Consider the following 57,671-nt stretch of genomic DNA (forward strand, 5'->3'; position numbering starts at 1 on the left):
ATGCAAGGGAAGTGAGAGAAAAAAGGTCGAAATATCCTTTAAAAAACAATGCTGGTCACCTTAAGTGACCAGCATTATGCTGGCGCATTCCTTTTTTACACCATTTTTTGCGTCGTTCCTCTCATTCCTTGTTCTGTATCAAACTGTTTTAAAAGAATTCCCCTCAATCGTTACTCTCAGAGTAACGAAGTGTCAGTGCCCTTAATTGATGATTATCCCACCACTTCCTACACTTAACAGGCTAATTAAACAGGTCAATTGTGATGCAACCGCCACTTGACTGAACTTCCCAACGCCTCTTTGTTTCATCACGCCGGGAAAACTTCAGCAAGCTCAACCCAGGGAGGTTTGGCATGCCGCAACATCCGCAGACCACGAAAGTGTGGGACACCCGCCGCAACGAAAAACAACGGCGTATCGACAGTGTCCGTTCCGTGGCCGAGGGTAAAGTCTTACCCACCGACAAAATTATTCCTATCCTCGAAACGCTGATTGCCTCCGGCGACCGCGTGGTGATGGAGGGTAACAACCAAAAACAAGCTGACTTCCTTTCCCGTTCGCTGGCAAAAGTGAACCCTGAGAAGCTGCATGATTTACATATGATCATGCCGAGCGTCAGCCGTGCTGAACATCTGGATCTCTTCGAACGCGGCATTGCCCGCAAGCTTGATTTCGCTTTCTCCGGCCCGCAAAGCCTGCGTATCGCGCAACTGCTGGAAGATGGCCAGATGGAAATCGGTGCGATCCACACGTACATCGAGCTCTATTCCCGTCTATATGTCGATCTGGTGCCAAACATCGCACTGATTGCCGGCTTCAAAGCGGACCGCAAAGGTAACTTGTATACCGGCGCAAGCACCGAAGACACGCCAGCGCTGGTCGAAGCGGCTGCCTTTAAAAACGGCATCGTGATTGCGCAGGTTAATGAACTGGTTGAAGAAGACACCGACCTGCCGCGCGTGGATATTCCGGGCGACTGGATTGATTTCGTGGTGGTCGCCGACAAGCCGTTCTTCATTGAACCGCTGTTCACCCGCGACCCGCGTCTGATTAAACCGGTTCACGTACTGATGGCGATGATGGCGATTAAAGGCATCTACGCTAAACACAACGTGCAGTCGCTCAACCACGGTATCGGTTTTAACACCGCGGCTATCGAACTACTACTGCCGACTTACGGCGAACAGCTCGGCCTGCGCGGCAAAATCTGTAAACACTGGACACTGAACCCGCATCCGACGCTGATCCCTGCTATCGAAAGCGGCTGGGTGGAAACCGTTCACTGCTTCGGCGGCGAACTGGGGATGGAAGAGTATATCCGTGCCCGTCCGGACGTGTTCTTCACCGGTTCCGACGGTTCCATGCGTTCCAACCGTGCGTTCTGCCAGCTGGCAGGCCAGTACGCGGTGGATATGTTCATCGGGTCCACGCTGCAGGTCGATGGCCTGGCGAACTCTTCTACCGTGACTCGTGGTCGTCTGGCCGGTTTCGGTGGCGCACCAAACATGGGTCATGACCCGCACGGTCGCCGTCACTCCACGCCAGCCTGGCTCGACATGATCGAAGAGCCGGATCCGATGGCACGCGGTAAAAAACTGGTCGTACAGATGGTGGAAACCTTCCAGGCCGGTGGCAAGCCAACGTTCGTCGAGAAACTCGAAGCCGTCGATGTGGGTAAAGAATCCGGTATGCCGCTGGCACCGGTGATGATTTACGGCGACGACGTGACGCACGTGCTGACCGAAGAGGGGATCGCTTATCTGCACCGCGCCCGCTCTCTGGAAGAACGCCGCGCGATGGTTGCTGCGGTGGCCGGTATCACTGACATCGGTCTGGGTGTTGACGCCAAACGCGTTGCCGACCTGCGCCGTCAGGAACTGGTGGTCTTCCCGGAAGACATGGGCATTCGCCGCACCGACGCCACCCGTTCTTTACTGGCGGCAGGCAGCGTGAGCGAACTGGTTGACTGGTCCGGCGGTTTGTATAACCCGCCTGCTAAATTCCGTAGCTGGTAATGACGATGCCGCAGACTTTAACGATTGGCGCTGTACTCACAGCACAAGAACTGGCCGAAAGGCTGGCAGAAACGGCGACGCAGGCGCTGATCGACGAAGCGCGGCTTAGCCCGAAACCAGGGCTGGTAGACAGCCGGAGTTCTGGTGCCCATCAGGATTTAACGTTGGATCTGATGGTGCGTTCGGCACGCAGCCTGACATCCACATTCTATCTGCTGGCGTTACACTGCTGGCAGCGCCCGGCGGATATCGCCCTGCGTCAGGAAGTGGGTCGTTTAGGTCGTGCAGGTGAAGCACAAATGATGGCCGAAACCGGCGGAGTGAATACTCACCGGGGTGCTATCTGGGCAATGGGGCTGCTGGTCAGCGCCGTCGCCATGCAGCCGGAACGTTTACTGCCAGTGAGTATTGCGCAGCGCGCCGCGAAAATTGCGGCGTTACCCGACGCTTTCAGCCCGAAAAAATTCAGTAAAGGTTCGCACGCCGTGCAGCGTTATCAGGTGCCGGGTGCCCGTGAAGAAGCACAGAGTGGTTTCCCGCACATTATCGACCGCGCACTGCCGCAGCTTCATCACAGCCGCACACGCGGCGCGAGCGAAAGCGAATCGCAGGTCGATGCCTTACTGGCGGTGATGACCACACTGGCGGATACCTGTGTGTTGTCACGCGGTGGTTTGCCGGCGCTGGAAGCCATGCATCAGGGCGCGCGGGCGGTGCTGCAAGCCGGTGGGGTGAGCACGATGGCGGGTAAACAACTGTTACGTCATCTCGAACACCGGATGCTGGCGGACAACACATCGCCCGGCGGTGCCGCTGATTTACTGGCCGCGACGCTGTTCCTCGACCGCGTGAGCGTGGTCTGAACCGATACGAATTAACTAACATCAGTACAAAGAGGTGTTATGGAACGTTTTGAATTTAACTACCCGGCGGCAAAACCGCTGGCAGGCCGCGCCGAAGCAGGCGTGGTAGGTTCCGGCGATTTAGAAGCGCTGTATGAACCCGATACAGCCACTGCGCTGAAAATTATCGTCACCACATCCGTCGACGGCAGCCACACCTTATGGCAGAACTTTTTCAACCGCCTGAATGCACTGCGCGAATTACCGGCAGGCCGTCTCGACATTAATGATTTTGGCGCCACTCCAGGGGTTGCCCGCCTGCGTATCGAACAGGTCTTTGAGGAGGCTGAACATGCCAACTGATACTTCCGTTCAGGATCAGAGCTTTATCGAACTGAGCGCCCGTCAGCGCGCCCGCAAATTGCTGGACGCCGGAACCTTCCGCGAACTGCTCGGGCCGTTTGAGCGCATTCAGTCTCCGTGGCTGGAACCGCAGGGCATCGTGCCACAGGCCGATGACGGCATGGTGGTCGCAAAAGGCCAGATTAACGGTCAGCCTGCAGTGGTCGTCGCGATTGAAGGCGGCTTCCAGGGCGGCAGCATGGGCGAAGTGTCCGGAGCCAAAATGGCCGCTGCGCTGGAACTGGCCGCAGAAGATAACCGCAACGGCATCCCGACGCAGGCTGTTTTGCTGCTCGAAACCGGCGGGGTGCGTTTGCAGGAAGCCAATCTGGGTCTTGCCGCGATCGCTGATATTCACGCTGCGATTGTTGATTTACGCCGCTATACGCCGGTGATCGGCGTGGTTGCCGGTACCGTCGGTTGCTTTGGCGGGATGTCGATTGCCGCCGCGCTGTGCAGCTATCTGATTGTGACCCGCGAAGCCCGTCTCGGTCTGAACGGCCCGCAGGTTATCGAACAGGAAGCCGGTATCGATGAATACGATTCCCGCGACCGTCCGTTTATCTGGAGCATGACCGGTGGCGAAGTGCGTTATCACAGCGGTTTTGTCGATGCGCTGGTGAAAGATTCCCTCGCTGAGGTAAAAGACAGCGTGCTGGCCTTTATTAAGGCGGGCGTCCCTGCAACACATCGTTCTGATAACTATGATTATTACCTGCCAAAACTGACCGGTTTTGACACTGCGCAGCAGGCCAGCCGTAAAGTCACGGAAACCCTGTTTAACCGGGAGGATCGCGCATGAGCAACGTAGCAAACAATGCAGCCAGCCGGGGTGATTACTGGTTCGCACAACTGACCCAAGATGCCACACCGGTAACCGGTCTTTGCCCTTCCGTGAAAGCGGCAGACGGCAAAATGAATGACCAGCCTGTGCGTTTCATCACCGTGGTGCCGGACAAAAATAATCAGTATCCGCGTGCTGCGGGCGGCGAAGTCGGCCTGCTCGAAGGCTGGAATCTGGCAAAAGTGGTCAACGATGTGATTGATGCTGACGCCAACGCCAGCACCAAGCGCGCCATCGTGGCGGTGATTGATGTGCCAAGTCAGGCTTATGGCCGCCGCGAAGAAGCATTCGGCATTCATCAGGCGCTGGCCGGTGCCGCAGGCGCTTACGCCAAAGCGCGTCTGGCCGGGCATCCGGTGGTCGGGCTGATTGTCGGCAAAGCGATGTCCGGTGCGTTTCTGGCGCACGGTTATCAGGCTAACAAGCTGATCGCCTTCAAAAACAACGGCGTCATGATCCACGCGATGGGGAAAGAATCCGCCGCGCGCATCACTTTACGCTCCGTGGACGCGCTGGAAAAACTGGCAGCGACCATTCCACCGATGGCTTATGACATCGAAAACTACGCCACTCTGGGGCTGCTGTCGCAACTGCTCGACATCACTGATCCGGACAGCGCAACACCCGACGACATCACCAGCGTACAAAACGCTGTCTGGCAAAACATTCAGGACGCACGCAAAGAAGGCGTTAGCCTCAGCAAGCGTCTGGGTGCAGAAAACCGCGCAAGTTCGCAGCGCGTTCGCCAGCTGATGCGTCAGGAATGGTAATTCGTTAAAAACTTTCAGTCTCAACCGGTAACGCACCTGCAAACAGCGTGACGCAGCCGCATTGCGGGTTACCGCCCTGACATGTTATCAGGACGGTAACCTGCTGTTGTCTGCAACTGGACTGTCATACTAAAAAAACCATCGCACCGGCGCCGACTGAGCATTCATTTTTTTGCCTCAGGAAAAACGCTATGACTTACGTAATATTGCACGCGCTTGCCCCTATTTTCGTCATCATGATCCTCGGTTTTTATGCCGGGAAAGCGAAAATGGTGGATAACCAGAATGTCTCTTTACTGAATATTTTCGTGATGGATTTTGCTTTACCCGCTGCGCTGTTTGCAGCGACCGTACAAACGCCGTGGTCCGGGATTGTTGAACAATCACCGTTAATTCTGGTGCTGGTTCTGGCCATGTGGATCATGTACGCGGCGATCTATTTTATTTGCACCAAAGTCTTTAAAAAATCACCGCAGGATGCTGCTGTTCTGACGCTGACTGTGGCACTGCCAAACTATGCTGCTCTGGGCTTGCCTATTCTGAGCAGCGTAATGGGCGATGCGCCGTCAACCTCACTGTCCGTTGCGGTTTCTATCGCCTGCGGTTCCGTGCTGATGACGCCGTTCTGCCTGATGATTCTGGAACGTGAGAAAGCGCGTCTGAGCGGTGAAAAACAAGGTTCTTCCCTGGCATTGCTGCCGGTTCTGATGTGGCGTTCCGTGAAAAAACCGATTGTCTGGGCACCGTTGCTGGGTGTTATCTTCTCCGCAATCGGCATTAAAATGCCGGAAATTTTCCTGGCATCGATTAAGCCTCTGGGCCTGTCAGCGACCGCTTCAGCGCTGTTCCTGACCGGTGTTATTCTGTCAGCCCGTAAACTGAAAATTAACGGTCCTGTGCTGTTATCCTGTGTGGCGAAAAACCTGATCCAGCCATTTATTGCCTGGGGTCTGGTTCTGGCGTTTGGTCTGAGCGGCCAGATTGCGGTCACGGCTATCCTGATGATTGCGTTGTCTGCCGGCTTCTTCGGTATCGTGTTCGGTAACCGTTTCGGGGTTCAGTCTCCGGATGCTGAGGCTTCACTGCTGATCAGTTCCGTACTATGTATCGTGACATTGCCGCTGTTTATCTCCCTGACGGCTGCTTTGCACTAATCAGAAAGGTTTGAATATGTGTGACCCGCGAGCCCATGATTTTGTCTGGATAAGCGACCGTTCAGCGCTGCAAAGCGACGACACTTTACCCGCGTGGGTAAACACCGGCTGGCGCACATCGCTGCCGCTGGTAGTGCGTCGCGACAAGCGTGCGGATGGCGCAATCCCTGTGGGTATTCGTGGGATGATCCGCATTCAGCGTGCCGCCGCCTGGATTGATCCGGCGGCGGTGGTGCGGGTCGTCACACCGGAATCTCTGGTCAGCGACGTCAATACGCTGCTGCATTCGCCGTTTGTTTCACAACAACCGGTACAGGCGCTGATCACGTTGTGCAGCCTGCAACTGCCTTTTCCATGGGGTGTGACGGGCAGCTGTGCCTACGCGCTGGCCAGTGACCTCCCGGTTATGCATGCGGACAGCGATCTCGATTTGCTGGTGCGCTGCGACACGCTGGCCGACCCTTCCCTGTTCTCTGATTTTTACGACCAGCTTCAGCGGTTGCCCTGCCGCGCCGATGTACAAATCAACACGCCACACGGCGGATTTGCGCTCAGCGAGTGGTTGCGTGGTGGCGACGTCATGCTGAAAACGTCGTCCGGCCCGCAACTGGTGCGTGACCCGTGGCGATTGCCGGCAGACTGAACCCGGCCAAAAGAAGCAAGGAGCACGATGAAAATCCTATTTACCTTCCCCGGACAGGGCCCGCAGGTGCCGCAAATGCTGCATCGTCTTCCGGATAATCCGCTCACACATTCCCTCATCGAACAGGCCAGCCTCGCACTGGGTGAAGATGTTCTGCTGCTTGATACCGCCGGTGCGTTGCGTTCTACCCGTGCCGTACAACTGTGTCTGCTGATTGCCGGTGTTGTCTGGGCAAAACAGTGTCAGGCCGAAGGTATCGAAACCGATTTTTGCAGCGGACTGTCGATTGGTGCGTTTCCCGCCGCAGTGATTGCCGGAGCGCTCGACTTTGATGATGCCGTGCGTCTGGTCGCCCTGCGCGGTGAACTGATGCAACAGGCTTATCCGCAGGGCTTTGGCCTTTCAGCGATAACCGGTCTGCGCCAGAATCAGGTGGAAGAACTGGTTGCGCAGGTTAACAGCGCTGAATCGCCGGTGTATCTCGCCAATATCAACGCCGAAGACCAGTTGGTGATTGCCGGCAGCGACGCGGCAATGCATCAGGTGATGCAGCTTGCCAAAGGGCTGGGTGCGCAGAAAACGCATCAGCTGGCGGTCAGCGTGCCGTCACATTGCGCGTTACTGGATGCGCCCGCGGCTAAGCTGGTCGGGGCATTTAAACAAATTCGCATTTCCCGCCCGACCTGCGGTTATCTCAGCGGCACGACAGGGCGCGTGTACTGGCAGCCGGAAAAAATTGCCGACGATCTGGCGATGAATATGGCGCGCACCGTCAACTGGCGTGATGCCATGGTCGCGGCGTATGAGCGCGATGTGCGCCTGGCGATTGAAATGCCACCCGGTTCAGTGCTGACCGGCCTGACCCGACGCGCGATGGAGCAGGGCGAAGCGCTCTCATTATGCCAGTCAGGTATGCAAGTTGCGGGACGTCTCGCAGCGCGGTTAAGGGAAAACGAACGCTGAGTAAAGGCGTGATAGGTTGGTGTTACTGCGGAATAAAAACCTTTCCAGAGTGAAAGGTTTTTTGTTTTTACCAAACCGTTAACACAGGGAAGTCACCTACATGCCAGTTATTCTGCGCTTTAAAAATTATCGTTTTTTCTTTTATTCCAATGACGGAAACCCGTCTGAACCTCATCATATTCATGTAAGATCTGGTCAGAAAGAAGCCAAGCTTTGGCTTGTACCTGTTGCAATGTGTCGTCAGACGGGTTTTTCTTCCAGAGAAGTCAGGGAAATCGTAACGCTAACAAACGTTTATCAGACAATCTTTCAAGGAGCATGGAATGAATATTTCGCCTAAAAGTGTTCGGTTCGATGAGAGTACGATGTGGGTCACTCTTGAAGACGGGCAAGTCCTGTCAGCACCGCTGAAACAGTTCCCGGCCTTGCTGAATGCAACACCCGCGCAGCGGCAGGATTATGAAGCCAGTGCTTATGGTCTGCATTGGGATGCTCTGGATGAAGATATTTCTATTGAGGGTTTAATGATGGGAAAGCCGATTGCTAAACCGGCCACCCATGCGAATGTGTCAGCGCTTTCTGCTCGCTAGCGCGTACATCCTGCTTTCAGCGGCGAGGGCGAGGAGATTTGGATCGTGCTCGCGGCTGTGCGGGAAGACCAGCGAAATGGTCTGGCGCATCTGGTAGGCTTCGGCCAGCGGCAGAAGTTTCACCGTATTTTCATACACACCTTTCATCCTGCCGGGAATGAGTGTGTATCCGACGCCCGCCTGTACCAGACTCAGCATCGAAAAAATGTCATTTACCCGCGTGACAATGTCCGGCTCAAAACCGGCGATCTGAAAGGCTTCCTGAAATCCGTGGTAAGTCGCAAACCCTTCTGCCAGTGAAACGAATTTCTTCTTTTTAAAATCGCGTAAATCCGCCGTTCCTTCGCAGGCCAGCTCTGCACTGGCGGGGGCGGCAAGAAAAATATCATCCTGAAACAGCGGCAGCTGATCGTAGCGCTGTGCATCCACGCTCGAATCACTGGTCGAAATCAGGATGGCATCCAGCTGACCGTCTTCCAGCTTGTGCAGCAAATCACTGTTAGAGCCCATTACCAGTTCCAGTTCCAGCTCCGGACGGCGCAGTTTCAGCCCCATGATCAGGCGCGGAATGGTTTCCAGCGTCAGCGAATATAAGGTGCCGACTTTCAGACGCTTATCCCCAAAACCGGCGGCGCGCTGCGTTGCCTGGATCCCGTGTTCCATTTGCTCAATCACCTGCGTGGCATGTTCCAGCAACGCTTCGGCCGCAGGCAACGGCAGAAGATTGCGGCCGCGATGAATAAACAACGGACAGCGCAAACCTTCCTCAAGCGAATGCAGGGCGCGATGCACGCTCACGCTGCTCAGACCAAGTTGCTCGGCTGCGCGGGTGATATTTTGCTTTTCCATATAAGCGAGGAAAATTTCGAGTTTACGGAAGGTGATTTCACTGTCGATCATGCAGGCTCCTGCGGCGCATTGATGGCCGTTGCGACCTGTCGATGATAACTGAATAGCCGCAGCGCGACTATTCAGTAAGGGGGTTAGCTGATGAGAGTATAGGAGACCGTCAGGCATTTCTTGCCCTCGGCACAACTTTTACAGCTGCCGCTCAGACAGCTGTCATCCGCTTCTACCGTTTCCGCTTTGCGCATCGCCACCAGCCGCTCCAGCATGGCCTGCACCAGCGGCTGCGGTGCATTCAGCTGCAGGCTGAGCTGGCGGGCATCCGCCCGGCCGGCCAGCGCGAGAGAGTCGCGAACCTGAATCAGCGTAGTCATCTTGGCTCCTAGTGGCAGTCGCTGCCGGTCGCCGGTTCGCAACAGGCCGCAATATTACGTGGCTTTAAATGCAGGCTGACACGGCTGCGGGCTTTGCGCAGGCAGGTGAGTACGATGGCATTGAACAGCAGCACGATAAGGATAACGCCTGCACTGTACGCCGGATGGCTGCTAAAAGTGGCTACCTGGTAGAACAGGGTCGCCAGAGAATACGCCACATTCAGTCCCCAGAAGATAGAGAACGTCATCCAGCTGCGGCTGGTTTCACGGGCAATCGCCCCCATAACCGACACACAAGGGACGTACAGCAGCACGAAAATCAGGTAGCTGTAAGCGGAAATGGCGGTACCGAATTTCGTGCTCATCACGCCCATTGAACTGACGCCCATTTCGCCGTCGCCTTTGCTGGCTTCGATCGGGTTAGAAAGCACGCTGACGCTGAAGGTATCTTTCAGGCCTTGCCAGGTTTCGTTCACGGCACCACTCAGTTCATCGAGCAGATGGAAGTTTGCAGCGTCGAATTCTTCATTGTGAATGTGTTCTGCGGTGTACAACGTATTGAGCGTACCGACCACCACTTCTTTCGCCATCGCGCCGGTCACCAGACCGACCGTCGCCTGCCAGTTATCGGCGTGTACGCCCATCGGTGCCAGCACCGGCGTCAGCACTTTACTGACCGAAGCCAGCGCGGAATCATTGATGTTATCCACCGCCTGACCGCTGAAAGAGAAGCTGTTCAGTGCGCCGATAAAAATACTCGCGATCACAATGACTTTACCGGCACGCAGCACGAAGCCTTTCAGACGCTGCCAGGTTTGCAGCAACAGACTTTTCAGATGCGGAACGTGGTATACCGGCAGTTCCATCACGAACGGCGAGGCTTCCCCGCGCATGATGGTGTATTTGAGCAGCAGGCCGGTGAGGATGGCGACGACAATGCCCAGCAGATACAGCGAGAACACCACCGACGCGCCATCCTGCCCGAAGAAGGCCGCAGAGAAGACGGCGAAAATCGCCAGCCGCGCACCACAGGACATAAACGGCGCCATCATTACAGTGATCAGACGTTCGCGCGGCGCATCCAGCGTGCGGGCACCCATAATGGACGGCACGTTACAGCCGAAACCGACAATCAGCGGTACGAAGGATTTCCCCGGCAGACCGAGCGACTGCATAAGCCTGTCCATCACAAAGGCCGCGCGGGCCATGTAACCGGAGTCTTCAAGGAAGGAAAGGAACAGATACATCATGCCGATTTGCGGCACCAGCGGCAGAACGGTATTGATACCGCCTCCCACGCCCTGGGCGAGGAAAATGGTCAGCCACTGCGGGAAGTGCAAGGTGAAACCCACCCATTGCATACCCTGAATGAAAATTGCCGCCGAGCCGATGTCGAAAATCGGTTGCAGCGCGCCGCCGATGTTAATTGCCAGCACGAACATCAGGTACATCACCAGCAGGAAAATCGGCACGCCGAGGAAACGGTTGAGGATCACGCGGTCCAGCACCTGCGTCAGCTTGTTTGGTGCGGTGAGGTGCGAATTACTGACGTCTGCGCACAGTGACGCAATGCTCTGATAGCGCGCATCGGCGATCAGCAGCGCCGGGTCTTCCAGCTTTTGCTCTACCAGACGGGCTTTCACCTGCGGCAATAATGTCTGAGCATTGCCTGCATGCGTCTGGCTGTAAATATCGCCTTCGAGGATTTGCAAAGCCAGCCAGCGACGCTGTTGCAGCGGCATGTCCTGCGGCATTTCAGCGGCCAGCACTTCCACTTCCTGTTGCAGCACCGGATGATATTTTACGCGTTCCAGCGCTGCCACTTGCGGCAATTCATCGATGGCCGCTTTCAGTTCTTTGATACCACTGGCGCGGGTAGAAACCAGAGCGATTACCGGGCAGCCAAGGCGCGCAGACAGCGCCGGGATATCAATATTAATGTTCTGGATTTTGGCGATGTCGAGCATGTTCAGCGCCACAATACAGGGTACGCCCAGCTCGAGCAGTTGCAGTGTCAGGTATAAGTTGCGCTCAAGGTTTGAGGCATCCACGACATTAATCATCAGATCTGCGTCGCCGCTCAGAATGTAATGACAGGCGATTTGCTCATCGAGCGAGGTTTGCTCGGAAATGGTGGTCAGCGAGTAGGTACCCGGTAAATCCACCAGTGTAATCTGGTGTTCTGCCGTCGCGAACTGGCCTTCTTTACGTTCTACGGTGACGCCAGCCCAGTTACCGACGCGTTGTCGGGACCCCGTTAATTGATTGAAAAGGGTGGTTTTGCCTGAGTTTGGATTACCAATCAGGCCAATAGTCAGTGCTTTCATACGTTCAGATCTACGTGTGAGAAAGGAAAAACGCGGGAAATTCAAAAGAGCCGCGCTAAACAGTCTTTCTAAATCATCATTAAAAAATCAGGCCAGCATCTCAAGTGTGAGCAGGTCGAGGTCTTTTTTGCGCACGACCAGACTGGTGCGGCGGGTTTCTATCTGCACCGGATCGCCCATCGGCGCTACGCGAATGATGTTGAAGAAGGATCCCGGAAGCATGCCGAGTGACAGAAGCTTCTGACGATAGGCCGGACTGATTTCATGAGAAAAGCCGGTAATTTTGTAAGCACGTTTCGATTGAAGTTGCATAGTTCCTCGCGAGGATGTCAGGCGTTATTGGGTGACGGCGTCCGGGTCTTGCTGCGCCGTGCGTCCCTGCCCGGTGAGTCCACTGATTAGCGATTTATGTTGCGAACAAACTGCTCAGAAATTATCCCTGGTGCAAAATTGTCAGTGTGAAACTGACGGCGTAGTAAATACGCAAAGAAGTACAAACGAGAATAGTTATCATAATTAGTACGCGTAAGGAGACAAAATAAAAGAGGTGTTCCTCTTAACGGGTGTCTCCACCGCATGGCTATCCTATGCCTGCAACAGTGAGGATTTATTGATTTACCTCAGTGATTGATTCATTAGGATTGAGTTTAAAAAGTGTCGAAAAAAGACACATAAAAAAAGCCGCTGAATATCAGCGGCTTTCGTGTATGGCGTGAAACGCGAAAATTAACGTTTTTTGCTGAGCGCAGCGGCCAGGGCATCGGCCATCGCATTATTGCCAGATGGTGCGGCATTGCGGCCAGCGGGTTTATTTTGCGCAGGACGTTTCTGGTTGTCGCGGTTATCGCCTGCCGCAGGTGCGGAGGAACGGCGTGCCGGTGCTTCGCCCGGTTGCTCATCCAGACGCATGGTCAGCGCGATACGTTTACGTTGCAGATCAACTTCCATCACTTTCACTTTGACGATATCGCCGGCTTTCACCACGGTATGTGGATCCTCAACGAATTTGTTCGCCAGTGATGAGATGTGAACCAGGCCATCCTGATGCACGCCGATATCGACGAATGCACCGAAGTTGGTGACGTTGGTGACGGAGCCTTCAAGGATCATGCCCGGCATCAGGTCGTTCATGGTTTCCACACCATCGGCAAAGGTCGCGGTTTTGAACTCAGGACGCGGATCGTGGCCCGGTTTTTCCAGCTCTTTGATGATGTCGGTAACGGTCGGCATGCCGAACTGCTGGTCGGTGAATTCGCTGGCTTTCAGGCCGCGCAGCACATTCGAATCGCCCATCAGCTCTTTCAGCGCCAGCTGCGTCGCGGCCAGAATGCGTTCGACCACCGGATAGGTTTCCGGGTGAACCGTTGAGGCATCCAGCGGGTTGTCGCCGTGGTTGATACGCAGGAAGCCCGCGCACTGCTCGAACGCTTTCGGTCCCAGACGGCTGACTTTCAGCAGCTGTTCGCGGTTACGGAACTGACCGTTCTCGTCGCGCCAGTTAACGATATTCTGCGCCATCATGCGGGTCAGACCGGCCACGCGGGTCAGCAGCGGAACAGACGCGGTATTGAGATCCACCCCCACGGCGTTCACACAGTCTTCCACCACGGTATCCAGTTTTTTTGCCAGCTGTGACTGGCTCACGTCGTGCTGGTACTGGCCGACACCGATAGATTTCGGATCGATTTTCACCAGCTCTGCCAGTGGATCTTGCAGACGGCGGGCGATTGATACGGCACCGCGAATGGAAACGTCGAGATCCGGGAATTCCAGCGCTGCCAGTTCGGAAGCGGAATACACCGACGCACCGGCTTCGCTGACGATAACTTTCTGGGCTTTGACCGCCGGGAACTGTTTTTGCAGCTCGATAAAGAAACGCTCAGTCTCGCGGGAAGCGGTGCCGTTACCGATAGCGACCAGTTCGACATTATGTTTGATGCACAGCGCGGCAACCTGCTGTGCGGCTTTGGCAGCCTGACCGGTATGGGGATAAACGGTGTCGATACCCACCAGTTTGCCGGTGTTATCCACAACGGCGACTTTAACACCGGTACGTAAACCCGGATCGAGGCCCATGGTCGCGCGCATACCGGCTGGCGCGGCCATCAGTAAATCGTGCATGTTGCGGGCAAAAACGTTGATCGCTTCATCTTCAGCGCGTTCGCGCACGGTGCCCATCAGCTCGGTTTCGAGATGCAGCAGCACTTTGATACGCCATGTCCAGTTAACTACCGCACGACGCCAGACGTCAGCGGGTGCGTTGTTCAGGCGCAGACTCAGATGGTCGATGATCAGCTGTTCGCCGTAGCTTTCTTTCGGCGGTTCGTCATGCTGCGGATCGGCATTCAGCGCCAGCTGCAAGACACCTTCGTTGCGGCCGCGGAACATAGCCAGCGCACGGTGCGAAGGCACCTGAGAAATCGGTTCGTGATGATCGAAATAATCGCGGAATTTCGCGCCTTCCTGCTCTTTGCCATCGACCATGCGGGAGGTCAGATGGGCGTTTTTCCACAGGTAATCACGAACTTTCGCCAGCAGCGCCGCATCTTCTGCGAAACGCTCCATCAGAATGTAGCGCGCGCCATCCAGCGCTGCTTTGGTATCTGCGACGCCTTTATCCGCATCGATAAACTTCGCGGCGGCTGCTTCAGGTTCGTTTTGCGGCTCGTTCCACAACAAATCTGCCAGCGGTTCCAGCCCGGCTTCGATAGCGATTTGTCCGCGCGTGCGGCGCTTAGGTTTGAACGGCAGATACAGGTCTTCCAGCTCGGTTTTACTCAGCGTGGTATTAATGGCTTTCGCCAGATCTTCGCTCAGCTTGCCCTGTTCTTCGATGGACTTGAGGATAGTCTGGCGGCGGTCTTCCAGCTCACGCAAATAACCCAGACGGGTGTCCAACTGACGCAGCTGGGTATCATCCAACCCACCGGTGACTTCCTTACGATACCGCGCAATAAAGGGCACGGTATTACCTTCATCCAGCAGACGCACCACGGAAGCAACCTGCTCCGGGCGAACCTGCAATTCACTTGCGATAATGCGGCTCAGTTGATCATTCATAGGTCTGGTATCAGTTCTTTCGTTTAAAAAGCAGGGCACAGTTATACGGTTTGAAGACTAAAAATGCCAGTCATCAGGCCGCCTGCCTGTGCGTTTTGAGAGTTAGCTGATCATTTCCCGTAGTCAATCTCATTGACGTACCAGGTCGCGTCGCCAACCGGCGTGCTCACTATCAGGCTGTCGCCGACTTCTTTTTTCAGCAGGGCGCGCGCCATCGGGGAATCGATAGAAATATAGTCTTTACGGCCAAAAATTTCGTCATAACCGACGATGCGAAAACGCTTGATATCGCCGTCGTCATTTTCGACTTCCACCCACGCGCCAAAGAACACTTTGCCGTCCTGCTGAGGTGAATAATCAACAATCCGCAGCTGTTCCATACATTTGGTCAGATAACGGATACGGCGGTCGATTTCACGCAGCCGCTTTTTGTTGTACTGGTAATCGGCATTTTCGCTGCGGTCGCCCAGGCTTGCGGCCCAGGTGACTTTTTTGGTCACTTCCGGGCGCTCCTCGCGCCACAGGAAATCCAGCTCAGTTTTGAGCTTGTCATAGCCTTCGCGGGTGATCAGTTTCGTTTTCATATTACCTGTCACTTTCTCACTGTTTTCCTGCACAGAAATCTGCCGCCATTGTTTCACACAATCGCGTTCCTGACAGCGCACAAATCGACCGAAAAGTCTGACTCACTGCTACGCTTTATATGATGGCTTTTTAGCCAGAGAGCTATTATCCTTCCGTGCAGTTTCTTACGTTTTTTTACCTTCAGATATTTCACGTAATATAATGAATTAAATAAAAATATCACTCGCGTTTTTACGTCAATAGGGATTGGGGTACAGGTACAAATGGATTTATTAAAATTCTTACTTCGTCTGCCTTTTACTTTGATAAAAGGCCTCCTGCGCGTGCTGGCCTTTGTATTCGGTCTGCTGGGGCGCATTGTTAAACCGATCGTCGGCAATATCGACTGGCGTGCGCCTGCCTGGTGGACGGCGATGTCCGGCGGGCTAAAGCGGGGTTTTACACGGCTGGAAGGCGGAGTCGATAAGTACCCCAAAGCCATCAGTCTGGCGATTCTGGTTTTGCTGTGCGCTGCGGGTGCGGGCTTTTACGGCTGGCACTGGTGGCTTAACCGGCCGCAGCCAATCGAACCGGCGCCGATGGTTTATCAGGACACCAGTGTGCGTATCAGCGGTCCGGAAGCCATCAATTATGCCGCGCAAAAACCTGCGCCTCAGCAGGCGATTTTCACGTTCCGCAACTCCGTCGCGCCGATTACTGATGTGGGTAAAGTGGTCGAAAAAGGGATATCCCTGAAACCTTCTACCGAAGGCGAATGGAAATGGGTGAGCGGCTACGCCTTAGTGTTCACCCCTAAAAATCCGCTGCCGATGGGCACGAAATATGAAGTGAATTTCACGCCTGACGTGCTGCTCGCGCCGCAAATCAAGCTGGCGAAAACCCGTTATGAATTCACCGCACCGGCGTTCGATTATCAGCTGGGGCAGGCCGAGTACTATCAGGATCCGCAGGACCCGCAAAAACGCAGCGCGATTTTTAACGTTAAATTCAACGCGCCGGTGGATGTCGCCAGTTTTGAAAAACAGATTTCGCTTGGTCTGACTGAAGGGAAAGCGAAAACCGAGTCGAAACTCAATTATTCCGTGGTCTACGACCAGAAAAAAATCAATGCCTGGGTACATTCAGAACCGCTGAAGTCGCTCGATCACGGCGGTTCCGTGCGGGTGACTATCGGTGAAGGCGTGAAAGCATCCGTGCCTTCTGCGCCGACCACCCAGGCCAGAAATGGCGTGGTGTCCGTGCCCACGCTTTACAGTCTGATGGTTAACGAAGCCAGCGCGCAGGTGGTGGATGCCGACGGCGCGAAAGGTCAGCGGGCGCTGATTGTCGGCTTCAGTGATGCGGTCAAAGATAAAGATATCCGTCAGGCGGTTAAAGTCTGGTTACTGCCACAACACAATCCGAACGATCAGGACGAAGCCAAAGGCCCGGATGATTACGCCAGCTGGGAAGTCGACAGCGTCGAAAATAACGTCCTCACGCAGTCCACGCCGCTGAATATTCAGCTGAACGAGGCCGAAAGTGATTATCAGCCACAATTCAGTTTCCGCTTCGATGCACCGGCGCACCGCGCCATGCTGGTGGAAATCGACAACATTCTGACCTCCTCCGGTGGCTACAAAATGCCGGAAAAAGTTTACCGTATCGTCGCGGTGCCGGATTATCCGAAATCCCTGCAATTTATGTCGCAGGGCTCGCTGCTGTCGGTGAACGGCGATAAGCAGATCAGCGTCGCGGCGCGCAACGTGCCGGGGATGCGTCTGGATATCAAACGGGTGATCCCAAGCCAGCTGCAACACATTGTGTCATTCAAAAGCCGCCAGTATTCATCGGCAGAATTTAACCGTCTTAATGACGAGTATTTTACCGAGCACTTTAAGTATCAGACCGCCGTAAACAACGACAAGCCGGGTGAAGTGAATTATCAGGGCGTCGATCTCTCGCGTTATCTCTCCACGGATCCGTCTTCACATCGCGGTGTGTTTCTGCTGACGTTGTCGGAATGGGATCCGAAGAAGAAGGAAGTGAAACCGGAAACGGATGACGACGGCAATGTCTACCAGGACGATTACCAGAGCGAAGACGAAGCACCGGCAGGCGATTCACGCTTTGTGGTGGTGACCGATCTGGGGATTATCGCCAAGCGTTCGCAGGATAAGACCCGCGACGTATTCGTGCAGTCGATTCACAGCGGCACGCCGGTGGCGAACGCGAAAGTCTCTGTCATCGCCAAAAATGGCGTGACGTTGCTGACGCAAATGACCGGCGCTGACGGCCACGTGCGTTTCCCTGCGCTGGACGTGTATACCAGCGAGCGCCAGCCGGTGATGTTCCTGGTCGAAAAAGAGGGCGATGTGTCCTTCCTGCCTGCCGACCGGAACAACGACCGCGGTCTCGATTTCTCCCGTTTTGATGTCGATGGCGAAATCACGCCGAACGATCCACGCACGCTGAGCAGTTATCTGTTCTCCGATCGCGGTGTTTATCGTCCGGGCGATACTTTTAATATCGGTCTGATCACCCGCGCTGCCGACTGGAGTAACGGTCTGGCCGGGGTGCCGGTGCGTGCCGAAATTCATGACCCGCGTGACAAGCTGATGAGCACCATTCCGCTGACGCTCGGTGCCAGCGGTTTCAATGAGCTGAGTTATACCACTGACGATAATTCTCCGACCGGTGAATGGAACGTCTATCTGTATCTGATTGGCAAAGATAACGAGTCTTCGACTTTGCTGGGGCATACCTCGGTCAACGTCAAAGAATTCGAGCCGGATCAGCTGAAGGTGAAACTGCAACTGACGCCGGAGCGTAAACAGGGCTGGGTGAAACCGTCGGAATTGCAGGCCAATATCGATGTGCAGAACCTGTTCGGCACACCAGCGCAGGACCGCCGTGTGACGTCGAAACTGACGCTGCGGCCGATGTATCCGAGTTTCGATCAGTTCCCGGATTACGCTTTCTACGAGAACCGCCAGAACAGCGACGGTTTTGAAACAGAGCTGGAAGACCGTACTACGGATGAAAAAGGCACGGCTAATATTCCGCTGGATCTGAAATCTTATGCTGACGCGACCTATCAGCTGCAACTGCTTTCCGAAGCTTTCGTGGCCGGTGGCGGGCGTTCTGTGGCTGCGACGGCGCGGGTGCTGGTCTCGCCTTATGACTATCTGATCGGGGTGAAAGCCGACGGCGATTTGGGTTACATCAACCACAACGCTGTTCGCCATCTGAACGTGATTGCGGTCGATCCTTCGCTGAATAAGATTGCGTTACCGGATCTGAAAGTTGCGCTGGTCGAGCAGAAATACATCTCTGTGCTGACCAAACAGGATTCCGGCGTTTACAAATACCAGTCAAAAATGAAAGAAGTGCAGCTGTCGGAACAGCCGCTGTCGCTGACCGCGCAGGGCAATGACCTGACGCTGGCGACGGATAAACCGGGCGATTTCGTGCTGGTGGTGGAAGATGCAAAAGGCAACGTGCTGAACCGCATTGGCTACACCGTGGCCGGTAACGCCAATCTGAGCCGTTCACTGGACCGAAATGCCGAGCTGAAACTGAAACTCAATCAGGCGGAATATCAGCCGGGCGAGGAAATCGAAGTGGCCATCAACGCGCCGTATACCGGCAGCGGGCTGATCACTATCGAGAAAGACAAAGTTTACAGCTGGCAGTGGTTCCACACCGATACCACCAGTTCAGTGCAGAAAATCCGCGTTCCTGCGGGAATGGAAGGCAACGGCTACATCAACGTGCAGTTTGTGCGTGATGTGAATTCGAATGAAATCTTCATGAGCCCGCTGAGCTACGGCGTGATGCCGTTTAAAATCAGCACTAAAGCGCGGCAGAACTACCTCGAAGTTGATGCGCCGGAAGTGATAAAACCGGGTGAAAATCTGGCGATGACGGTGATGACGGACGGTCCGCAGCAGGTCGCGCTATTTGCTGTCGATGAGGGGATTTTGCAGGTGGCACGTTATCGCCTGAAAGATCCGCTGGAATACTTCTTCCGCAAGCGCGAGCTGGGTGTGGAAAGCTCGCAAATTCTCGACCTTATCCTGCCGGAATTCAGCAAGCTGATGCAGCTGGCCGCAGCGCCGGGCGGGGATGCCGGTGAAGGGCTGGATCTGAACGTCAATCCGTTCAAGCGTAAGCGCGATAAACCGGTGGCGTACTGGTCAGGCATTACTGAAGTGAACGGCGAGAAGCAGTTTGATTATCAGGTGCCGGATTACTTCAACGGTAAAATCCGCGTGATGGCAATTTCAGTCACACCGGACAAAATCGGTAAGGCGCAGACTTCTGCGACCGTGCGCGATAACTTCATCATGACGCCGAATGTGCCGTCGATGGTGGCACCGGGTGATGAGTTTGATGTCAGCGTCGGGGTCAGCAATAACCTCGAAGGGCTGAACGGAAAAAGCGTTCCGGTAGCAATTCACCTGAGTGTGCCGCCGCAGCTGGAAGTGGTGGGCAATGCCGATCAGAAGCTGTCGCTGGCCGAAAAACGTGAAGGCGTAATCAACTTCCGCCTGCGCGCCAAAGCCTTGCCGGGCGATGCGCCGCTGGTGTTTGAAGCCCGGGTTGTCGATGAAAAATATGCCGATAAAACCAGCCGCCGTACCATCAGCACGTCGGTGCGTCCGGCGATGCCATTCCGTACACAGTCGGTGATGGGACGCATGAGCGGCAGCAGCCAGAATGTTGCTAATCTGCGTCAGATGTTTGATGCCTATGCGGTGCGGACTGCGGCGGTCTCCAACTCGCCGCTGGTGCTGACCAGCGGGTTGTCACAGTATCTGGCGGACTATCCGTATTACTGTTCTGAGCAGATTGTCAGCCGTTCCGTTCCGCTGATCCTCGGCGCGCTTCATCCGGAGATGAAAGGCGTGCAGAGTCAGGCACAAAGCAGCAAGCAGCTGAAAGATATGCTGGCGGTGCTGCGTTCACGTCAGAATGACAGCGGCGCAATTGGCCTGTGGCGTTCGTCGCCGCAAACTGATCCGTTCGTCACGCCTTATGTGGTGCAATATCTGCTGGAAGCTAAAGCCGCGGGCGTCGCCTTACCGGCTGGTATGCTCGAAGAGGCCAATTCGGCGCTGCGTGAACTGGCTGCGAATCAGAATGATGATTTGTATACGCTTCGTCTGCGCGCCTGGGCGGTGTATCTGCTGACGCGCCAGGGTGAAATCACCACCAGTTCGCTGGCCTCGGTGCAGGACACCTTGCAGCAACGTTATCCGGACACCTGGAAAACCGATCTGAGCGCGATGTATCTGGCCTCGTCTTATCGTCTGCTGAAAATGGATGATGAAGCGAACACGCTGTTGCAGCCGACGTGGAAACAGCTGAGCAAGGCGTATGACAAAGCCTGGTGGACGCAGAGTTACTTTGATCCGCTGGTGCAGGACGCGACGCGGCTGTATCTGATCACCCGTCACTTCCCGGAAAAAGTCTCCGCCATGCCGCCGCAGGTGCTGGAAAATATGGTCAAAGCGCTGAAAGAGGAACGTTACACGACGTATTCTTCGGCGATGAGTATTCTGGCGCTGGAGAGTTATTCTGCCGAAGTCGCGGCACAGGCCAAGGCACCGGACGCGCTGAAAATCACGCAGTTAAGTAAAACCAAAAATGTGGAACCGCAGCTGATTTCTCAGGTTCAGGGGCTGTTTGCCAAAGCGAATTTCACCGCGGATGCGCAGGCACTTCGCATTGAAAACGGCAACGATGCGCCCGCCTGGTATGTGGTGACGCAGGCCGGTTATGACTTGTCCCCGCCGAAGAAAGCGATTTCACGTGGTCTGGAGATCACCCGCGATTATACGGATGAAAAAGGCAATGCGGTCACGCAGGTCACACTGGGACAGAAGATCAATGTGCATCTGAAAATCCGTGCTAATTCAGCGGAAGGCCAAAGCAATCTGGCGATTGTTGATTTGCTGCCGGGCGGATTTGAAGTGGTTCAGCAAACGCCACCGGAACCGGAATCTGACAGCAGCGACGAAAACAGCGATGCACAAGCTTCTGCTTCGTGGCAGTCACCGCTGGCGGCGTCGGGTTCTACCTGGGCGCCGGATTTCAGCGATATTCGTGAAGACCGGGTGGTGATTTATGGCAGCGCCAGCACCGATGTGCAGGAGTTTGTGTATCAGATAAAAGCCACCAACACCGGCAGTTTTGTGATCCCGCCTGCTTACGGTGAAGCGATGTACGACCGCGACGTTCAGGCACTTTCCGTCAGTGATAAAAAACTGGTTGTCGTGCCAGCCGATGAAGCGGCTGTGGCTAAAAAATAACAAAACGCAGTAGCCCCGTCGTTCACGGCGGGGCGTAACCTGTTCTGAGTAGCAAGATGATCTCTTTTCCTGCCTTTTCCATAACAGCAAAACGTCTGCTGCAAAATATCGCGATGGCGGTATTTTTACTGGCGCTGATCGTACTGGCTTGCCGGCTCTGGCCGCATCCGCCTCTTTCTCAGGGACAACCCTTTTCCTCAACTTATTACGACCGGCAGGGCACGCTGATGCGTATCACGCTGGCTAATGACGATCGTTATCGTTTGTGGACGCCGCTTGAGCAAATTTCGCCGCTGGCGGTGAAAGGACTGTTGCTGCATGAAGACCGCTGGTTTTACTACAATCCCGGTTTCAATCCGTTCAGCCTGATGCGTGGATTCTGGCGCAGTTATGTGGCGGGCGGAAAAATGCAGGGCGGATCGACCATCACCATGCAGCTGGCGCGTATGCACTGGCATCTGAATACCCGTACGCCGTCGGGCAAGATTTTGCAGGTCCTGCGGGCGATACAGCTTGAGCTGAGCTATTCCAAACACGACATTCTCGAAGCCTATCTGAACTATGCGCCCTACGGTCGCAACATTGAGAGTATCGGTGCGGCCAGCCTGATATATTTCGATAAAGCGCCAAAAGACCTGACCTTGCCGGAAGCGCTGACGCTGGCGGTTTTGCCGCAATCACCGAGTTATCGCATTGACCCCAAAACCGGCGTTATCGGCAGTGCGCTGATACAGGCGAGAAACCGGCTTTTCATCCGCTGGCAAAATCATTACGCCACAGACAGCAGTCAGATTTCCCTGTTCAGATTGCCACTGGCGCTGCGTCAGCCGGAACAGATGCCCTATATCGCGCCGCATTTTATCGAGCAGCTTCGTCAGCAGAATCAGCAGTTTGCCGGTATTGATACCCGGACTGACACCACGATAGACGCCGGTTTGCAGCGGCTGGCAGAGAGACAGGTCAACGCGTTTATTACCCGCAACCAAAGCCGTGGTATTCACAACGCCGCCGTTTTACTGGTCGATACCCGCGATATGGGCGTGCGTGCGCTGGTCGGTTCCGCCGACTATTACAACCGCGACATTCAGGGGCAGGTGAACGGTACTAATGCCAAACGCTCGCCGGGCTCAGCGCTCAAGCCCTTTATTTATGCGCTGGGGATGGAGCAGGGCGTGTTACATCCGATGACCATCCTGAAAGACGTGCCTTCCGCTTTTGGGGCTTACGCGCCGGAGAATTTTGACCGGCGCTTCCTTGGCCCGGTCACTGCCACCGATGCCCTGAATTTCAGCCGCAATATTCCCGCTGTGTATGTGGCATCCCAGCTGCGCCAGCCGACGTTTTATCAGTTCCTGCGGCTTTCCGGCGTGGCGGATATGGCCAGTGAAAACCATTACGGCCTGTCGCTGGTGCTGGGCGGCGGTGAAGTGACGATGCAGGAACTGGCAAAACTGTACGCATTGCTGGCAAACCGCGGCGTGCTGCAACCACTGCGCATGCAAAAAAACGATCCGCAACTGACGACTTCTGTCCGGTTGCTGAGTGAAGAGGCCAGCTTTATGACGCTGGATATGCTGCGTCAGCATCGCCGTCCGGGCGATACGCTGGCTCAGGCGCCGTCCTCGTTGCCGGTGTACTGGAAAACTGGCACGTCCTGGGGCTTTCGCGATGCATGGAGTGTCGGTATTTTCGGGCCTTACGTGTTAGTGGTATGGGAGGGGAACTTCGACAGCAAAGGCAATAACGTGTTTGTCGGTGCCGACGCCGCCGCGCCGCTGTTCTTCAACATTATCGACAGCATTACCGCCAGTTACCCTGCGTTGCAGGAGCCTAAACGCCCCTTTCCAAAAGGACTGAAGCGGGTAGATATCTGCCTGGCCAGCGGTGATTTACCGACGCCGTGGTGCCAGCAGAAAGGGAAAACCTGGTTTATTCCCGGCAAGTCTCCGATAAAAGTCGATACCGTATACCGGCCGGTGCGCCTTGATAAACTGACCGGAGAAGTCGCCTGCCCGCCTTATGACGAGGACGAAACCCGTACGGAAGTGTTTGAGTTCTGGCCATCGGATCTGGCTAACGTTTTTGCTCAGGCCGGATTACCTAAACGCAAACCGCCGGTGAACCACTGCAAAGATGAGGGCGTGGACGTGAGCGGCAATCCGCCGCGCATTACCTCGCCACTGAAAAATACCACTTATACGCTGCGCCAGTCTCAGCAGGGTCGCGACCGGATTTCCTTTAACGCCGTAACCGATGCGGACAGTAAAACGGTGTACTGGTTTGTCGATGATATTTACCTTGGCAGTTCGGCCAGCAAATCCGCCATCGACTGGCAACCCATTAATAACGGGCAATACCGCATCCGCGCCGTGGACGATCACGGACGCGCTGACAGCCGGTTAATCAGTATTGAGATTGTGAACTGAGGGATCTGGCCGCGCACATTAGAGAGTGTTGCGCGGCACAATGACCGCTTCAGCGTATGTCCACTCTCAGGGTGGCCATTGCCTGGAATTCACCGGTATCCAGTTCGCCACCCACCAGATTTATCGGCATTGCAGTCAGCGTAATTTTGCCTAGTCCGTTTTGATTCATCGGTAAAACGCCTTGCTGGAAGGGCACATAAATTCCTGAAGCATCCTCAACGACAATGCCAATATCTGCTTTATTGTCAGAAGGCCTGCGCCGGGCAACCAGATAATATTGATTTTCCACGTCTGCTCCGTCTAGCAGCATCAGTAATTTGTCGCCTGTTGGGATCGCCGGCAATCCCTGAGATGAGCAGTCGTATTTGATATCAAATGTCACTGGCCGGTAATTATCCGGTGCATTATTCAATTTAGTGAAGTGGCTGGCCTGAATGGTACCGAAATTAACTGAGATAACTTCACCCTGATTGATTTCACAGCTTTGTGGGGCAGTCAGTGTCCCGCTGATATACAGAATAGCGACAGGAGAACCTAGCGGTGGCGCGCTTGTCGCTGTTGTTGCCGAGGAGGCATAAACTCTGGCAATTTCTGTTCGTGGGATATCGATTTCCCCCACAAATGGGGTCGTGAGATAAAACGTCAGAACCCCTTGCGAGCCGGTGACAAAGGTATCCTGAGTCTTTTGCTGCTGACAAATGCCAGTGCCGTCTTTGTCCCAGTGATGGATACCGTCACTGACGGCTTTACTGGTGGGGACGGTCACATCACCATTTTTGGGGAGAGTAATTTGTGTCATCAGATCAAGATGATCACTAATTTTATAGTAATTGGTCGCATGTCCGAGCGGCAGGGAGGACACAAGGCTATACATGATGAGTACACCGTTGGCACCGGAGGCATCTGAATCCGAGCAATTACAGCTGATGTGATAGCTTTGCTGAGGGCTGTTCATCGCCTGAGCGAAGGATGCACCTTTGACATTATCCTGTCTGAGCAAATTACGTATCAGCGAATTTTCATAAGACACAGCGCTGCCATTCGTTGGTTCACAAGTCGCAGCCCCCGCCCGAACCTGCGCAGAGTACATCCCCGCGAGAAACGCAGTCACTAAGAACAAAGCGACGGATATTTCGCGTCTGGTTATTTTCATGTGAATTTCCTTAAAGACATAAGGCTGTAACGGACTGAATCTGAGAAGCTGCTGGTTGCAGATTAAGCGTGGCTTTACACTGCTGACTGGCGGAAGTTCCCCATTTCACGTGTATAACCGTCGGTTCATCCGTTTTGATCCCGGATAAATACAACACGCCACCATCATCAACGATGTTTTCCAGAGTCTGATCTTCGCTCACAGCGACTGCGCCAAAAGGCACTTTTTTACCGGCCGGCCGGGTAAGCGTAATCAGCGCGCGAACGCCAACGTGTGCATCAAAGTGTGCGACGACCATGGCCCCTTTATTCGGAATGACCAGTTCAGAGTTTTGCGTAACATCGACATCGGCGGGCAACGTGGTTGTGTCCAGCATGATGTGATTTTCGGTATAAGACGTGAGATAAGGCACTATGGCGAAACCGCGCCAGTCGGTTTTGACACCGGGGATATTTTGGACACGCGCGCCGCTCGCTCCGTTGGTATCAATCAGTGCAAACGAATCCCCTAATGGCTGGGAAAGTGTGATGCCATGGGAATGCCCGACAATTCCGCCGGCCAGACCATAGCTGTTTTGCTGCGAATCCTTATCGTAGTAATAGCCGGTATTGAGCGTGCCGTACGCCGAACGATAAGAGGCATTCAGGCTGCTGCTATCACTGCCACCCTGATCAGCATGACTTTGCTGTAGTGAGTAACTGAGGCGATTATCATCAAGTAAGGTGCCAGTGAGTCCGGCTTGCTGCCGGGTTTCTGCTCTTTTCTGATGGGTGGCATTGTAAGTAGCCCAACTATTCGGCAGCCAGCGGCTTAGCGGAATGCGGATATTCAGAGCTACCTGTTGATCATCATCTTCTCCCTGCAATTTGCTGTAGGAGTAAGAAACGTTATAGCTGACTCCATTCAGGCTGGTGTTGAGTCCGAACGAGAGGTTTTTTTCCTGCTCACTCTCGCCCCAGTATCTTTGCTGATAGGCCGTAACATATATGCTGGCTCCCTCCCATATCGTCTGGTTAATGCTGAGCTGCAGCTTGCTGCGTTTATGACTATCTTGTGAATCATCGTCATTTTGGCGCTGATTGGCCTCATCAAAATCATAGAATTCACTGGTCGAATAGCGGTAACTGGCGAGGGTGAGATTAGTATCAGTCGATTCAACGTTTTTTGAATATTGAATGCGATAGGACTGCCCGCTGTCGCTTTGTCCGTTGTCTCGCCGGGTTTGCGCGTGGGTCATATCGAAAGAAACAGATCCCAGAGACAGCAAGCTAAACCCTGTACCCACTATGGCGGAAAGATAATCTGGCGAAGCTAGTGTGCCGGCGTAAACGGTAATTTCGTTCGAGATGCCATAAATCACCGTTCCCTGTGCGAAATCAGGTTCCTTATCCTCATTATCCGTAGAGCGATATTTCCCGACAGTGGTGCTGTATTTAAGGCGACCGGGACGTTGCATGATCGGTACCGCGGAAAACGGTTGATTGAATTTACGTTCGCTGCCATCGGCTTCTTTGATGGTGACTTCCATGTCGCCACTATATGAAGAGGGGTATAAATCATTTATCTCAAAGGCACCCGGCGCGACATAGCTTTGATAAATAATGTAGCCATCCTGGCGGACGGTAACCTCTGCGTTAGAACTGGCAATACCCCGGATAGTTGGGGCAAACCCACGCTGGCTGTTAGGGAGCATATTGTCGTCTGAGGCGAGCTGAATCCCCGTAAACTGTAAACTGGGAAATAAATCACCAGGAGTTGCGCTCTCCCCGATGAGTAGTTGGGATTTGAGCCGCTTGATGTCTCTCTGGACATAGCTGGCGATGGCATCCCAGCTTTGCTGACCGTCACTGCTGCTGTAAGTGCTGTAGTTACGAAAGCGCCATGCGCCGGCGTTAAACCCATTTTGCAGGTTCAGATATTGGTTTGAGTCATCAGTGCCATTTCGACTCTTACGCTGAGCCCCTGAAAATGAATAATTGGAAAACAGGACCGGGACACCATCATCCCATCTTTGGGGGTCAACATAGCCATTCGCTTTTTTATCCATTGCAGCCTGCGGAATGCTGACCTCGAGTTTCATGCGGTTGAAATCCAGAGTGGCAGTTGCCGCAGGAATATAATTCGTTAAAGGCCCGAGCGGTGCATCGTGCTTATGGTGGGATAATGCCGGAAAAGCATCGACCCGCACACCCAGGGCTCGCAGCAGATCAGGCGAAATTTGCGGAGCCAACGATCCATCAGGCATCGTGTCATAGCGGATTTTCTGTTGCAGGACTTTGTCATGATTAACATAAATCGCTGTGTCATAGACGCCAGGAACTTGGGCTTTATCGCTAAGAGTAAATACCGAGAGGTCGACATTCCCCGTTTCCTGACCTGTACGCTGTAGATAGTTGGGATCAAAATAAACTGCTTCTGCAGCCCTCGCCGGTTTAAGCTGCATTGCACAGATATTCACAAAACCCGTTATGCAGAACAGCAAAAAAAAACGGCGCTGATGAATCTGGTGCCGGCAGCGGGCCGGATGTTTTGGAAACGGAGGGTGAACCATTGTTATCGTCCCTGAACTTCAAAAGGCTTGCCTGACTGATTGTTTTTTGTGGCTGCTAGAGCACTCGTTTTTCTGGCCGGGAATCGCCTCCATAATCATTAATCGCGCTCCATTCAATGATATTGCTAAGATTACTTTCCGGCAGTTTGACGATGAGCTGTCCGCCCGGAGCTACCATCTCCACATCTTTAAACAGGGTAGTTCCGACCATGAGATAGCTGAAAACCACATAAAACTGTGTGGGGTTTTTAATAATCAGCTCGCCTGACGTGCGGGAAAATTGCAGCAATTTGTAAGCGTCATAAGGTTTCCCTTCCAGGCCAGACGGTCGGTAGAAGAGTTTTATCCGGGTATTTATAATGAGTCTGAGTTCATTGAGGCTGTTTTTAGGTGTTGATGGAATTGCCCTTACATTAATATAAAATACAGATTCTTTGTTTTTAGGTAATTCACCTCCCGTATATGAGATACGTAAACTGCTGTCTTCATTTGCATTGAGGCGAAACAGCGGGGGCGTTACAACAAAGGGTCCGCGAGTTTTAGTATCACCGTTCTCAATCCATGACTGTATAAGAAAAGGGTTTTTTTCAGACTTATTGCTTAGTGGTAATGAAGCTTCTTTCTTATCGGCATCATAAATGACACGGGTCTGGCCGACAAGAATTCCCCCACCATAGCTTGCATGAATGAAAGTAAAAAATATTATCGAAATTTTAATAATAAAGCGTATCAGTTCATGCATGTCTTTATTACTCTTGGGTAAGTGATATGAATAAAAGGTGAGTCTAATAAAATTATTGGCAGATTCTGTAAAGAATCTGCCGGGACTTCTATTTCTTAACGATAATCCAGAGTGACATTAACGCTGGCATCTGCCGGTCCAGCGGTAATGTCGGTTGGATTTTTGAATGACTGGTAATTCGCAAGAAGATTGATATTCATCGTGGCTGTTTTGATGTCATAACTCAATGTTGGCAGCGTGTTGAGAAGCATGACTTGTTTTGTCGCCGCATCCATAATCTGAATGCCTACACCGTCTGCCATCGGATCACCAAAGGAGTTCGCCAGTTTGACCAGATTCGGATGAGTAGCATCCACAGCGTCAGCCTCCATCCAGATGACAAAGTGTGGCACTGGATCAGTGTCTTTTTGTGCTACAGGGCAATTTGTCAGCGGTAGGGTAAAGGGGATTTCAGGCGAAGTATCGCCAATTTGCTGAAACTGAGCAGCGGAATAAGTCCCTAACTGAACATCAACATCGCTGCCATTATTGATGACGCAGGCTGTTTTAATAATAGCACCAGTGAAGTTGATTCTCCCATCTATTGCATAGCTGCTTCCCGCTAACGCAAGGAGCAATCCGCCAACTACGAGTTTAATTGTCTTTTTCATTTTCGCATCCATTCTGAAATAAAACATTGAAGGTTGAAGCACAGATGCACCTAAAAATAGGTAAGCAATATTAATGAAGCGTCTGTGTAAAACGGAGTCTATCAACTGTTTTATCGGTTGAATAGGGTATGGGTTCTGTAGTGAACAGTTTTGATATAAAAATACAAAGTATATATTTGTTTCCATGATTTATTGGTCTTGTGTAATTCATAATATTGATCATTCTATTTTCTGGAAATTTAAAATTTAACAGCAGGGAGTATACTTTATTTTTAATTAATCGCTTTAATAGAAGTCATGTAAAGGTACCCGATTCTTTAAATATTAATGCGCAGGCGGCTGTGGTTATATATTGAGTCGCTTTGAAGAAGGATTGGTTTCACAAAGTGTCCCTTTACCGAACTTCTAAGACAAGAACGAACAATTTATGAGCAGCGGGGGGGGGGTGTAGCGCTGAGGATGTTCCGAAGTCGTCGACGACAAACCGTAACAAACCAACCTTAGGTGGCAGAAGATTCCTCTGATATTGTTGATAAATTAGGAAATCCATAATCATTGTTACAATTTCGTCTAGAATATATACCATTAAACGCTGTCTGTTTTAGCTGACATTTCTAACAATACAAGCTTCAGGCATTCACGCCTTTGGGAGATTTAAATGCAAGAAAATCACAAGATTCTGGTGGTCGATGATGACATGCGCCTTCGCGCACTTTTAGAACGTTATCTGACTGAACAGGGCTTCCAGGTGCGTAGCGTTGCCAATGCTGAACAAATGGATCGCCTGCTGACCCGTGAGTCATTCCATCTGATGGTTCTCGACCTGATGCTGCCTGGCGAAGATGGCTTGTCTATCTGCCGCCGTCTGCGCAGCCAAAGTAACCCGATGCCGATCATTATGGTCACCGCAAAAGGCGAAGAAGTTGACCGTATCGTGGGCCTGGAAATTGGTGCCGACGACTACATTCCAAAACCGTTTAACCCGCGTGAACTGCTGGCCCGTATCCGCGCCGTATTGCGTCGTCAGGCCAATGAGTTGCCGGGTGCGCCTTCTCAGGAAGAAGCGGTGATTTCGTTTGGTAAATTCAAACTGAATCTCGGTACACGCGAAATGTTCCGTGAAGATGAACCTATGCCACTGACCAGCGGTGAATTTGCCGTCCTGAAAGCGCTGGTGAGCCATCCGCGCGAACCGCTGTCCCGTGACAAGCTGATGAATCTGGCTCGTGGTCGTGAATACAGTGCAATGGAACGTTCTATCGATGTGCAGATTTCCCGTCTGCGTCGTATGGTAGAAGAAGATCCGGCGCATCCGCGTTACATTCAGACCGTATGGGGTCTGGGCTACGTATTCGTGCCGGACGGCAGTAAGGCATGAAACGAATACGCTTTTCACCGCGTAGCTCGTTTGCCCGAACACTGTTATTAATCGTCACCTTGCTGTTCGTCAGCCTGGTGACGACCTATCTGGTGGTGCTTAACTTCGCCATTCTTCCCAGTCTGCAGCAGTTCAATAAGGTCCTGGCATACGAAGTGCGTATGCTGATGACCGACCGGTTGCAACTGGAAGATGGTACGTTGCTCGCAGTGCCACCGGCATTTCGTCGCGAAATTTACCGCGAACTGGGCATTTCCCTTTATACCAACTCTGCCGCCGAGGAGAGTGGTCTGCGCTGGGCGCAGCACTACGAATTCCTCAGTCAGCAGATGGCGCAGCAGCTCGGTGGTCCTACCGATGTGCGCGTCGAGGTGAATAAAAATACCCCGGTTGTGTGGCTGAAAACCTGGCTGTCGCCTGACATCTGGGTACGCGTTCCGCTTACTGAAATCCATCAGGGCGATTTCTCCCCGCTGTTCCGTTACACACTGGCGATTATGTTGCTGGCGATAGGTGGCGCGTGGCTGTTTATCCGTATCCAGAACCGACCCCTGGTGGAGCTGGAGCACGCGGCGTTACAGGTGGGCAAAGGCATTATTCCTCCGCCATTACGGGAATACGGTGCGTCTGAAGTGCGTTCTGTGACGCGCGCGTTCAACCAGATGGCGGCGGGCGTTAAACTGCTGGCCGATGACCGTACCTTGCTGATGGCCGGTGTCAGCCACGATTTGCGAACACCGCTGACGCGTATTCGTTTAGCGACTGAAATGATGAGTGATGGTGATGGCTATCTCGCCGAGTCGATTAACAAAGACATCGAAGAGTGCAACGCCATCATCGAGCAGTTCATCGACTATCTGCGCACCGGCCAGGAAATGCCGACAGAGATCACCGATCTCAACGGTATTTTGGGCGAAGTGATCGCGACAGAAAGTGGTTACGAACGTGAAATAGACTCTGATCTGGCCGACGGTGAATTGCTGGTGAATGTGCACCCGCTTTCAATCAAGCGTGCTGTCGTGAATATGGTGGTCAACGCCGCCCGTTACGGAGATGGCTGGATTAAAGTCAGCAGCGGTCGTGAACTCCAGCGCGCATGGTTCCAGGTTGAAGATGACGGGCCGGGGATTGCACCGGACCAGCTTAAACATCTCTTCCAGCCGTTTGTGCGCGGTGAAAGTGCCCGAACTACCAGCGGCACCGGTCTGGGCCTGGCGATTATTCAGCGTATTGTGGATGCCCATTCCGGCACGCTGGATATTGGGAGAAGTGACCGTGGCGGATTAAGAATTCGTGCGTATCTGCCGTTACCGGTGGAGATGCTGAAAGCGGTGGCGGTTCAGCAGAAGCCAGTTTGATTAAGGGGAGCCTTAATGATCCCGTTTTTCAGACGGGTGAAAGTTTCGGTTTCTCAATTGCGGTTCTCACTTATGGCGCTGCGCCGAAACCGCCCAAAGGAGGAAAGTGCTTTTCCTCCTTTGGATTCCTCCTCGCTTTTTCAACACGTGCTACGCTCGCTGGCTATGTTTCAGTATCCACCGCGACAGGCTGGAAATCTTGCCGCTACGCGGTACCTTCTCTCGGTCTTCGAGCCACAGGTCTCGAAGCCGCTCCGTTCAGCAAGATTTCTGAATCGCCCGCATAATCTTAAATCCAAAAGCAGAATGGATGTATCTTTTAGAAATGTAGATTGGCGTGCTCAAAAATGGCACCGAATGAATGGTTCGAGACTCAAGGCTCGAATCCTGAAATTCGGGAATCGCCTCGCGATGACATTTTGCGCCACACGCTAAAGCAACAGAACATGCCCGTCGTACCCGCGATAGCGCGCAGTAAAAGAGCCGGGGATTCTTAAGGGTGGTGGCGATAAGCCACCCTTAAGGCCGGTGTGGGCGGCAGCTCACGGTTTTGACCCAAGGCGGTGTGGGCGACAGCTCACGTTCGGATGGCAACCCACTATTCAGCTCTTCCTGCTCATCACATAATACTCTGCCGCTTCTTCCCGCCATCTCGGCGTATCCCCCGCATTCCACGGATTCACCAGTGCGATGTCCGTGTGGGTAAACACGTCGGCATGATCCGTCGCCAGAGTCGCATGATGATTCAGGCAGATAGCCGCCAGCTGAATGTCACGCTCCGGCATCTCAATATTGGCCGCTTTTGACGCAGCTGCCACCCGCGGGTAATACAGTGCGCTTGCCGCATCAAACGATAATAAGCGACCAGCAAAATCCTGATTCAGCATCTCCAGCAACACTTGTGAAAGCGCGGCTTTTGGCTGATGAGCTGGCAATGTCTCAACCCAGGTGAAAAGGGCCGCCACGCTCAGGCTGGTCAGGTACAGCTGTGTGGTGTCCTGTGCGTCCAGCCATTGCAGAACGTTCTTTTGTGGCCTGGGATTGATCATCTCAAGAATGACGGCGGTGTTGAGAATAATCATTCGGGTGGCAGTTCCAGTGGCCCGGCAATCACGGTGGAAAAACGCTGGCGGAGCTGGCTGCCAAGGCCAAAGTCAGGCTGGGTGGGGACTAACGCCTGTTTGAGGATCAAACGTGCTTCTTCTTCCATCGAGTGACCTTTTTTGGCCGCCGCGATACGCAGCAGTTCTTTCACATCGTCATCAAGATTACGAACGGTAATGGTCGCCATATGAGGTTCCTCTGACAGCAATGCAGTCATTCTGAAATGCTGCCGGACCGGTTGCAATAAAAAAGGCGCGGAAGCCCGCGCCTGATGAGAGATTATTGCCTGTTTACCGCTTCGGTCCGGCGCTGACCAACGCGGCGCCCGCCGGGGTATCGGTATATTTATCAAAGTTATCAATAAACAGCTGCGCCAGATGCTCTGCTTTTTCCTGCCACTGTTCGCGGCTGGCGTAAGTATTACGCGGATCCAGAATATGAGCGTCGACGCCTGGCAACTCAACCGGAACCGCCAGATTAAACATCGGCAGTGTGAACGTTTCGGCATCATCAATGGTGCCATCTAAAATGGCATTGATAATCGCACGCGTATTTTTCAGCGAGATGCGTTTGCCGGTACCGTTCCAGCCGGTATTCACCAGATAAGCCTGCGCACCGGCGGCCTCCATGCGTTTTACTAACACTTCGGCGTATTGCGTCGGGTGCAGCATCAGGAACGCGGCACCGAAACAGGCGGAGAATGTCGGAGTCGGTTCATTGACGCCACGCTCAGTGCCCGCCAGTTTGGCAGTAAAACCTGACAGGAAATGGTATTGCGTCTGTGAAGCCGTCAGACGCGAGACCGGCGGCAGCACACCAAACGCATCTGCGGTCAGGAAAATCACTTTGCTGGCATGCCCGGCTTTTGAAACCGGCTTCACGATATTATCTATGTGGTAAATCGGGTATGAAACACGGGTGTTTTCGGTTTTACTGCCATCATCAAAATCGATTTTGCCGTCTTCGCTGACCATTACGTTTTCCAGCAATGCGTCGCGTTTGATGGCTTTGAAGATTTCCGGTTCGGCTTCTTTGCTGAGTTTAATAGTTTTAGCGTAGCAGCCGCCTTCGAAATTGAAGACTCCATCGTCGTCCCAGCCGTGTTCATCGTCACCGATCAGTTTGCGTTGCGGATCCGTCGACAGCGTAGTTTTACCGGTACCGGAAAGCCCGAAGAATACCGCGACATCGCCTTTTTCGCCGACGTTAGCCGAACAGTGCATCGAGGCAATGCCCTGCAATGGCAGCAGATAATTCATGACGGCGAACATGCCTTTCTTCATTTCGCCGCCGTACCATGAACCGCCGATCAGCTGAATACGTTCGGTCAGGTTGAAGGCGATGAAGTTTTCTGAATTCAGCCCCTGTTTCTGCCAGTCAGGATTGGTACTTTTCGCGCCGTTCATCACGATGAAATCGGGTTCGAAGTTTTCCAGCTCACTTTCCGTGGGGCGGATAAACATGTTTTTGACGAAATGCGCCTGCCAGGCGACTTCGGTAATAAAGCGGACTTTCAGACGGGAATCGGCGTTTGCGCCGCAGAAAGCATCAATGATAAACAGACGTTTGCCGGACAACTGCTTGCTGACCAGAGCCTTCAGTGACGTCCAGGTTTCCTGTGACATCGGCTTGTTATCATTTTTGCCTTTGCCCTGATCAGACCACCACAGCGTATCGCGGGTGGTGTCATCGCGGACGATGTATTTATCTTTCGGCGAACGACCGGTGAAAATACCGGTATCGACATTGACTGCGCCCAGTTCTGTTACCTGCCCGCGCTCAAAGCCTTCGAGACCCGGCGCCGTCTCTTCATTAAAAAGAGTTTCGTAATCAGGGTTATAGACGATTTCGCTATTCTGATGGATCCCATAAAGGGCGAGTTTTTCGGCGGTGATCCCGATAGTCGTAGGCATTTCCCTGCTCCTCACTGAACTTTGAATCCCTCGGTAGGGATAAATCAGTTGTTATTGTAGGTATTTATCGCGTTTTAACCGCGACAAATCTCAAAGAATAACGGGAGATGTAAATGTTTTTCCAGAATTGTGATGAAAAACTCGAAAGGTATGCAAAAAGGTTATGCAAAAGAAATAAAAAAGGGACTTTTCGGTGAAAAGTCCCTCAATATTAAACTGTTAACGATCAGTGAACGTGGTCATCTGAGGAGTGAACATCTCCGCCCGCTTTCAGCGTCGCCATGTCCATCGCGTCAAATTCATAATCTGCACCGCAATAATCACAGTGCATTTCGATTTTGCCGTCAGCTTCCAGCATCTCGAGAATATCTTCATCCGGCAATGTCAGCAGCGCGCCCGCACAGCGTTCCCGCGAACAGGTACAACGGAAACAGACTGCCTGCGGTTCGTACAGAGTGACTTCTTCCTGATGATACAGACGATAAAGCACTTCATTCGCTGGCAGGTTCAGCAGCTCTTCAGCCTTGATGGTCGTGGTCAGCTGCGCCAGATGGCTGAATTCTTCCGGATCGGTATCTTCAGCGGGCAGAACCTGCAACAACATACCGCCTGCCGCTGGCTGGCCTTCCACTTCACCGGTACGGATGAAAATGCGGGTTGGCAGCTGTTCGGATTGCATGAAGTAGTTTTCCAGGCATTCGGCCAGGTTTTCACCTTCCAGACCCACCACGCCCTGATAACGCTCGCCGACGCTCGGGGAAATGGTGATCACCATGTAGCCGTTGCCAATCATTTCTTTCAGCGAACAGCCTTCGGTGATGTCACCTTGCAGACGCGCAATACCGCGCAGTTCCTGTTTGTTATTCCCGTTAATCACGGCCAGTTTCAGCGGGCCATCGCCTTGCAGCTGTACGGTAATATCGCCGTCGAATTTCAGTGTCGCGGTCAGCAGGCTGGTCGCTACCAGCATTTCGCCCAGCAGATTACGCACTTCTGCCGGATAGTCATGACCGGCAACAATCTGCTGGAAGGTTTCTTTGAGCGAGACCAGTTCACCGCGAACGGCGTGATGATTGAACAGGTAGCGATGCAGTTGGTCGTGATTAGACATAATTTTCTCTCTGTTTAGCGAACTCAAATCCTTCATCCTTCAGTTGCTGCCTTGATGCAACTCGAATGATTTTGGATTTATTCGGAATCGCCATATTTAAATTTGATCAGGGTCCGCCGTTCCTTTTTGTCCGGGCGTCGGTCCGGATGCGGCATGGCATTCATTTTTCGCGCCTCGGAGATTTTCTCCCGGCTGGCAATGCTTGCGTCGGTTTCCTGATACAGTTTCTGTGCGTCTTCCGCGCTGCGGCGCTGAGTGTTTAGCCCCAGAACGGTGATCGTTTTTGTGTCATTTCCCTGACGTAGCGTGATTTCGGCATTCAGTTCCATCAGCTTGCTGGGTTTCCCCCGCTGACCGTTGTAATGCACCTTGCCGCCATCAATCATCTCGCGTGCCAGCGCGCGGGTCTTATAAAAACGAGCCGCCCACAGCCATTTATCAAGACGTACTGCATTATCGTCGTCGTCCGTTTTACCTTTCATTTTTCTCCCCTGAACCTGCCGGAATTATTTAGCCGGGCCTGTTACGGGGTGAATCGAAGGCAACAGGCTACGGAAGTCATTAATTGAGGGATGGCCCTGAAATGACTTATCTGCCATGGTCGAATCCGGATTTTCTATACCCAGACAATAGCGGATACCGAAGGTTTTTGCCGCATTCAGGATGGGTTCTCCGTCATCGACAAATAAAGTCCGTTCAGGATCAAAGCCCGTTTGCTTTTGTACCGCAGACCACAAGCGCTGATCTTCTTTCGGATAACCAAATGTGTGGGTAGAAAGTAATAAATCAAGGTGCTGGTCTAAACCGGTGTGCTCAATTTTAACGGACAGACTGTGCGGATGCGCGTTGGTCAGCAAAATGGTCTGGCGTCCGCTTTCACGAAGATGCGTTAAAAATGGCAGCGTATCGTCTCGCAGTCGCGCATTTTTGCCGATGTCAGTGGTCATCTGATAGATGTCCATATCCAGCCGCTCGCTCCAGTAATCAAAGCAGTACCAGTTCATGGTGTGCTGAACAGCCAGATATTCCTCATGAATTACCTGACGGGCATTTTCAAGCGGAATAGACCGTTGCTGGCTGAGTGCTAAGGGCACATTCTGCAACCAGAACTGACTGTCGAAGGCCAGATCCAGCAGCGTGCCGTCCATGTCCAGCAAAACGGTATCAATGCAATTCCAGTTAAAATCAGGGGGCATGAAAACTCCATGTCCTGACGGCTGAAGTGGTGCGTGCGCCGCAGGAGAGAAAAAGTAAAAGCAGGGAAGGGCATCAGGGTAGCACAATCTCACAGGGTGGCGCAGAGTCACCCTGTGGTTTTCAGCCAGGTATGTGAGGCATCACAGGCGTGAGCGTTGGGTGAAAACACGAATTGTAGTGTTGCTGGATATCATCAATACGACGCTTATCTCTTACGAAGCGGCGGATAAACAACACGCTGTTCACCAGCAGAATGCCGAACAACAGGAACAACAATAAGCTGGTGCCCAGATAACGCCACAGCGTGGAGATGTCCGGTTCGCTGTGCAATGAAATATGGCGGGTTCCGTTGGCATCCACGCTGATACTGGTGATCACGCCCTGCGCACTGAACGGAGTATGGAGCAGCAGGGTCGATAAATGTTGCAGCTGCTTCCACTGATCCTGCGGCGGATTGGCGTACAACCCGACCGGTGGCACCGGCATTTCAATTAAATCGCGGCCTTCATCGTTGCTGATTAAGAATCCGCCCGGCGGCGGGCTGTTCAGGCTGTCAGCCGCACGACGGGTTTCCTGCATGAAGAACGACGCGGTGGCGTTATTGACCAGTTCACTCAGCGACTGCGCACTGACCGGGCGCAGCAGCACGTTGATACCCTGTAATGAGCCTGCTTTCGCCCGCTTGACCAGTGAATTCCAGTTGCTTGAATTCCCGAGATTCACCAGCGCGTTTTTCAGTCGCACGCAATCATTGCTGTTCCCGCATAACGCTTCTGTTTTCAGGACAATATCTGCAAAGTCATCCAGCAGGATCATGCCGGATTTCTCAATCGCGGTAGCCAGCTGCGGGTTGATGTTTTGCTCCGGGGTTTCGCCGGGATGCATCTGATTATTAACGGTCGTCTGCAACGCCGTCGCCGCTTCAATAATTTCTGACTGTGGAACAGGCAGCGGCGTGGCGTTATTCCAGTAGATGGCCGAACAATCGAAAGGCATATAACCGGAGGCAGTACGGCTGGCTGACGGCGGCACGTTGCACATGCCCGTTCCCTGAACTTTCAACGTATCGCCGACGCGAAGCGTGGTCTTTTCCAGATCCTGAACGCTGTTAACCTGTGTACTTTGCGCGCCCTGAAGCCAGGCGATGCTGAGTTTCAGCGGCAGGCCCAGAGGAACATAAACCAGTAACGCCAGCAGCAGAAGGAATGCGCTGGTGGCCAGCACCAGATTCTTTCCCCAGAGCTGGAGCGGGAATTTTTTGACCTCATCATGCAATGACAAAATGCTGCCCTGACGGACAACCTGACTGTTCATATACACTTCGACATCGGTCGGCTGACCCAGGTCGCGGCCAATATAGGGTTGCCAGTGCGGCGGATAAATCAGATCGATAGCGCCGAGAGAAATATTGCTGATATCACCTTGCTTGGATTCACCAAACAATCCCCAGCGTTTAGGTAAACCCCGCAGGCAATGGATTTCTTTACGGTTTTTACCTAAACGTTCAGACACTACCCGCCAGATAACCCAGCCCGCGAGCGCTGCGGCAACCATCAGTATCCACGGGAGGAACATCACCGGACTTTGCAACGTGATGAACAACAGCAGCAGAATGCCCGAAACGGCCAGCGCTTCTTTGACGCCGTTCGAACGGGTCAGGGCGCGCTCCTCGCGGGTTTCGCTGCGCACTTTTACCAGTTCGATATGTTCACTTTCTTCATGGCGGATGGAGGCGTTTTGCGGCTGAGAAGGGATGACTGCCGAAACCGGCACCGGCCCTTCATAGACGTGATCGGCCAGAGTATGGCCGTTGAGCGAAATCACCAGCGGCAAAGTCTGCGTTTTGATCAGCTCGACTTCGTTTTCCTGCGCGATGTATTGCTCCCAGAAAGGCGGCAGGTGAATTTCAGTCGCATCAAGGAAATAACGCCATTTGTTCGGATCTTCGCTCGCCACGCCATAGCGGGTGATCGCGCGTTTCAGGCTGTAAACATTTTCGCTTTTGGTGGTCAGCGTCAGTTTATCTTGCAGGATAATCAGATTATTACGGTGGGTGATCGGCGTCTGGCCGAGGCCTTCATGCTGACGCAGGTAGCGTTCAACGGCATCACGCTCTTTTTGCGAAAGTTTACGCTGGCTCGGTGCGGAAAAACGCACGACAGATTCGTCGCGTTGGCGGCGGCGCAATACAAGCCAAAAATAAGACGCTGTGGCAATGATTGCGATACCCAACAACACCAATGTCACGACTACTGTGCTCATCCGATCCCCGTTCAGACGTGGGTGACTTACGTCAACTCTGTGAAAGTATTATACATAAATAGAATGCACATTCTGCTCGTGAAGCCTTTTAGGTAGGAATTTTATTATTATTTGGCTGAATATTATGCACAAAAAATACCACGATAGAGGATACCTGCATTTAAGAACTGTCTGGTATCGGTATAATCCTATTTTGATGTGTCAGTGTTTTTGTTAAAGCAAAACTGTGAGCACCGTGAGTGTACGGATGATTTTTATGCTTTTTCTGCTGATTTTTTAGGGGGGTTTTGTGCAAAAAATGAGTGCAGGCAGCACCGGTTTCAGTAAAGATTGCGATTCTGGCTCTCAATAACGCACAATGCACACTGATAGCGGTCTTTAAACAGAAAAACGAACCCATTAGAACACCTCTGGTCAGGTGAATAATAAGTTGGGGATGAAATGACACAACACCTGCAAAAACCGAAAATCACCAAGGTGGAAACCGTTGCCCGGTCGCGTTTATTTACCATCGAATCCGTTGATCTGACTTTCAGCAACGGGGCACAGCGTGTTTACGAACGTATGCGGCCATCCGATCGCGAAGCGGTGATGATTATTCCTGTCATTGATGATGAGCTGGTGCTAATCCAGGAATATGCCGTTGGCATCGAAAGCTACGAGCTGGGTTTTCCCAAAGGGCTGATTGATCCGGGCGAGAGCATTCTGGAAGCGGCTAACCGCGAATTAATGGAAGAGGTTGGCTTTGGTGCCCGACACTTTGATGTGCTGGCCAAACTGACGATGGCACCTTCCTATTTTTCCAGCCGTATGAATATCGTCATTGCCAAAGACCTTTACCTGAAAAGTCTGGAAGGTGATGAGCCGGAGCCACTGCCGCAAACCCGCTGGCCGGTTTCACGGATGATGGAATTGCTGCAACATCCTGATTTTTGCGAAGCCCGCAACGTCAGCGCGTTGTTCCTTGCGCATGATTTCCTGACGCGCAACGCCCGCTGAATCTCTGATAAGACACCATTAAAAAAGCCGGTCATGCTTGATGCAGACCGGCTTTTTGCTTTACAGCTTACGCATCAGAACAGTTCGTGTTCCTGACCGTTATCCATGATGGTCGTCCCGACTTCATGCACGGCATGTTCTGTCGGCTGAGTCCCGTCGATGAAGTATTCCGGACGACTGTTACCGCCGCCGTCAGACAACTTACCGGTACTCTTATCGATAGTGACGGTCACCACGCCTGGTGGCGGCGTTTGTGGTTGTTCCGGCACGCCGTCAAGCACGGCTTTCATGTAATCATCCCAGGCTGGCTGAGCACTTTTCGCGCCGCCTTCTGCACCGGAAATCTGATCAGGGATCACGCCTGAAGCCGTTGAACGGCCCAGATCCCGGCGGTGATCGTCAAAACCAATCCAGACTGAAGTCACAACATTCGGGCCATAACCTGAGAACCACGCATCTTTCGAGCTGTTGGTTGTACCGGTTTTGCCGCCAATGTCGTGGCGTTTGAGATCACGCCCCGCACGCCAGCCGGTTCCCATCCAGCCTGGTTCACCGAAGATGTTGGAGGTCAGTGCATCGCTTATCAGGAACGAAAGCGGTGTGCTGATCACGTGCGGCGCGTATTGCTGCGCAGCATCAACCTGAGGCGAGTTAGGCGGGACCTGCTCGAGTTGCGGAGTTGGAACGCTGGTATTGTTGCCGGTGGTCGATGTCGCAACGTTTTCTACGTTGTCATCGGACAGCACGGCTGATTTTTGCGTATCGCCGTAAATCACCGGGATATTACAGGTGCGGCAGGCAATTTTAGGTTTCGCTTCAAACTGAACCTGACCTGATTCATCTACAATTTTGGTGATGAAATACGGGTCAACCAGATAACCGCCGTTAGTCAGCGTGGCGTAACCGCGCACAACCTGTAACGGGGTGAAAGAAGCAGAACCCAGCGCCAGAGATTCGGAATGCACAATGTTAGAGGCCGGGAAGCCGAAACGTTGCAGATATTCTGCTGCGTAATCGACACCCATCGCACGCATTGCACGCACCATCACCACGTTTTTAGACTCACCCAGACCCCGGCGTAAGCGGATCGGGCCGTAATACGTTGGCGGTGAGTTCTTCGGACGCCAGTCTGTACCGGCACCGGCATCCCAGCGGGTAATCGGCATGTCATTGAGAATGGTCGCCAGCGTCAGGCCTTTGTCCATTGCTGCGGTATACAGGAACGGTTTGATGTTTGAACCGAGCTGACGAACCGCCTGATTGGCACGGTTGAATTTGCTCTGGTTGAAGTCAAAGCCGCCGACCAGCGCTTCAACCGCACCGTCGTTTGGATTAAGAGAAACGATAGCCGAGTTGACGTCCGGAACCTGCGCCAGCCACCAGACATCGCCCACTTTACGCACCCAAATCTGCTGACCAGGGCGTACCACGTCAGACACTTTTTTCGGCGTCGGTCCCTGGGCATTGTCGTTGCGATAAGGACGTGCCCAGCGCATGCCGCTGAACGGCAGGCTGATCACCGCGCGGTTAGACATGGTCGCGGTCGCCTGTGCTTCATCCGTTGCGGTGATAACCGCCGGGAACAGCGGACCATAGACCGGCAGCGTTTTCAGCGACTGAACAATTTTGTCCTGATCCCACGCCGGTTCGCCCACTTTCCACAGTTCGTTGGACGGACCACGGTAGCCGTGACGCATATCGTAGTTAAGAACGTTGGTACGCAAGGCTTCCTGCGCGGCCAGCTGAGTTTTCTTGGTAATGGTGGTGTAAACCTTATAGCCATCGTTATAAGCGTTATCGCCATAACGTTTCACCATTTCCTGACGCACCATTTCTGTCAGATACGGCGCAGAGAACTCAATGTGCGGGGCATGGTAATTCGCCACCAGCGGCTCTGCGCGGGCCTGATCGTACTGCGCCTGCGTGATGTATTTCTCATCCAGCATACGTGCCAGCACGGTGTTACGGCGCGCTAACGAACGGTCATGGGAATACAACGGGTTAAAGGTTGACGGTGCTTTTGGCAGACCGGCAATCACTGCCATTTCACTCAGCGTCAGCTGGCTGACATCTTTACCGAAATAAACCTGTGCAGCAGCACCCACGCCATAGGCACGGTAACCGAGATAAATCTTGTTGAGGTACAGCTCGAGGATTTCATCCTTGGACATCATCTGCTCAATGCGGATGGCCAAAAACGCTTCCTTAATTTTACGGGTCAGCGTGCGTTCCGGACTTAAGAAGAAGTTACGGGCCAGCTGCTGAGTAATGGTACTCGCACCCTGTGAGGCATGGCCGGACACCAGTGCAACGGAAGCCGCACGGAAAATACCGATAGGATCAACGCCGTGGTGCTCATAGAAACGACTGTCTTCTGTCGCAATAAACGCATGCACCATCTCCGGTGGGATTTGGTCGAGTTTCAGCGGAATACGACGTTTTTCGCCGTATTGGGCGATCAAATCGTCATCAGCACTGAAAACCTGCATAGGGGTTTGCAGACGCACGTCTTTGAGCGTGGCCACATCGGGTAACTGAGGCTCGATATATTTATACAAACCGAATATCGAGGCGGCTCCCAGCAAAATGCAACACACTGCAAGAATCAATAAATACTTTACGAACTTCACCTGAGAATTCCCATTTAGTGTCAATTGGGCAGTTTATAAACAACCGCGCGGTAGTATAAAGGCAAGCCAGCAACATGGATACGTTCTTTTATTTACCTGACGATATGGAGATTGGGCGAAAATGCGACTACAAGCATGGCAGGTAGGTCTGGATATTCAAGCCGGTTTTGCCCGTGCGATCGCCGTTCAGCGGCGGCGAAATGGCTGGCAATTACGTCAATGGTGGCAGCATCCGCTGCCTTCTTTCACATTGCGGGAGGGAATACTACATGAGACCGCGCCGCTGATCGCCATTTTATCGTGCTGGCGAAAAATGCTCCCGACGACATTTTCTTTGCGAATTACCCTTCCCGCACAACGAATTATGCAGCAACGGATGGCGGCGCCGGATACCCGTTTGCGTGAACCGGCCCGCAGCGCGTTTATCTTTGCTCACGCGGCTAAACAGTTCCCGCTGGGCATGGAACATCTGGTGATGGACTACCGCGCGGATCCTCACGGCGACAATCAGGTAGTGGTCACGGCGGCCAGACAACAAGAAATCCAGCAGTGGATGGAATGTCTGTCGCAGGCGCGGCTTTATCCGGATGCCATCGAACTGACTCCCTGCGCACTGCAGGTGGCGGCGTTTGCTGCCGGTCTGCCCGGTGATGCGCTGCTGGTGCATCCGCTTGATGACGGATTCCTCTGGGCCTCGCCACACAGTTTGCCATTTCAGTTTGGTTTATCCGATGCCACACCTGATGACGCGTCGCTGTCAGAACGCATCCGCCAGCAATACCGTGCGGCGGCGCTATGTCATAGCGAGTGTTTTTTCAGCGGAACGTTGCCCCCTCCGGCGATGCAGTGCTGGTCGCCACTGAGTGCTATTACGCAGTTATCCGCGCCGCTGCCTCTAAATCCGGGAGATTTTGCGCCTGCCGTCGGGCTGGCACTGCGGCAGGACGATCACTGATGCTGCAGGTGAATTTATTGCCGTGGCGCAAACTTCGCCTGCAGCGCCGGAGCCGTTACTGGCTGAAAATGTTTATCTGTTTTCCGGCGGTAGTGACGATCGCTTTCATGGTACTGACCGCCTTGCTTATTCAGGAGCGGGCACTGCTGCAACTGCATTTGTCGGCACTGAATGCTTCTGTTCAGGGGTTATCGCGCCAGCAGCAGGATGTGAGCAAGGCTGCGGCGCAGGTAAAAACGCTGAAGGCGCAGAAGGAGGCTGCTTTTCAGCAACTCACGCGGAGTCGGGATTATCTTCAGTTGCTGGAGTTAATCGCGGCGCAGATCCCGGCAGAGGTACGGCTGACTGAAATGACAGAGCATCAGGAAGCGCTGACGTTAAAAGGAGAAGGGCGCTTTTATCACGATATTTTGTCTTTCCGCGATGTGCTGGCCGTCAGCGGTTTGCTTGGCAACGTCAGCCTTTCAGATGTTCAGCAGCAACCCGGCCAGATGCTGAGCTTTGTGATGAAAACACAGTTTCAGTCAGCCCGTCCGATGCCGGATAAAGGGAGAGCGCGATGATGATTTTATCAGAACGCCTTGAGCCACTGATGGAAAAACCGGTCTGGCAGAAAGTGCTGACTCTGGTGGCTGCCGTGTTGTTCCTGATGTTGTTGCTTTATGTATGCGGACTTCGCGGATTGTGGCAGCGGCAGGATGCACTGTTCCGGGATATTGCGGTTGCACAACGTACCGTTTTTCAGTCGCAGACGGTTTTACTGCGATTACCTCCGCTTGGTGCCCTCAGGCAGGAACTGCAAAACAATGCCGTTCTTGCACAAGAGAGTTTGCCATTAGCACAACAATTTGCGCAGCCTCTGAAAGAAGCCGGAGCAGAGTTGCTTCGCTGGTCGCCAGCCGTGCAGACAAAAGCAGGGGAACAAGGAACGCTGGATTTGCAGCTGAATTTTGCCGGTCTGACACGATTTCTTTATGCCTTGCTGCAACGCCCGGAGCATCCCGCGTTCAGTGAACCGGATATCAGGGTGACGGCATCCGGTTTAAAAGCCTCGGTTCTGCTGACACAAACCACCGTGACAGGCGAATTTGCTGATGCCTCTTCAGACGCTGTAGCCGGACGTGATCCGTTTTCGCCATTGGACTCTACGGCGTGTCCCGGTGTTTCTGCGATGTCTGAATGGGTTCTGAGCGGCATTTCACAGGCGGATGGCAGACATTCTGGCTGGTTGCTGTCACCCGATGGCCGCTGGACAAAAGTCGAGGCCGGTGATCGGGTAGGAACACCTGCATGGACGGTCGAAACACTCGATGCCTCGCAGGCGGAACTCAGTCTTAACCATTCACGGTGCGGTTTGCAGCGCCAGACTCTGCGTTTAGGTAAGAAAAATGACTCTCCAGGGAAAGGAAAATAATGAAATATATCAATCAAAAAGTGACTCTTATTCTGCTGTGTTTGTGCCTCAGTCCGGTGAAAGCCGCTCCTGCGCTTATCTCTCTGGAGTTTCCGTCATCGCCCGTCGGCCTGGTTTTGCAGGCGCTGGCGGATTCGCGGCAACTTAATCTGGTCACGGCTCCGGGTGTGGAAGGGCAAATCAGCGTAAAGCTCAAAGACGTTCCGTGGCAGCAGGCGCTCGATATCATCCTGAAAATGAGCCATCTCACCAGCGAGTTGCAGGGCAATGTTTTACTGGTGTCTCCGGTCGTTGATCCGCTGATTCAGCGACAGCAGAGGGAAGATGCAGCCGAACAACTGGCGCTGAACAGCCCGATTATTAGCCTGACCGTGCCGCTCCGGTATGCGGATGCCAAAGAGACGGCGCTGAGTCTGAATGCTCAAAAAGGGACTTTGCTCTCGGTGAAAGGCAATGCTTCAGCCGATACCCGCACCAATACCTTGTTGTTACGCGACACGCAGGAGGCGCTGGACGCTGTTGCGCCGTGGGTCAAAGAAATGGATTTTCCGCTACAGCAGGTACAACTGTCGGCGCATATTGTGACGATGAACAGCGAAAGCCTGCGGGAGTTGGGTGTGCAATGGGGGTTTAACGGTGATGAGCCCATTACAAAAGCTATACGTCTGAACAATTTTAGTATGGGCATGCCGGTAGAAAATCCGATATTTACGGCGGGCTTTAATCTCGCGCACATCAGCGGACATATCCTGGATCTGGAACTGACCGCCCTTGAGCAGGAAGACAAGGTGGATATTATCGCCAGCCCGCGACTGATGACGGCCCATATGCAAACCGCCAGTATCAAGCAGGGGACCGAAATTCCTTATCAGGTTTCGAGCGGTGCCAGCGGCAGCACGTCGATTGAATTCAAAGAAGCGGTGCTCGGGATGGAAGTCACGCCGAAAATCTTACGTGACGGGCGTATTCAGATGGCGTTGCAGATAAGCCAGAACATGCCGGGAAGAAGTATCAAACAGTCAGAAGGCGAGGCGCTGGCCATCGACAAGCAGGAAATTAAAACCCAGGTGACGGTGAAGGACGGGGAAACCATTGTGCTTGGCGGGATATTCCAGCGTAAAAATCAAAAGACAGACACCAAAGTGCCGGTGCTGGGCGATATCCCGGTGGTCGGTTCCTTGTTTAAACATCAGTACACAAATGAACAGCGGCGCGAGTTGGTGATTTTCATCACTCCAACCCTAATCCACACGCAGTAAGCGGGTATTCTGACTTAACGTAAATTGCATAATAACGTTGAGCGCATGCAACTTTTTGTGTCGCAAGAGGCTTCTGCGTTTGACGCTGCCGTCGATTTAGCTTACAAGGGTTACCGAATTGAGCACCGTGATATTTTTATTACGACAGACACGCCGATAAAAACGTACGGTTTCCCTCCTGCGGCGTGCAAAGTGATTTATTCGGTTGCCAAACTACCAAGAGTGTTGAGATAATTTTTTTCTGATCTCGCACTATATCGCTCATGAGGTTTCAGTTTAGGTCCCGCCGCTAATTTGATTGGCGGGGCGGGTTATCATCAACGAATTGTCTTAGTAATACCGAAAAACATGGCAGAGAAACGCAATATCTTTCTGGTTGGGCCTATGGGTGCCGGCAAAAGCACTATTGGTCGACAGTTAGCTCAGCAACTCAATATGGAGTTTTTCGACTCCGATCACGAAATTGAGCGACGTACCGGAGCTGATGTGGGCTGGGTATTTGATTTAGAAGGCGAAGACGGATTCCGCGACCGCGAAGAAAAAGTGATCAACGAACTGACCGAAAAACAAGGCATTGTTCTGGCAACAGGTGGCGGTTCCGTGAAATCACGTGAAACCCGTAACCGTTTGTCAGCGCGTGGCGTTGTCGTCTATCTTGAAACTACCATCGAAAAACAACTGGCGCGTACACAACGCGACAAAAAACGTCCATTATTACAAGTGAGTGCTCCGCCACGTGAAGTGCTTGAAGCACTGGCGAGAGAGCGCAATCCTTTGTATGAAGAGATTGCCGACGTCACTATTCGTACCGATGATCAAAGTGCCAAAGTCGTTGCTAACCAGATTATTAACATGCTGGAAAGTAACTGATTATTGGTGTCCATCATTGCCTGAGGGTGTCAGTTAAAGAAGGTCACAGAGCACGACATGGAGAGGATTACCGTAACGTTAGGGGAGCGTAGCTACCCCATTACGATTGCTGCCGGATTGTTCCACGATCCGGCTTCTTTTATGCCGGTAAAGGCAGGCGATCAGGTCATGATAGTGACCAATGAAACCCTCGCCCCTCTCTATCTGGACGCAATCCGTTCAGTGCTGGAGCAGGCAGGCGTTCGTGTTGATCAGGTGATTTTGCCTGATGGTGAACAATACAAATCCCTGGCTGTTCTAAATGACGTGTTCTCTGCGCTGCTTGAAAAGCCGCACGGACGTGATACCACGCTTGTCGCCCTTGGCGGCGGCGTTGTCGGTGATTTAACCGGCTTCGCCGCCGCCAGTTATCAACGCGGTGTGCGCTTTGTTCAGGTGCCTACCACGCTGCTTTCTCAGGTCGATTCCTCTGTTGGCGGTAAAACAGCGGTAAACCATCCCCTCGGAAAAAACATGATCGGCGCGTTTTATCAACCTGCGTCGGTGGTGGTTGATCTCGACTGTCTCAGAACTCTGCCTGCCCGTGAAATGTCATCGGGTCTCGCGGAAGTTATCAAATACGGCATTATTTTGGATGCCGACTTCTTTACCTGGCTTGAAGACAACATGGACGCTTTGCTGGCGCTGGATATGAACGCGCTGGCCTACTGCATCCGTCGTTGCTGCGAGCTGAAAGCTGAGGTTGTGGCGGCCGATGAACGTGAAAACGGACTGCGCGCCTTGCTGAATCTGGGCCATACTTACGGCCATGCTATTGAAGCAGAAATGGGTTATGGCAACTGGTTGCATGGCGAAGCTGTGGCGGCCGGGATGATGATGGCCTGTTATACGGCTCATCGTCTGGGGCAATTCAGTCTGGGTGATATTGCCCGGGTGAAAGCCTTGCTGACTCGTGCAGGTTTACCGGTGGCCGGTCCCGAAGTGATGGATGCACCGTCTTATCTGCCGCACATGATGCGTGATAAGAAAGTGCTGGCTGGTGAGCTGCGTCTGGTTTTGCCAAAAGCCATTGGTCAGTCTGAAGTGCGCTCCGGCGTATCACATGAAATGGTGCTGGCTTCGATTGAAGATTGCCGTTAAGACTGCGGCCATCATTTTGGCCAGATAACGACCGATTTCACCAATGCCCAGCAAAGCTTTATTTTTTAGTCAGGATAGTTGCTCCGCGTAAAGCCAGTTAAGGCTTTTAGCCGGGTTGGAGGTTTTAGATGGATGATTTAACACCGGAAGACGATCTCAAACCAGACACCAGCGATCGCCGCCCGCCGCGCGCCCGCAAACCGTCTCCTTCCATTCCAAAAGTTGCTGTATCCCGCCAGTACGTGATGATCGGCATCGGTATTGTGGTGCTGGTATTGCTGATCGTCGGCATCGGCTCCGCCATGAAGTCGCCAACATCCAATCAACCCACCCAGCAGAACAACGGACCGAAAGACATTAATCTTGCCGGTAACGATGCTGCCGCGCCTGCTCAGCCTTCTGCACAAGCTCAGGCCAATACGGCGCAGGCCGTTAATGGTCAGCAGCCTGCTGATGGCCAGCAACCGAAGAGTATCGGTTTACCGCCGGTTTCTTCCACACCAACTGAAGCTCAGCCCGTTGTGGATAACGGTCAGGCGAAAGAGCGTGTGGATTTGCCAGGCGATATGAGTGATGCATTATCTTCCCAGCAAAATCAGGTCGATAATGCCGCGCAGGGTGGTATGAATCCTGCTGCGCAGTCACTGACTTCTTTGCCAACGGCGCCGGCGACCGTTAACGGTTCTGCCCGCACTCAGGCACCGGCAGGTTCTCAGCCATCTGCCTCGCATATTCGTCCGGCTCCGGTCGTTCGTAATCCGCACACGGCGAAACCGGCAGAGCATAAACCTGCTGCGACGAACTCGACGGCACATGCAGCGAAACCGCAGGCTTCCAAATCATCGGCAGCACAAGCGCCGGCGGCGTCAGCTTCTGTCGCGTCTTCCGGCAGTGCATCGGCCATCAAAACTGCGCCGGGTGCACACTTTACTCTGCAATTAAGCGGTGCATCTCAGTCGAACTCGTTGAACGCCTTTGCTAAACAGCAAGGTCTGAAGAATTATCTGGTCTATCAGACAGCCCGCGACGGGAAGCCGTGGTTTGTGCTGGTCAGTGGTAACTATGCGTCTTCTGCAGAAGCCAAACGTGCCATTTCCAGCTTGCCTGCGGAAGTTCAGGCGAAAAAACCGTGGGTCAAACCTGTACATCAGGTACAGCAAGACCTGAAAAAATGAAACTGATCTCAACGCGATTTGCTGTCTAAAAACAGGATACAATCCGCGGCTGTGAATTGTATAAGTAGCTAACTGACGGCATGAAGAAGAACCGCGCGTTTTTGAAGTGGGCTGGCGGCAAATACCCGCTGATTGATGACATCAAACGTCATCTTCCGGCGGGAGATTGTCTGATTGAGCCTTTTGTTGGCGCGGGTTCGGTATTTTTGAATACCGAGTATGACGCTTATATTCTGGCGGACATCAACAACGACCTGATTAACCTCTACAACATTGTGAAGACACGCACGGCGGAATTTGTGCGTGATGCCCGTGTGCTTTTCACGCCAGAGTTTAACGAGTCAGAGCGTTTTTACGTCCTGAGGGCTGAGTTTAATGCCAGCAGCGACCCTTATCGTCGTTCCGTGCTTTTCCTCTATCTCAACCGCCATTGTTATAACGGCCTGTGCCGTTACAATCTCAGTGGGGCATTTAACGTGCCTTTCGGCCGTTATAAAAAGCCGTATTTCCCGGAAGATGAGCTCCACTGGTTTGCTGAAAAAGCGAAAAATGCAGTGTTTGTGTGTGAGCATTATCAGGACACTTTGCTCAAGGCGCAGGTTGGTTCGGTGGTGTATTGCGATCCTCCGTATGCCCCGCTTTCTGCGACCGCGAACTTTACGGCTTACCACACCAACAGTTTTAGTATGGATGATCAGCGTAATCTGGCGCGTCTGGCGTACCAGCTTTCCCAAGAGAATGACGTGCCGGTGCTGATTTCCAACCACGAAACACCACAAACGCTGGAATGGTACGCAGAAGCAGATCTGCACCGTGTTTCGGCGCGGCGTACTATCAGTAGTAAAGCTGCAAAACGCAGCATGGTGAATGAACTTTTAGCGCTCTACCGGTGATTGCCGTTCAGCGGTGATCCACCGATAACCCTATCGTTTGGAGAAGCGGATGAAACAGTTTTTGATTGCACCGTCCATTCTGTCGGCTGACTTTGCCCGTCTGGGTGAGGACACGGCCAAAGCACTGGAAGCTGGCGGAGATGTTGTCCATTTTGATGTGATGGATAACCACTACGTACCCAATCTGACGATGGGACCAGCGGTGCTGAAAGCGCTGCGCAACTACGGTATTACTGCGCCGATCGACGTTCACCTGATGGTCAAACCGGTTGATCGCATTATCCCGGATTTTGCTGAGGCTGGAGCGACTTACATCACCTTCCATCCGGAAGCGTCAGAGCACGTTGACCGTTCGCTGCAACTGATTAAAAGCCACGGCTGTAAAGCCGGTCTGGTGTTTAACCCTGCCACTTCGCTGAGCTATCTTGATTACGTGATGGATAAACTCGATGTGATCCTGCTGATGTCGGTAAATCCGGGCTTTGGCGGTCAGTCGTTTATCCCAGGCACGCTCGATAAGCTGCGTCAGGTGCGTAAAATCATTGATGCCAGCGGTTATGACATTCGTCTGGAAGTTGATGGCGGCGTGAAAGCCGAAAATATCGGTGAAATTGCTGCGGCGGGCGCGGATATGTTCGTCGCCGGTTCTGCCATCTTTAATCAGCCGGATTACCGTACCGTTATCGACCACATGCGCAGCGAGCTGGCTAAGGCCACCCATGACTGAGTCCCTGAAAGCCCTCGGTTTAGGGTTTGATCTCGACGGTACGCTGGTCGACAGCGCGCCGGGTCTTTCAGAAGCGATGGATCTGGCGCTGCAAGATTTTAGCCTGCCTGCCGCAGGCGTTGAACGCCTGAGCACCTGGATTGGCAACGGTGCGGATATCATGGTTGAGCGTGCCGTGCGCTGGGCCGAAGGCGATTTGTCGCCTGAATTTCTGCAGAAAGTACGCGATAAATTCGATCACTATTATGCCGATACCGCCGCAGGCGGCAGCCGTTTGTATTCGCAGGTTAAAGAGACGCTGGCCGCTCTGGCCGCAGCCGGAATACCTATGGGGCTGGTGACCAATAAACCTACGCCTTTCATCGCGCCTTTACTGCAATCGCTCGGTATCGACAGCTATTTCACTGTGGTGATTGGTGGTGACGACGTCGTGGCGAAAAAACCGCATCCGGCGCCGGTCTACATGACGTTAGCATTGCTGGGTCTGCGTGCCAGTGAAATGGTATTCGTGGGCGATTCCCGCAATGATATTCATGCTGCACAGGCCGCAGGCTGCCCGTGTGTCGGTATGACCTACGGTTATAACTACGGTGAAACCATCGCGCTGACTAAACCCGATCGCGTGCTGGACCATTTCGCCGACCTTTTGCCCACATTAGGGCTGTCATCTTTAAAAGATCAGGAAGCATAAAATGAGTAAACCCATCGTATTTAGTGGCGCACAGCCCTCCGGCGAATTGACCATTGGCAACTACATGGGTGCGCTGCGTCAATGGGTCAAAATGCAGGACGATTACGAATGCATTTACTGCATCGTCGATTTGCACGCGATCACCGTACGTCAGGATCCGGAAAAACTGCGCAAAGCGACGCTCGACACGCTGGCGCTGTATCTGGCGGTCGGCATTGATCCGAAGAAAAGTACCATCTTCGTGCAGTCTCATGTTCCTGAACACAGCCAGCTGAGCTGGGCGCTGAACTGCTACACCTATTTTGGTGAGCTGGGTCGTATGACGCAGTTTAAAGACAAGTCCGCACGTTACGAAACCTCCAACAGCGAAAGCATCACTGCCGGTCTGTTCGATTATCCGGTGCTGATGGCGGCTGATATTCTGCTGTACCAGACCAATCAGGTGCCGGTCGGCGAAGACCAGAAACAACATCTGGAACTGAGCCGCGATATCGCAGCCCGTTTCAACGCGCTGTATGGCGATGTGTTTACTGTGCCTGAGCCATTCATTCCGAAGTCGGGTGCCCGTGTGATGTCCCTGCAGGAACCGACCAAGAAGATGTCCAAGTCTGATGATAACCGTAAAAACGTTATCGGCCTGCTGGAAGATCCGAAAGCGGTGACCAAAAAAATCAAAAGCGCGATGACCGATTCCGAAGAGCCACCGGTCATCCGTTACGATATTAAGAACAAGCCAGGCGTTTCTAACCTGCTGGATATTCTTTCCGGTGTCACCGGCAAAGCTATCCCTGAACTGGAAGCAGAATTCGAAGGCCAGATGTATGGTCATCTGAAAGGCGCAGTGGCTGAAGCCGTTTCAGGGATGCTGACCGAAGTGCAGGAGCGTTTTAACCGCTTCCGCAGTGACGAAGCTTACCTGCAACAGGTGATGAAAGAGGGCGCTGAAAAAGCCCGCGCCCGCGCCAGCGTGACGCTGAAAAAAGCCTATGAAGCTATCGGTTTCGTTAGCTACGAATAATTCAGGCCTGGCACCAAAGCAAAAAACCACGTCTTTTGACGTGGTTTTTCATTTTCAGGGCATCAGGATCCGGCACTGAAGTTGTAGGTAAAGGTCGCGTTATAACGCCAGTCGCGGGAGGTACTGTCGAGCGGTGCGTCGCCAATGGGGCGGGCGGCTTCCACGGATAGCATGTAGTGACGGTTATCGCCAAACATCACACCAATCGCGTATGACGACAGATTCTGCTGCGGTAATCCTTGCTGATTGAAACCGGTATGCGCCGCATCCACCACCGCGTACGGTTGAATGGTTTTCAGCCAGACTCCCTGTTCCAGACTATGGATATAACGCATTTCTACCTGTCCGCCGACGCCGTAATCCCCCTGTGCATCACTGTCCGGATAGCCACGCCCGTAATGCAGGGCACCAAAATTCACCCGCTCCGGTTCCGGCAAATCATTATCCGACCAGTCACCTTCCACCGACGCGCTGAGCCGCCACTTTTTATCAAACAGATAAGCCGTGTCACCGTTAAATTTCCAGCGGGTAAAGGTCAGATCCGCGTTGGGTGTCGAATTGGTTGCGCCGAGTCCGTCGATTCCCTGACGAACGTTAAACGTGGTATTCCAGTAAGCCTGATCGTATTCCCGATATCCGGTGAGGGACAATTCTGCTGCCGGATAGCGTATCCGCTGGTTCACCTGCGGTAATTGCAGTTTCTGATCGCCGAGTCTTGCCAGTAAATCGTACTCGTATTTCTTGTCGAGATAATCCAGGCCGCCGCTGACCGTCCACTGTTTTTTACGCGTCAGCTGCAACGGATAACTGAACACCACACCGCCGTTATATTGCGTTTGAGTATCCTGTGAACCCACATTGATGCCGTTGGGTAGCAGCAATATCGTGTTGTAATCCTTATCTTTTTGCTGGTAGTAACTGCCCTTAAACTGCATCAGCAAACCATCATCGCCGAGATACTGCTGATAGTTCAGACCGGCGTAGGTTTTGCGGGTATCGCTTTCCAGGGGGATTAACGTCGCAATACCCAGTTGCTCGCCATAGGTGCTCAGGCCGCTCAGCGTGGCGTTGACCACTGCAGAGCTGTCGCCTTTGCGGGTATCAACGGCGGTGGCGATATTCCAGTTCCGCGGGCGTGTGGCGTCGACATTGAGCGTGGTTGCGCCATAAATATTGTCAGGGTTTTTCGCTGATGCGTTGATTTTGGTATCGGGGGTGCGCTCCATCAGCAGGGTGTAGCGCTCGAAGGTGTCCTGCGTCAGCGGTTTCTCCGCCATGATGTGTTGCGATAATTTGCTCAGCCAGCGGCCGACCTGCTGATTGTCGCTGTGGATTTGGGTGCCGGCAATATACCCCTCCACCAGACCAATTTTCAGTACGCCATCTTTAAAGTTATCCGTCGGAATATAGGCATACGAGAGGATAAAACCGTCATCATGATATCGCTGCGTGATGGAGTCCGTCGCCGCCAGCAGGGCTGATATCGGTACCTTTTTGCCGATAAAGGGGGCGAAAGGCGCAGCCAGCGAATCCAGCGGATATTGTGTGCCGCCGACAAACTGGATGTGTTTCACATCGACCAGTGTCTGAGGTGTCAGGCTGGGGGAGGGTTTTTGTGCTGGCAGGTCGATTTTTTGCGCTTTGGCCGGCGGCTGCGAAATGGGCTGAGCCAGTTTGGCCGGGTTATTCGGGTCGATCAAGGTAGGAAACATATCTGCCGAACTGTAACCAATGGCAGAACCCAATAAAGCCACTATGCAGGATTTTATTCTCATAAACATTCCTTTGAACGCACAGGCAAAAGTTGGAGCTAAGAGGGCAAACCCGCTCTCCGGCAGAGTCGGAGAACGGGCGTTATACCGCTAAAGATTACTGTGTTTTATTCAATTTCAGTCCAAGGCCGCCGGTAAGCCCGCCAACGGTGGTGCCTACACCGGCAAGCAAACCGCCTGATTGTGAAACTGATGCGCCTGCACCCGCTGAGATACCGCCAGAGTTACTGGCCGTTGTTGTCGTGGTGCTGCTGGCCGGAACCAAAATGGTGCCGGTTTTAGACACTGCCTGTCCGGTATCCGTAACCGCTGTACCCAGACCCGCAAGAGCCGGTGTACTGGTGGAGAGTTGCGTCCCTGTGCTGCTGACCGTTGTTCCGACCTGACTGAGCAAGCCATTCACTGGTGTGCCCAGACCTGTCGCGCCGCCCACAGTCTGGGTGGTGTTTTGTACCTGCGCGACAACAGGCGTGACCACGCCGGTTGCTGCCGTTGTTACACCGGAAAGTGCACCACTTTGCACGTTGGTGGCTAATCCGTTACCCGTTGTCGTCACGACTTTCCCGACGTTATTCACCAGTCCGCCTGCTGCCGTTGTCACTCCGCTGGCCGGGGTTCCGGCAGTATTGGCTGAAAGCGAGGTGCCGAGGCCAGAAACGCCGGTGCCTAAATCAGCCACGGCGATGGGAACTCCGGCGACGGTTGTCCCGATGGCATTAGGATTGGTGCCGAGTTGCCCCACACCGTTTTGCACACCACTGCCGACGTCCGTAACGGCTTTACCTGTGCTGTCGATGATGGTGACGACGCCGGTGCCTGCGACCGGAATATTACCCACCGGTGTCTGGCTGGCGATACTGCTGACCTGCGTCCCCAGGCCACCGACTGCTCCACCCGCATTGCTCAGGATGGTGCCGGTCGCGAGTGTGGTAGACGTCGTCCCTGTTCCTGTTCCTGTACCCGTTCCGGTACCTGTCCCTGTGCCGGTTCCAGTCCCGGTCCCAGTTCCAGTTCCAGTTCCATTCCCGGCGGTGGTGGTGCCGTCACCTGTCGTGGAGGTGCCTGTACCCGTTCCTGTTCCTGTGCCGTTGCCTGCGGTAGTTGTTCCGTCACTGCCTGAAGTGGTTCCATCACCGGTTGTAGCCGATCCGGTTGTGGATGTTTTTGCCGTATGAGAAGAACCGCCGCCGCCACTGCCGCTACAGGCAGCCAGTGACAGGGCGACTAAGATTGCCAGGGCAATCTTGTTAACATGACCAACATGAATGGTATGGCGCATGATTTGACCCTCCACGGGAGATTACGCCACAGTTGGCGTAATTAAAGTTTAAGTTGAAGATTCTGAATATTCCATTTGGGTGGGGTGATTATTTTGAATTTGGAATGAGATGGGTGAGATAACAGGAATTATATACTGTTATAAGATTCGTCTTATAAGTGGGGGCGAGAAGTGAATCTGAATTCACTTCTCTGAATTGATTAATAAAATAAATGGAGTTTTTTTGAGCAAAAAGGCGTTACAGACGGGTTTCGCTGGCAAACCAGTTCAGTTTCTGGCGTAAACTCACGACTGTACCGACAATGATCAAACTTGGGCTCTGTACCTGTTTTGCCAGACTTTCGAGCTCAGTGAGGCTGCCGGTGACCACGCGCTGCGTCTGGCTGGTGCCGTTTTCGACCAGTGCCACAGGCGTTTCTGCTGGCAGACCGTTTTCCAGCAGACGACGCTGGATTTCCGGCGCCTGTGTCAGACCCATATAAAACACCAGCGTTTGCTGGCCCTGAGCCAGACAGGCCCAGTCTAAAACGCCATCCTGCTTCGCATGGCCGGTAATGAGCCGCACGCTTTGCGCATGGTCGCGATGAGTCAGCGGAATGCCGCTGTAGGCTGAGCAACCGGAGGCCGCCGTAATACCCGGCACCACAGAAAACGCGATACCTGCGGCTTTCAGCGCTTCCAGTTCTTCGCCGCCACGGCCAAAGATAAACGGATCGCCGCCTTTGAGGCGCACAACGCGTTTGCCCATCAGTGCCTGTTCCAGCAGGATTTCGTTGATACGCTCCTGCGGCACGCAGTGATGCCCCGCCCGTTTGCCGACAAAAATACGCTCTGCATCACGGCGAATCAGATTCATTACGCTGTCAGAGACCAACCGGTCATAAACCACAACATCGGCCAACTGCATCTGCTGCAAGCCTTTCAGGGTCAGCAATCCGGCATCGCCTGGTCCGGCACCGACCAGAATGACTTCGCCATGTTTATCTACCGGTTCACTGAACAGCTCTTCGAGATATTGCCCGCTTTGCGCGTCGTCATTATTGGCCAGCGACTGCGCCAGACGATGATGATTAAACAGCTTTTCCCACCAGCGGCGGCGCTCTGCGGCATCGGTGAAATGCGCTTTAACGCGGGCGCGTAATCCGCCAGCTACCTGGGCCAGTTTACCCAGATGCTGCGGCAAAATGGATTCCAGACGCTCACGCAGCAGGCGCGCAAGCACCGGCGCATTGCCACCGGAAGAGACGGCGATCATCAGCGGTGAACGGTCGATGATCGACGGCATGATCACGC

The 57,671-nt window shown here is 53.3% G+C and carries 47 protein-coding genes (1 of these 47 running past the window's edge); 26 read left to right on the forward strand and 21 right to left on the reverse strand.

The genetic code is table 11. The features are described from left to right. Positions 1–353: 353 nt before the first annotated feature. The 10 genes from mdcA (at position 354) to D6C13_RS17105 (ending at position 8,223) form a co-directional block, all read left to right on the forward strand. Positions 354–2,015 carry a malonate decarboxylase subunit alpha gene (gene mdcA, locus D6C13_RS17060; RefSeq protein WP_120133904.1) on the forward strand — a complete coding sequence of 554 codons (1,662 nt, stop codon included), beginning with the start codon at positions 354–356 and terminating at the stop codon, positions 2,013–2,015. A gap of 5 nt (positions 2,016–2,020) precedes the next feature. Then, a complete protein-coding gene (locus D6C13_RS17065) occupies positions 2,021–2,878 on the forward strand; it encodes a triphosphoribosyl-dephospho-CoA synthase (protein WP_120133905.1) in 858 nt (285 codons plus the stop codon). Positions 2,879–2,917: 39 nt separating this feature from the next. Further along, positions 2,918–3,220 (forward strand): malonate decarboxylase subunit delta, encoded by a 303-nt coding sequence (locus D6C13_RS17070; RefSeq protein ID WP_120133906.1) that lies wholly within the window; start codon positions 2,918–2,920, stop codon positions 3,218–3,220. After that, positions 3,210–4,061: a biotin-independent malonate decarboxylase subunit beta gene (locus D6C13_RS17075; protein WP_120133907.1), complete on the forward strand. Its 852-nt coding sequence runs from the start codon at positions 3,210–3,212 to the stop codon at positions 4,059–4,061. The genes D6C13_RS17070 and D6C13_RS17075 overlap by 11 nt, the downstream gene beginning before the upstream one ends. Continuing rightward, on the forward strand, positions 4,058–4,873 hold the full coding sequence (mdcE, locus tag D6C13_RS17080) for a biotin-independent malonate decarboxylase subunit gamma (RefSeq protein ID WP_120133908.1): 816 nt from the start codon (positions 4,058–4,060) through the stop codon (positions 4,871–4,873). Before D6C13_RS17075 ends, mdcE begins: the two co-directional genes overlap by 4 nt. Before the next feature lie 191 nt (positions 4,874–5,064). Beyond that, positions 5,065–6,027 (forward strand): AEC family transporter, encoded by a 963-nt coding sequence (locus tag D6C13_RS17085; protein ID WP_120133909.1) that lies wholly within the window; start codon positions 5,065–5,067, stop codon positions 6,025–6,027. Between the two features lie 16 nt (positions 6,028–6,043). After that, the gene (locus D6C13_RS17090; RefSeq protein WP_120133910.1) at positions 6,044–6,670 is read left to right on the forward strand and encodes a malonate decarboxylase holo-ACP synthase; all 627 of its coding nucleotides are present in this window, start codon (positions 6,044–6,046) and stop codon (positions 6,668–6,670) included. 27 nt (positions 6,671–6,697) lie between these two features. Beyond that, positions 6,698–7,633: a malonate decarboxylase subunit epsilon gene (gene mdcH, locus D6C13_RS17095; protein ID WP_120133911.1), complete on the forward strand. Its 936-nt coding sequence runs from the start codon at positions 6,698–6,700 to the stop codon at positions 7,631–7,633. 100 nt (positions 7,634–7,733) lie between these two features. Further along, entirely contained in the window at positions 7,734–7,973 is a 240-nt protein-coding gene (locus D6C13_RS17100; protein WP_120133912.1) for a DUF4160 domain-containing protein, read from the forward strand. Then, positions 7,957–8,223: a DUF2442 domain-containing protein gene (locus D6C13_RS17105; protein WP_120133913.1), complete on the forward strand. Its 267-nt coding sequence runs from the start codon at positions 7,957–7,959 to the stop codon at positions 8,221–8,223. Before D6C13_RS17100 ends, D6C13_RS17105 begins: the two co-directional genes overlap by 17 nt. Here D6C13_RS17105 and D6C13_RS17110 read toward each other — a convergent pair. From D6C13_RS17110 to greB, 6 genes are all read right to left on the reverse strand, one after another. Continuing rightward, positions 8,203–9,123 (reverse strand): LysR family transcriptional regulator, encoded by a 921-nt coding sequence (locus tag D6C13_RS17110; protein WP_120133914.1) that lies wholly within the window; start codon positions 9,121–9,123, stop codon positions 8,203–8,205. The two genes, D6C13_RS17105 and D6C13_RS17110, sit on opposite strands and share 21 nt — an antisense overlap. A gap of 83 nt (positions 9,124–9,206) precedes the next feature. Further along, positions 9,207–9,443, reverse strand: a complete 237-nt coding sequence (locus D6C13_RS17115) for a FeoC-like transcriptional regulator (protein ID WP_120133915.1) — start codon at positions 9,441–9,443, stop codon at positions 9,207–9,209. Positions 9,444–9,451: 8 nt separating this feature from the next. Next, complete coding sequence (gene feoB / locus D6C13_RS17120) at positions 9,452–11,770, reverse strand: Fe(2+) transporter permease subunit FeoB (RefSeq protein ID WP_120133916.1); 2,319 nt, start codon at positions 11,768–11,770, stop codon at positions 9,452–9,454. 87 nt (positions 11,771–11,857) lie between these two features. Continuing rightward, positions 11,858–12,082 (reverse strand): ferrous iron transporter A, encoded by a 225-nt coding sequence (gene feoA, locus D6C13_RS17125; RefSeq protein ID WP_120133917.1) that lies wholly within the window; start codon positions 12,080–12,082, stop codon positions 11,858–11,860. Between the two features lie 414 nt (positions 12,083–12,496). After that, on the reverse strand, positions 12,497–14,830 hold the full coding sequence (locus D6C13_RS17130; protein WP_120133918.1) for a Tex family protein: 2,334 nt from the start codon (positions 14,828–14,830) through the stop codon (positions 12,497–12,499). A gap of 110 nt (positions 14,831–14,940) precedes the next feature. Beyond that, positions 14,941–15,414, reverse strand: a complete 474-nt coding sequence (greB, locus tag D6C13_RS17135; protein WP_120133988.1) for a transcription elongation factor GreB — start codon at positions 15,412–15,414, stop codon at positions 14,941–14,943. 264 nt (positions 15,415–15,678) lie between these two features. Between greB and D6C13_RS17140 the strand changes: the two genes are divergently transcribed. Together D6C13_RS17140 and pbpC are read left to right on the forward strand one after the other, a co-directional pair. Further along, a complete protein-coding gene (locus D6C13_RS17140) occupies positions 15,679–21,711 on the forward strand; it encodes an MG2 domain-containing protein (protein ID WP_120133919.1) in 6,033 nt (2,010 codons plus the stop codon). Between the two features lie 56 nt (positions 21,712–21,767). After that, positions 21,768–24,137, forward strand: a complete 2,370-nt coding sequence (gene pbpC, locus D6C13_RS17145) for a penicillin-binding protein 1C (RefSeq protein WP_120133920.1) — start codon at positions 21,768–21,770, stop codon at positions 24,135–24,137. Positions 24,138–24,186: 49 nt separating this feature from the next. Here the strand turns inward: pbpC and D6C13_RS17150 are convergent, their stop codons facing one another. The 4 genes from D6C13_RS17150 to D6C13_RS17165 all read right to left on the reverse strand — a co-directional run bounded on the left by D6C13_RS17150 (position 24,187) and on the right by D6C13_RS17165 (position 29,233). Beyond that, a complete protein-coding gene (locus D6C13_RS17150; RefSeq protein ID WP_244212712.1) occupies positions 24,187–25,290 on the reverse strand; it encodes a fimbrial protein in 1,104 nt (367 codons plus the stop codon). A 10-nt stretch (positions 25,291–25,300) separates the two neighbouring features. Beyond that, the gene (locus D6C13_RS17155) at positions 25,301–27,841 is read right to left on the reverse strand and encodes a fimbria/pilus outer membrane usher protein (RefSeq protein WP_120133921.1); all 2,541 of its coding nucleotides are present in this window, start codon (positions 27,839–27,841) and stop codon (positions 25,301–25,303) included. Between the two features lie 55 nt (positions 27,842–27,896). Then, entirely contained in the window at positions 27,897–28,583 is a 687-nt protein-coding gene (locus D6C13_RS17160; RefSeq protein ID WP_120133922.1) for a fimbrial biogenesis chaperone, read from the reverse strand. 95 nt (positions 28,584–28,678) lie between these two features. Next, on the reverse strand, positions 28,679–29,233 hold the full coding sequence (locus tag D6C13_RS17165; RefSeq protein WP_120133923.1) for a fimbrial protein: 555 nt from the start codon (positions 29,231–29,233) through the stop codon (positions 28,679–28,681). A 658-nt stretch (positions 29,234–29,891) separates the two neighbouring features. Here D6C13_RS17165 and ompR point away from each other — a divergent pair. Further along, positions 29,892–30,611 (forward strand): osmolarity response regulator transcription factor OmpR, encoded by a 720-nt coding sequence (gene ompR, locus D6C13_RS17175; RefSeq protein WP_009635740.1) that lies wholly within the window; start codon positions 29,892–29,894, stop codon positions 30,609–30,611. Continuing rightward, positions 30,608–31,969 (forward strand): two-component system sensor histidine kinase EnvZ, encoded by a 1,362-nt coding sequence (gene envZ, locus D6C13_RS17180; RefSeq protein WP_120133925.1) that lies wholly within the window; start codon positions 30,608–30,610, stop codon positions 31,967–31,969. The genes ompR and envZ overlap by 4 nt, the downstream gene beginning before the upstream one ends. 602 nt (positions 31,970–32,571) lie before the next feature. On the opposite strand, the gene D6C13_RS17185 is transcribed toward envZ, so the two are convergent. The 7 genes from D6C13_RS17185 to D6C13_RS17215 all read right to left on the reverse strand — a co-directional run bounded on the left by D6C13_RS17185 (position 32,572) and on the right by D6C13_RS17215 (position 39,556). Further along, positions 32,572–33,051, reverse strand: a complete 480-nt coding sequence (locus tag D6C13_RS17185) for a PIN domain-containing protein (RefSeq protein ID WP_120133926.1) — start codon at positions 33,049–33,051, stop codon at positions 32,572–32,574. After that, a complete protein-coding gene (locus D6C13_RS17190; protein ID WP_120133927.1) occupies positions 33,048–33,260 on the reverse strand; it encodes a FitA-like ribbon-helix-helix domain-containing protein in 213 nt (70 codons plus the stop codon). The genes D6C13_RS17185 and D6C13_RS17190 overlap by 4 nt, the downstream gene beginning before the upstream one ends. Before the next feature lie 103 nt (positions 33,261–33,363). After that, positions 33,364–34,986 carry a phosphoenolpyruvate carboxykinase (ATP) gene (pckA, locus tag D6C13_RS17195; RefSeq protein WP_120133928.1) on the reverse strand — a complete coding sequence of 541 codons (1,623 nt, stop codon included), beginning with the start codon at positions 34,984–34,986 and terminating at the stop codon, positions 33,364–33,366. A gap of 226 nt (positions 34,987–35,212) precedes the next feature. After that, on the reverse strand, positions 35,213–36,097 hold the full coding sequence (gene hslO, locus D6C13_RS17200; RefSeq protein ID WP_120133929.1) for an Hsp33 family molecular chaperone HslO: 885 nt from the start codon (positions 36,095–36,097) through the stop codon (positions 35,213–35,215). 77 nt (positions 36,098–36,174) lie between these two features. Beyond that, positions 36,175–36,579, reverse strand: coding sequence for a ribosome-associated heat shock protein Hsp15 (gene hslR, locus D6C13_RS17205; RefSeq protein WP_120133930.1), 405 nt, complete (start codon positions 36,577–36,579; stop codon positions 36,175–36,177). A gap of 24 nt (positions 36,580–36,603) precedes the next feature. After that, complete coding sequence (gene yrfG / locus D6C13_RS17210; RefSeq protein WP_120133931.1) at positions 36,604–37,293, reverse strand: GMP/IMP nucleotidase; 690 nt, start codon at positions 37,291–37,293, stop codon at positions 36,604–36,606. 121 nt (positions 37,294–37,414) lie between these two features. Next, positions 37,415–39,556 carry an intracellular growth attenuator family protein gene (locus D6C13_RS17215; RefSeq protein ID WP_208642909.1) on the reverse strand — a complete coding sequence of 714 codons (2,142 nt, stop codon included), beginning with the start codon at positions 39,554–39,556 and terminating at the stop codon, positions 37,415–37,417. Between the two features lie 441 nt (positions 39,557–39,997). On the opposite strand from D6C13_RS17215, the gene nudE reads away from it, so the two are divergent. Beyond that, positions 39,998–40,555, forward strand: a complete 558-nt coding sequence (gene nudE, locus D6C13_RS17220) for an ADP compounds hydrolase NudE (protein ID WP_120133932.1) — start codon at positions 39,998–40,000, stop codon at positions 40,553–40,555. 74 nt (positions 40,556–40,629) lie between these two features. Here nudE and mrcA read toward each other — a convergent pair whose 3' ends face one another. Further along, positions 40,630–43,185: a peptidoglycan glycosyltransferase/peptidoglycan DD-transpeptidase MrcA gene (gene mrcA, locus D6C13_RS17225; protein WP_120133933.1), complete on the reverse strand. Its 2,556-nt coding sequence runs from the start codon at positions 43,183–43,185 to the stop codon at positions 40,630–40,632. A gap of 121 nt (positions 43,186–43,306) precedes the next feature. Between mrcA and pilM the strand changes: the two genes are divergently transcribed. The 11 genes from pilM to trpS all read left to right on the forward strand — a co-directional run bounded on the left by pilM (position 43,307) and on the right by trpS (position 53,327). Beyond that, positions 43,307–44,140: a pilus assembly protein PilM gene (pilM, locus tag D6C13_RS17230; RefSeq protein WP_120133934.1), complete on the forward strand. Its 834-nt coding sequence runs from the start codon at positions 43,307–43,309 to the stop codon at positions 44,138–44,140. Then, a complete protein-coding gene (locus D6C13_RS17235) occupies positions 44,140–44,703 on the forward strand; it encodes a PilN domain-containing protein (RefSeq protein WP_120133935.1) in 564 nt (187 codons plus the stop codon). The genes pilM and D6C13_RS17235 overlap by 1 nt, the downstream gene beginning before the upstream one ends. Then, positions 44,700–45,554: a pilus assembly protein PilO gene (locus D6C13_RS17240; RefSeq protein WP_120133936.1), complete on the forward strand. Its 855-nt coding sequence runs from the start codon at positions 44,700–44,702 to the stop codon at positions 45,552–45,554. The genes D6C13_RS17235 and D6C13_RS17240 overlap by 4 nt, the downstream gene beginning before the upstream one ends. Next, positions 45,554–46,813 carry a DNA uptake porin HofQ gene (gene hofQ, locus D6C13_RS17245; RefSeq protein WP_120133937.1) on the forward strand — a complete coding sequence of 420 codons (1,260 nt, stop codon included), beginning with the start codon at positions 45,554–45,556 and terminating at the stop codon, positions 46,811–46,813. Before D6C13_RS17240 ends, hofQ begins: the two co-directional genes overlap by 1 nt. 348 nt (positions 46,814–47,161) lie before the next feature. After that, complete coding sequence (gene aroK / locus D6C13_RS17250; RefSeq protein ID WP_014333540.1) at positions 47,162–47,683, forward strand: shikimate kinase AroK; 522 nt, start codon at positions 47,162–47,164, stop codon at positions 47,681–47,683. Between the two features lie 57 nt (positions 47,684–47,740). Further along, positions 47,741–48,823, forward strand: coding sequence for a 3-dehydroquinate synthase (gene aroB, locus D6C13_RS17255; protein ID WP_120133938.1), 1,083 nt, complete (start codon positions 47,741–47,743; stop codon positions 48,821–48,823). A 128-nt stretch (positions 48,824–48,951) separates the two neighbouring features. Further along, positions 48,952–49,998, forward strand: a complete 1,047-nt coding sequence (locus D6C13_RS17260) for an SPOR domain-containing protein (protein ID WP_120133939.1) — start codon at positions 48,952–48,954, stop codon at positions 49,996–49,998. 80 nt (positions 49,999–50,078) lie between these two features. Next, complete coding sequence (gene dam, locus D6C13_RS17265) at positions 50,079–50,891, forward strand: adenine-specific DNA-methyltransferase (protein ID WP_120133940.1); 813 nt, start codon at positions 50,079–50,081, stop codon at positions 50,889–50,891. A 49-nt stretch (positions 50,892–50,940) separates the two neighbouring features. Further along, a complete protein-coding gene (rpe, locus tag D6C13_RS17270) occupies positions 50,941–51,618 on the forward strand; it encodes a ribulose-phosphate 3-epimerase (protein WP_120133941.1) in 678 nt (225 codons plus the stop codon). Then, positions 51,611–52,309, forward strand: a complete 699-nt coding sequence (locus D6C13_RS17275; RefSeq protein WP_120133942.1) for a phosphoglycolate phosphatase — start codon at positions 51,611–51,613, stop codon at positions 52,307–52,309. Before rpe ends, D6C13_RS17275 begins: the two co-directional genes overlap by 8 nt. Before the next feature lies 1 nt (position 52,310). Further along, a complete protein-coding gene (gene trpS / locus D6C13_RS17280) occupies positions 52,311–53,327 on the forward strand; it encodes a tryptophan--tRNA ligase (RefSeq protein WP_112288630.1) in 1,017 nt (338 codons plus the stop codon). A 62-nt stretch (positions 53,328–53,389) separates the two neighbouring features. Here trpS and D6C13_RS17285 read toward each other — a convergent pair whose 3' ends face one another. The 3 genes from D6C13_RS17285 to cysG form a co-directional block, all read right to left on the reverse strand. Further along, entirely contained in the window at positions 53,390–55,108 is a 1,719-nt protein-coding gene (locus tag D6C13_RS17285; protein ID WP_425272722.1) for a ShlB/FhaC/HecB family hemolysin secretion/activation protein, read from the reverse strand. An 88-nt stretch (positions 55,109–55,196) separates the two neighbouring features. Next, positions 55,197–56,378 carry a collagen-like triple helix repeat-containing protein gene (locus tag D6C13_RS17290; RefSeq protein ID WP_120133944.1) on the reverse strand — a complete coding sequence of 394 codons (1,182 nt, stop codon included), beginning with the start codon at positions 56,376–56,378 and terminating at the stop codon, positions 55,197–55,199. 238 nt (positions 56,379–56,616) lie between these two features. Then, on the reverse strand, positions 56,617–57,671 hold the 3' portion of the coding sequence (cysG, locus tag D6C13_RS17295; protein ID WP_120133945.1) for a siroheme synthase CysG. The gene runs 328 nt beyond the window's last position; only the last 1,055 of its 1,383 coding nucleotides appear in the window; its start codon lies off the right edge, out of view — the gene reads right to left on this strand; its stop codon occupies positions 56,617–56,619.

The sequence above is a fragment of the Rahnella woolbedingensis genome (assembly GCF_003602095.1).
Classification (GTDB): domain Bacteria; phylum Pseudomonadota; class Gammaproteobacteria; order Enterobacterales; family Enterobacteriaceae; genus Rahnella; species Rahnella woolbedingensis.

Excerpts from the sequence above, each read along its gene's own strand:
- yrfG (WP_120133931.1), bottom strand. The coding sequence starts at position 37,293 with ATGCCCCCTGATTTTAACTGGAATTGCATTGATACCGTTTTGCTGGAC.
- hslO (WP_120133929.1), bottom strand. The coding sequence starts at position 36,097 with ATGTCTAATCACGACCAACTGCATCGCTACCTGTTCAATCATCACGCC.
- D6C13_RS17150 (WP_244212712.1), bottom strand. The coding sequence starts at position 25,290 with ATGAAAATAACCAGACGCGAAATATCCGTCGCTTTGTTCTTAGTGACT.
- pbpC (WP_120133920.1), top strand. The coding sequence starts at position 21,768 with ATGATCTCTTTTCCTGCCTTTTCCATAACAGCAAAACGTCTGCTGCAA.
- D6C13_RS17155 (WP_120133921.1), bottom strand. The coding sequence starts at position 27,841 with ATGGTTCACCCTCCGTTTCCAAAACATCCGGCCCGCTGCCGGCACCAG.
- D6C13_RS17090 (WP_120133910.1), top strand. The coding sequence starts at position 6,044 with ATGTGTGACCCGCGAGCCCATGATTTTGTCTGGATAAGCGACCGTTCA.
- D6C13_RS17285 (WP_425272722.1), bottom strand. The coding sequence starts at position 55,108 with ATGTTTATGAGAATAAAATCCTGCATAGTGGCTTTATTGGGTTCTGCC.
- D6C13_RS17290 (WP_120133944.1), bottom strand. The coding sequence starts at position 56,378 with ATGCGCCATACCATTCATGTTGGTCATGTTAACAAGATTGCCCTGGCA.
- mdcH (WP_120133911.1), top strand. The coding sequence starts at position 6,698 with ATGAAAATCCTATTTACCTTCCCCGGACAGGGCCCGCAGGTGCCGCAA.
- hofQ (WP_120133937.1), top strand. The coding sequence starts at position 45,554 with ATGAAATATATCAATCAAAAAGTGACTCTTATTCTGCTGTGTTTGTGC.
- D6C13_RS17100 (WP_120133912.1), top strand. The coding sequence starts at position 7,734 with ATGCCAGTTATTCTGCGCTTTAAAAATTATCGTTTTTTCTTTTATTCC.
- D6C13_RS17235 (WP_120133935.1), top strand. The coding sequence starts at position 44,140 with ATGCTGCAGGTGAATTTATTGCCGTGGCGCAAACTTCGCCTGCAGCGC.
- D6C13_RS17070 (WP_120133906.1), top strand. The coding sequence starts at position 2,918 with ATGGAACGTTTTGAATTTAACTACCCGGCGGCAAAACCGCTGGCAGGC.
- D6C13_RS17190 (WP_120133927.1), bottom strand. The coding sequence starts at position 33,260 with ATGGCGACCATTACCGTTCGTAATCTTGATGACGATGTGAAAGAACTG.
- feoA (WP_120133917.1), bottom strand. The coding sequence starts at position 12,082 with ATGCAACTTCAATCGAAACGTGCTTACAAAATTACCGGCTTTTCTCAT.
- rpe (WP_120133941.1), top strand. The coding sequence starts at position 50,941 with ATGAAACAGTTTTTGATTGCACCGTCCATTCTGTCGGCTGACTTTGCC.
- greB (WP_120133988.1), bottom strand. The coding sequence starts at position 15,414 with ATGAAAACGAAACTGATCACCCGCGAAGGCTATGACAAGCTCAAAACT.
- envZ (WP_120133925.1), top strand. The coding sequence starts at position 30,608 with ATGAAACGAATACGCTTTTCACCGCGTAGCTCGTTTGCCCGAACACTG.
- mdcA (WP_120133904.1), top strand. The coding sequence starts at position 354 with ATGCCGCAACATCCGCAGACCACGAAAGTGTGGGACACCCGCCGCAAC.
- ompR (WP_009635740.1), top strand. The coding sequence starts at position 29,892 with ATGCAAGAAAATCACAAGATTCTGGTGGTCGATGATGACATGCGCCTT.
- D6C13_RS17215 (WP_208642909.1), bottom strand. The coding sequence starts at position 39,556 with ATGAGCACAGTAGTCGTGACATTGGTGTTGTTGGGTATCGCAATCATT.
- D6C13_RS17085 (WP_120133909.1), top strand. The coding sequence starts at position 5,065 with ATGACTTACGTAATATTGCACGCGCTTGCCCCTATTTTCGTCATCATG.
- D6C13_RS17130 (WP_120133918.1), bottom strand. The coding sequence starts at position 14,830 with ATGAATGATCAACTGAGCCGCATTATCGCAAGTGAATTGCAGGTTCGC.
- D6C13_RS17075 (WP_120133907.1), top strand. The coding sequence starts at position 3,210 with ATGCCAACTGATACTTCCGTTCAGGATCAGAGCTTTATCGAACTGAGC.
- D6C13_RS17140 (WP_120133919.1), top strand. The coding sequence starts at position 15,679 with ATGGATTTATTAAAATTCTTACTTCGTCTGCCTTTTACTTTGATAAAA.
- pilM (WP_120133934.1), top strand. The coding sequence starts at position 43,307 with ATGCGACTACAAGCATGGCAGGTAGGTCTGGATATTCAAGCCGGTTTT.
- D6C13_RS17260 (WP_120133939.1), top strand. The coding sequence starts at position 48,952 with ATGGATGATTTAACACCGGAAGACGATCTCAAACCAGACACCAGCGAT.
- D6C13_RS17065 (WP_120133905.1), top strand. The coding sequence starts at position 2,021 with ATGCCGCAGACTTTAACGATTGGCGCTGTACTCACAGCACAAGAACTG.
- D6C13_RS17115 (WP_120133915.1), bottom strand. The coding sequence starts at position 9,443 with ATGACTACGCTGATTCAGGTTCGCGACTCTCTCGCGCTGGCCGGCCGG.
- D6C13_RS17165 (WP_120133923.1), bottom strand. The coding sequence starts at position 29,233 with ATGAAAAAGACAATTAAACTCGTAGTTGGCGGATTGCTCCTTGCGTTA.
- D6C13_RS17105 (WP_120133913.1), top strand. The coding sequence starts at position 7,957 with ATGAATATTTCGCCTAAAAGTGTTCGGTTCGATGAGAGTACGATGTGG.
- aroK (WP_014333540.1), top strand. The coding sequence starts at position 47,162 with ATGGCAGAGAAACGCAATATCTTTCTGGTTGGGCCTATGGGTGCCGGC.
- hslR (WP_120133930.1), bottom strand. The coding sequence starts at position 36,579 with ATGAAAGGTAAAACGGACGACGACGATAATGCAGTACGTCTTGATAAA.
- D6C13_RS17240 (WP_120133936.1), top strand. The coding sequence starts at position 44,700 with ATGATGATTTTATCAGAACGCCTTGAGCCACTGATGGAAAAACCGGTC.
- trpS (WP_112288630.1), top strand. The coding sequence starts at position 52,311 with ATGAGTAAACCCATCGTATTTAGTGGCGCACAGCCCTCCGGCGAATTG.
- D6C13_RS17185 (WP_120133926.1), bottom strand. The coding sequence starts at position 33,051 with ATGATTATTCTCAACACCGCCGTCATTCTTGAGATGATCAATCCCAGG.
- mdcE (WP_120133908.1), top strand. The coding sequence starts at position 4,058 with ATGAGCAACGTAGCAAACAATGCAGCCAGCCGGGGTGATTACTGGTTC.
- feoB (WP_120133916.1), bottom strand. The coding sequence starts at position 11,770 with ATGAAAGCACTGACTATTGGCCTGATTGGTAATCCAAACTCAGGCAAA.
- D6C13_RS17275 (WP_120133942.1), top strand. The coding sequence starts at position 51,611 with ATGACTGAGTCCCTGAAAGCCCTCGGTTTAGGGTTTGATCTCGACGGT.
- D6C13_RS17160 (WP_120133922.1), bottom strand. The coding sequence starts at position 28,583 with ATGCATGAACTGATACGCTTTATTATTAAAATTTCGATAATATTTTTT.
- aroB (WP_120133938.1), top strand. The coding sequence starts at position 47,741 with ATGGAGAGGATTACCGTAACGTTAGGGGAGCGTAGCTACCCCATTACG.
- D6C13_RS17110 (WP_120133914.1), bottom strand. The coding sequence starts at position 9,123 with ATGATCGACAGTGAAATCACCTTCCGTAAACTCGAAATTTTCCTCGCT.
- dam (WP_120133940.1), top strand. The coding sequence starts at position 50,079 with ATGAAGAAGAACCGCGCGTTTTTGAAGTGGGCTGGCGGCAAATACCCG.
- nudE (WP_120133932.1), top strand. The coding sequence starts at position 39,998 with ATGACACAACACCTGCAAAAACCGAAAATCACCAAGGTGGAAACCGTT.
- pckA (WP_120133928.1), bottom strand. The coding sequence starts at position 34,986 with ATGCCTACGACTATCGGGATCACCGCCGAAAAACTCGCCCTTTATGGG.